The organism is Nocardia sp. NPDC051756, from assembly GCF_040681495.1.
GTDB lineage: Bacteria > Actinomycetota > Actinomycetes > Mycobacteriales > Mycobacteriaceae > Nocardia.
The window spans coordinates 850,684-906,732 of sequence record NZ_JBFAYV010000001.1; the positions used below are offsets into that span (position 1 = coordinate 850,684).

Annotated in this window: 54 protein-coding genes and 1 tRNA gene (1 of these 55 only partly in view); 35 read left to right on the top strand and 20 right to left on the bottom strand. The window is 68.1% G+C overall.

All coding sequences use genetic code 11. The features are described 5' to 3' along the window. Window positions 1–358: the start of a cytosine permease gene (locus AB0M22_RS04160; protein WP_364720807.1), read on the bottom strand. 1,028 nt of this gene lie to the left of the window's left edge; 358 of the gene's 1,386 nt are visible here — the first part of the coding sequence; it begins with the start codon at window positions 356–358; its stop codon lies beyond the left edge, outside the window. A gap of 91 nt (window positions 359–449) precedes the next feature. Then, window positions 450–1,424, bottom strand: a complete 975-nt coding sequence (locus AB0M22_RS04165) for a hypothetical protein (protein ID WP_364720809.1) — start codon at window positions 1,422–1,424, stop codon at window positions 450–452. A 234-nt stretch (window positions 1,425–1,658) separates the two neighbouring features. Between AB0M22_RS04165 and cobA the strand changes: the two genes are divergently transcribed. Both cobA and AB0M22_RS04175 read left to right on the top strand, forming a co-directional pair. Beyond that, a complete protein-coding gene (gene cobA / locus AB0M22_RS04170) occupies window positions 1,659–2,849 on the top strand; it encodes a uroporphyrinogen-III C-methyltransferase (protein WP_364721658.1) in 1,191 nt (396 codons plus the stop codon). A gap of 198 nt (window positions 2,850–3,047) precedes the next feature. Further along, complete coding sequence (locus AB0M22_RS04175) at window positions 3,048–4,508, top strand: MFS transporter (RefSeq protein ID WP_364721660.1); 1,461 nt, start codon at window positions 3,048–3,050, stop codon at window positions 4,506–4,508. 21 nt (window positions 4,509–4,529) lie between these two features. On the opposite strand, the gene AB0M22_RS04180 is transcribed toward AB0M22_RS04175, so the two are convergent. The 3 genes from AB0M22_RS04180 to AB0M22_RS04190 are packed head-to-tail and all read right to left on the bottom strand — an operon-like array spanning window position 4,530 to window position 7,913. After that, window positions 4,530–4,943 carry a PPOX class F420-dependent oxidoreductase gene (locus AB0M22_RS04180; RefSeq protein ID WP_364720811.1) on the bottom strand — a complete coding sequence of 138 codons (414 nt, stop codon included), beginning with the start codon at window positions 4,941–4,943 and terminating at the stop codon, window positions 4,530–4,532. Between the two features lie 56 nt (window positions 4,944–4,999). Then, the gene (locus tag AB0M22_RS04185) at window positions 5,000–6,367 is read right to left on the bottom strand and encodes an aspartate aminotransferase family protein (protein WP_364720814.1); all 1,368 of its coding nucleotides are present in this window, start codon (window positions 6,365–6,367) and stop codon (window positions 5,000–5,002) included. A gap of 55 nt (window positions 6,368–6,422) precedes the next feature. After that, window positions 6,423–7,913, bottom strand: a complete 1,491-nt coding sequence (locus AB0M22_RS04190; RefSeq protein WP_364720816.1) for a CoA-acylating methylmalonate-semialdehyde dehydrogenase — start codon at window positions 7,911–7,913, stop codon at window positions 6,423–6,425. Between the two features lie 136 nt (window positions 7,914–8,049). Here AB0M22_RS04190 and AB0M22_RS04195 point away from each other — a divergent pair, with 136 nt between their 5' ends. Beyond that, window positions 8,050–9,648: a PucR family transcriptional regulator ligand-binding domain-containing protein gene (locus AB0M22_RS04195; protein ID WP_364720819.1), complete on the top strand. Its 1,599-nt coding sequence runs from the start codon at window positions 8,050–8,052 to the stop codon at window positions 9,646–9,648. Window positions 9,649–9,734: 86 nt separating this feature from the next. After that, on the top strand, window positions 9,735–10,412 hold the full coding sequence (locus AB0M22_RS04200; protein WP_364720821.1) for an NAD(P)-binding domain-containing protein: 678 nt from the start codon (window positions 9,735–9,737) through the stop codon (window positions 10,410–10,412). A gap of 422 nt (window positions 10,413–10,834) precedes the next feature. On the opposite strand, the gene AB0M22_RS04205 is transcribed toward AB0M22_RS04200, so the two are convergent. Beyond that, window positions 10,835–11,566 carry a hypothetical protein gene (locus AB0M22_RS04205; RefSeq protein WP_150405709.1) on the bottom strand — a complete coding sequence of 244 codons (732 nt, stop codon included), beginning with the start codon at window positions 11,564–11,566 and terminating at the stop codon, window positions 10,835–10,837. 216 nt (window positions 11,567–11,782) lie between these two features. Here AB0M22_RS04205 and AB0M22_RS04210 point away from each other — a divergent pair, with 216 nt between their 5' ends. Further along, window positions 11,783–12,418, top strand: a complete 636-nt coding sequence (locus AB0M22_RS04210; protein WP_364720824.1) for a metal-dependent phosphohydrolase — start codon at window positions 11,783–11,785, stop codon at window positions 12,416–12,418. Window positions 12,419–12,427: 9 nt separating this feature from the next. On the opposite strand, the gene yaaA is transcribed toward AB0M22_RS04210, so the two are convergent. Beyond that, the gene (gene yaaA / locus AB0M22_RS04215) at window positions 12,428–13,171 is read right to left on the bottom strand and encodes a peroxide stress protein YaaA (protein WP_364720826.1); all 744 of its coding nucleotides are present in this window, start codon (window positions 13,169–13,171) and stop codon (window positions 12,428–12,430) included. A gap of 58 nt (window positions 13,172–13,229) precedes the next feature. Between yaaA and AB0M22_RS04220 the strand changes: the two genes are divergently transcribed. Continuing rightward, complete coding sequence (locus AB0M22_RS04220; RefSeq protein WP_364720828.1) at window positions 13,230–14,987, top strand: proline--tRNA ligase; 1,758 nt, start codon at window positions 13,230–13,232, stop codon at window positions 14,985–14,987. A gap of 161 nt (window positions 14,988–15,148) precedes the next feature. Then, complete coding sequence (locus tag AB0M22_RS04225; RefSeq protein ID WP_364720830.1) at window positions 15,149–16,900, top strand: acyl-CoA dehydrogenase family protein; 1,752 nt, start codon at window positions 15,149–15,151, stop codon at window positions 16,898–16,900. A gap of 67 nt (window positions 16,901–16,967) precedes the next feature. On the opposite strand, the gene AB0M22_RS04230 is transcribed toward AB0M22_RS04225, so the two are convergent. Continuing rightward, the gene (locus tag AB0M22_RS04230) at window positions 16,968–17,402 is read right to left on the bottom strand and encodes a ferritin-like domain-containing protein (RefSeq protein WP_364720832.1); all 435 of its coding nucleotides are present in this window, start codon (window positions 17,400–17,402) and stop codon (window positions 16,968–16,970) included. Next, the gene (locus AB0M22_RS04235) at window positions 17,399–18,004 is read right to left on the bottom strand and encodes a hypothetical protein (RefSeq protein ID WP_364720835.1); all 606 of its coding nucleotides are present in this window, start codon (window positions 18,002–18,004) and stop codon (window positions 17,399–17,401) included. Before AB0M22_RS04235 ends, AB0M22_RS04230 begins: the two co-directional genes overlap by 4 nt. 161 nt (window positions 18,005–18,165) lie before the next feature. Between AB0M22_RS04235 and rimP the strand changes: the two genes are divergently transcribed. From rimP to AB0M22_RS04275, 8 genes are all read left to right on the top strand, one after another. Then, on the top strand, window positions 18,166–18,840 hold the full coding sequence (rimP, locus tag AB0M22_RS04240) for a ribosome maturation factor RimP (RefSeq protein WP_364720837.1): 675 nt from the start codon (window positions 18,166–18,168) through the stop codon (window positions 18,838–18,840). Beyond that, entirely contained in the window at window positions 18,837–19,868 is a 1,032-nt protein-coding gene (nusA, locus tag AB0M22_RS04245) for a transcription termination factor NusA (RefSeq protein WP_364720839.1), read from the top strand. The genes rimP and nusA overlap by 4 nt, the downstream gene beginning before the upstream one ends. 68 nt (window positions 19,869–19,936) lie before the next feature. Beyond that, a complete protein-coding gene (locus AB0M22_RS04250; protein ID WP_364721662.1) occupies window positions 19,937–20,296 on the top strand; it encodes a YlxR family protein in 360 nt (119 codons plus the stop codon). 110 nt (window positions 20,297–20,406) lie between these two features. Further along, window positions 20,407–23,448: a translation initiation factor IF-2 gene (gene infB / locus AB0M22_RS04255; RefSeq protein WP_364720842.1), complete on the top strand. Its 3,042-nt coding sequence runs from the start codon at window positions 20,407–20,409 to the stop codon at window positions 23,446–23,448. 101 nt (window positions 23,449–23,549) lie between these two features. After that, entirely contained in the window at window positions 23,550–23,840 is a 291-nt protein-coding gene (locus tag AB0M22_RS04260; protein WP_150405719.1) for a DUF503 domain-containing protein, read from the top strand. A gap of 24 nt (window positions 23,841–23,864) precedes the next feature. Next, window positions 23,865–24,308 carry a 30S ribosome-binding factor RbfA gene (gene rbfA / locus AB0M22_RS04265; protein ID WP_364720845.1) on the top strand — a complete coding sequence of 148 codons (444 nt, stop codon included), beginning with the start codon at window positions 23,865–23,867 and terminating at the stop codon, window positions 24,306–24,308. A gap of 13 nt (window positions 24,309–24,321) precedes the next feature. Next, entirely contained in the window at window positions 24,322–25,323 is a 1,002-nt protein-coding gene (locus AB0M22_RS04270; protein ID WP_364720847.1) for a bifunctional oligoribonuclease/PAP phosphatase NrnA, read from the top strand. A gap of 216 nt (window positions 25,324–25,539) precedes the next feature. Beyond that, complete coding sequence (locus AB0M22_RS04275; protein ID WP_364720849.1) at window positions 25,540–26,958, top strand: MATE family efflux transporter; 1,419 nt, start codon at window positions 25,540–25,542, stop codon at window positions 26,956–26,958. Between the two features lie 5 nt (window positions 26,959–26,963). On the opposite strand, the gene AB0M22_RS04280 is transcribed toward AB0M22_RS04275, so the two are convergent. Further along, the gene (locus tag AB0M22_RS04280) at window positions 26,964–27,368 is read right to left on the bottom strand and encodes a hypothetical protein (protein ID WP_364720852.1); all 405 of its coding nucleotides are present in this window, start codon (window positions 27,366–27,368) and stop codon (window positions 26,964–26,966) included. A 228-nt stretch (window positions 27,369–27,596) separates the two neighbouring features. Between AB0M22_RS04280 and AB0M22_RS04285 the strand changes: the two genes are divergently transcribed. From AB0M22_RS04285 to truB, 3 genes are all read left to right on the top strand, one after another. Beyond that, entirely contained in the window at window positions 27,597–28,553 is a 957-nt protein-coding gene (locus AB0M22_RS04285; protein WP_364720854.1) for a metallophosphoesterase, read from the top strand. 123 nt (window positions 28,554–28,676) lie between these two features. Then, the gene (gene npt, locus AB0M22_RS04290) at window positions 28,677–29,345 is read left to right on the top strand and encodes a 4'-phosphopantetheinyl transferase Npt (protein WP_364720856.1); all 669 of its coding nucleotides are present in this window, start codon (window positions 28,677–28,679) and stop codon (window positions 29,343–29,345) included. After that, a complete protein-coding gene (gene truB, locus AB0M22_RS04295) occupies window positions 29,345–30,250 on the top strand; it encodes a tRNA pseudouridine(55) synthase TruB (RefSeq protein WP_364720859.1) in 906 nt (301 codons plus the stop codon). The genes npt and truB overlap by 1 nt, the downstream gene beginning before the upstream one ends. Before the next feature lie 53 nt (window positions 30,251–30,303). On the opposite strand, the gene AB0M22_RS04300 is transcribed toward truB, so the two are convergent. Beyond that, entirely contained in the window at window positions 30,304–30,900 is a 597-nt protein-coding gene (locus AB0M22_RS04300) for a helix-turn-helix domain-containing protein (protein WP_364720862.1), read from the bottom strand. Between the two features lie 139 nt (window positions 30,901–31,039). Here AB0M22_RS04300 and AB0M22_RS04305 point away from each other — a divergent pair, with 139 nt between their 5' ends. The 4 genes from AB0M22_RS04305 (at window position 31,040) to AB0M22_RS04320 (ending at window position 35,143) form a co-directional block, all read left to right on the top strand. After that, window positions 31,040–31,459 carry a DUF4345 domain-containing protein gene (locus tag AB0M22_RS04305; protein WP_364720865.1) on the top strand — a complete coding sequence of 140 codons (420 nt, stop codon included), beginning with the start codon at window positions 31,040–31,042 and terminating at the stop codon, window positions 31,457–31,459. A gap of 234 nt (window positions 31,460–31,693) precedes the next feature. Next, complete coding sequence (locus tag AB0M22_RS04310) at window positions 31,694–32,983, top strand: IS256 family transposase (protein WP_364720867.1); 1,290 nt, start codon at window positions 31,694–31,696, stop codon at window positions 32,981–32,983. 323 nt (window positions 32,984–33,306) lie between these two features. Continuing rightward, window positions 33,307–33,729, top strand: a complete 423-nt coding sequence (locus AB0M22_RS04315; protein WP_364720870.1) for an EF-hand domain-containing protein — start codon at window positions 33,307–33,309, stop codon at window positions 33,727–33,729. Window positions 33,730–34,492: 763 nt separating this feature from the next. Next, entirely contained in the window at window positions 34,493–35,143 is a 651-nt protein-coding gene (locus AB0M22_RS04320) for a hypothetical protein (RefSeq protein ID WP_364720873.1), read from the top strand. Window positions 35,144–35,152: 9 nt separating this feature from the next. Here AB0M22_RS04320 and AB0M22_RS04325 read toward each other — a convergent pair whose 3' ends face one another. The 3 genes from AB0M22_RS04325 to AB0M22_RS04335 are packed head-to-tail and all read right to left on the bottom strand — an operon-like array spanning window position 35,153 to window position 37,313. Beyond that, entirely contained in the window at window positions 35,153–35,839 is a 687-nt protein-coding gene (locus AB0M22_RS04325; RefSeq protein WP_364720876.1) for a GntR family transcriptional regulator, read from the bottom strand. Then, window positions 35,826–36,557 (bottom strand): maleate cis-trans isomerase, encoded by a 732-nt coding sequence (locus tag AB0M22_RS04330; protein ID WP_364720878.1) that lies wholly within the window; start codon window positions 36,555–36,557, stop codon window positions 35,826–35,828. The genes AB0M22_RS04325 and AB0M22_RS04330 overlap by 14 nt, the downstream gene beginning before the upstream one ends. A 15-nt stretch (window positions 36,558–36,572) precedes the next feature. After that, entirely contained in the window at window positions 36,573–37,313 is a 741-nt protein-coding gene (locus tag AB0M22_RS04335) for an Asp/Glu/hydantoin racemase (protein ID WP_364720881.1), read from the bottom strand. Between the two features lie 86 nt (window positions 37,314–37,399). Here AB0M22_RS04335 and AB0M22_RS04340 point away from each other — a divergent pair, with 86 nt between their 5' ends. Together AB0M22_RS04340 and AB0M22_RS04345 are read left to right on the top strand one after the other, a co-directional pair. Beyond that, window positions 37,400–38,365, top strand: coding sequence for a D-2-hydroxyacid dehydrogenase (locus tag AB0M22_RS04340; RefSeq protein ID WP_364721664.1), 966 nt, complete (start codon window positions 37,400–37,402; stop codon window positions 38,363–38,365). Between the two features lie 106 nt (window positions 38,366–38,471). Then, complete coding sequence (locus tag AB0M22_RS04345) at window positions 38,472–39,857, top strand: amidase (protein WP_364721666.1); 1,386 nt, start codon at window positions 38,472–38,474, stop codon at window positions 39,855–39,857. Window positions 39,858–39,912: 55 nt separating this feature from the next. On the opposite strand, the gene AB0M22_RS04350 is transcribed toward AB0M22_RS04345, so the two are convergent. Beyond that, window positions 39,913–40,407, bottom strand: a complete 495-nt coding sequence (locus AB0M22_RS04350; RefSeq protein ID WP_364720884.1) for a DUF3830 family protein — start codon at window positions 40,405–40,407, stop codon at window positions 39,913–39,915. Between the two features lie 38 nt (window positions 40,408–40,445). Then, complete coding sequence (locus AB0M22_RS04355) at window positions 40,446–41,687, bottom strand: aminotransferase class III-fold pyridoxal phosphate-dependent enzyme (protein WP_364720887.1); 1,242 nt, start codon at window positions 41,685–41,687, stop codon at window positions 40,446–40,448. 145 nt (window positions 41,688–41,832) lie between these two features. Here AB0M22_RS04355 and AB0M22_RS04360 point away from each other — a divergent pair, with 145 nt between their 5' ends. Together AB0M22_RS04360 and AB0M22_RS04365 are read left to right on the top strand one after the other, a co-directional pair. Further along, entirely contained in the window at window positions 41,833–43,302 is a 1,470-nt protein-coding gene (locus AB0M22_RS04360) for an NAD-dependent succinate-semialdehyde dehydrogenase (protein WP_364720890.1), read from the top strand. Then, the gene (locus tag AB0M22_RS04365; RefSeq protein ID WP_364720892.1) at window positions 43,299–44,384 is read left to right on the top strand and encodes a tartrate dehydrogenase; all 1,086 of its coding nucleotides are present in this window, start codon (window positions 43,299–43,301) and stop codon (window positions 44,382–44,384) included. The genes AB0M22_RS04360 and AB0M22_RS04365 overlap by 4 nt, the downstream gene beginning before the upstream one ends. Before the next feature lie 60 nt (window positions 44,385–44,444). Here AB0M22_RS04365 and AB0M22_RS04370 read toward each other — a convergent pair whose 3' ends face one another. Beyond that, window positions 44,445–45,113 (bottom strand): metal-dependent transcriptional regulator, encoded by a 669-nt coding sequence (locus AB0M22_RS04370; protein ID WP_364721668.1) that lies wholly within the window; start codon window positions 45,111–45,113, stop codon window positions 44,445–44,447. 236 nt (window positions 45,114–45,349) lie between these two features. Here AB0M22_RS04370 and AB0M22_RS04375 point away from each other — a divergent pair, with 236 nt between their 5' ends. The 4 genes from AB0M22_RS04375 (at window position 45,350) to AB0M22_RS04390 (ending at window position 50,750) form a co-directional block, all read left to right on the top strand. Next, window positions 45,350–46,321, top strand: a complete 972-nt coding sequence (locus tag AB0M22_RS04375; protein WP_364720895.1) for a bifunctional riboflavin kinase/FAD synthetase — start codon at window positions 45,350–45,352, stop codon at window positions 46,319–46,321. A 125-nt stretch (window positions 46,322–46,446) separates the two neighbouring features. Continuing rightward, a complete protein-coding gene (gene rpsO / locus AB0M22_RS04380) occupies window positions 46,447–46,716 on the top strand; it encodes a 30S ribosomal protein S15 (protein ID WP_194834828.1) in 270 nt (89 codons plus the stop codon). 372 nt (window positions 46,717–47,088) lie between these two features. Further along, a complete protein-coding gene (locus AB0M22_RS04385; protein ID WP_364720899.1) occupies window positions 47,089–49,368 on the top strand; it encodes a polyribonucleotide nucleotidyltransferase in 2,280 nt (759 codons plus the stop codon). Between the two features lie 86 nt (window positions 49,369–49,454). Next, complete coding sequence (locus AB0M22_RS04390) at window positions 49,455–50,750, top strand: pitrilysin family protein (RefSeq protein ID WP_364720902.1); 1,296 nt, start codon at window positions 49,455–49,457, stop codon at window positions 50,748–50,750. 1 nt (window position 50,751) lies between these two features. Here AB0M22_RS04390 and AB0M22_RS04395 read toward each other — a convergent pair whose 3' ends face one another. After that, the gene (locus AB0M22_RS04395; RefSeq protein ID WP_364720904.1) at window positions 50,752–51,081 is read right to left on the bottom strand and encodes a helix-turn-helix domain-containing protein; all 330 of its coding nucleotides are present in this window, start codon (window positions 51,079–51,081) and stop codon (window positions 50,752–50,754) included. A gap of 93 nt (window positions 51,082–51,174) precedes the next feature. On the opposite strand from AB0M22_RS04395, the gene AB0M22_RS04400 reads away from it, so the two are divergent. The 4 genes from AB0M22_RS04400 to AB0M22_RS04415 all read left to right on the top strand — a co-directional run bounded on the left by AB0M22_RS04400 (window position 51,175) and on the right by AB0M22_RS04415 (window position 53,573). Next, the gene (locus AB0M22_RS04400; RefSeq protein WP_364720907.1) at window positions 51,175–52,395 is read left to right on the top strand and encodes an MFS transporter; all 1,221 of its coding nucleotides are present in this window, start codon (window positions 51,175–51,177) and stop codon (window positions 52,393–52,395) included. Window positions 52,396–52,469: 74 nt separating this feature from the next. Continuing rightward, window positions 52,470–52,541, top strand: a tRNA-Gly gene (locus AB0M22_RS04405). A gap of 75 nt (window positions 52,542–52,616) precedes the next feature. Beyond that, a complete protein-coding gene (locus AB0M22_RS04410) occupies window positions 52,617–53,090 on the top strand; it encodes a hypothetical protein (protein WP_364720910.1) in 474 nt (157 codons plus the stop codon). Window positions 53,091–53,099: 9 nt separating this feature from the next. Beyond that, the gene (locus tag AB0M22_RS04415; RefSeq protein WP_364720912.1) at window positions 53,100–53,573 is read left to right on the top strand and encodes a hypothetical protein; all 474 of its coding nucleotides are present in this window, start codon (window positions 53,100–53,102) and stop codon (window positions 53,571–53,573) included. Window positions 53,574–53,603: 30 nt separating this feature from the next. On the opposite strand, the gene AB0M22_RS04420 is transcribed toward AB0M22_RS04415, so the two are convergent. After that, complete coding sequence (locus AB0M22_RS04420; protein WP_364720915.1) at window positions 53,604–54,086, bottom strand: MarR family transcriptional regulator; 483 nt, start codon at window positions 54,084–54,086, stop codon at window positions 53,604–53,606. A gap of 86 nt (window positions 54,087–54,172) precedes the next feature. Between AB0M22_RS04420 and AB0M22_RS04425 the strand changes: the two genes are divergently transcribed. Beyond that, window positions 54,173–55,060 carry a VC0807 family protein gene (locus tag AB0M22_RS04425; protein ID WP_364720918.1) on the top strand — a complete coding sequence of 296 codons (888 nt, stop codon included), beginning with the start codon at window positions 54,173–54,175 and terminating at the stop codon, window positions 55,058–55,060. On the opposite strand, the gene AB0M22_RS04430 is transcribed toward AB0M22_RS04425, so the two are convergent. After that, complete coding sequence (locus AB0M22_RS04430; RefSeq protein ID WP_364720920.1) at window positions 55,061–55,996, bottom strand: FAD-dependent oxidoreductase; 936 nt, start codon at window positions 55,994–55,996, stop codon at window positions 55,061–55,063. Between the last annotated feature and the right edge of the window lie 53 nt (window positions 55,997–56,049).

The window sequence follows — 56,049 nt, forward strand, 5'->3', positions numbered from 1 at the left end:
TGAACGCCGCGGGCAGCGCGTTGCCCCGATACCCGAAGGCCAAGCGCCCCAACACCATCTGCGGCACGCCGTGCGCGGGTCCACGGGCCGAGAGCACGTAATGCGCTGCGGCGCCGAGCCCGACGCCCACCGCGAGACCGAGCGTCGCCTGCCAGAAGTTCATCCCGAACGCGGTGACCGACAGCACGCCGATGAAGATGGTGGCGAATTCCAGGTTCGGCGACATCCAGGTCCAGAACAGCTGGCGTGGTTTGCCGTGCCGGGCGTCGTCGGGAATGTGCTCGTTGCCGCCCGGTTCCACCGCGATGACGCGGTCGGCGTATTCGGACGCCAGCGGCGTGTCATCGGTCAAAGCCATGTATGAACACTCGTCCGTGCCGGGCCGTCGGGCAACGGACGAACCGTACGTCAGTAGTTACCGCACGGCGGACAATTCGCCCACCCCCTGCTTATCCGGCGACGGCGCTGACCTGGTTGCTCCAATTCGGCGACGCCGTGCCGAACTCACCGCCCGGCCGGAAGGCGTCCAGGGCGGCGGCATCGCCGCGCAACTGCGCCATCAGCCACGCCGTCGGATACCCGAGATAGCCGTACACCCCGGTCGTGCACGGAACCGACGCGCCCGCGCAGTCCGGTTGCCCCTGCACGTCGTTGTGATTCGGGCCGTTGAGCGTGCCCCACGCCTTCGCCAGATTCGCCGGAGTTGCCTCGTAGTAAGCCTGATTCGACTGCAACCCCTCCGCCTGCCACGGCAGCAACTGCTGCGAGGGGGAGATGAGTCCGTCCGCCGTCCCGTTCACCAAGAACACCGAACCCGTTGTCAGCGAACGGGTATCGGCACAGGAGGTCGAATTCGAGCAGAAGTGCTGGGCCGGAAGCTCCAGCGGCACCGCGGTTTTGATCGCCCCGCCCGCATCGCGCAGCGCGTTCAGCACCCCCGACGCACCTTGCGAATGCCCCATCGCGCCGACCGCCGCCTTGTCCAGCTTCCCGTAGAACACGCTCGTCGGATCGCCGTCCTGCGCCAGCAGGTAATCCAGCGACTTCCGGATATCGACCCCGGACCCGGTGCTCTGGTTCTCGGTGCCGATCACCACGAACCCCCACGACGCCAAATGCCGCAGCAGGTAGGCATATTGGCTCGGCACCGCATTGGTCCCGTCACCCCACACCACGATCGGATGCCGAGTGGCACCGAGATCGGCCGGATACCAGACATCGAACTTCGCCCCGGTGGAGTCGCAACACCCGAACCCCAACTTCTCGGTCACCGCCGCCGGACCCGGCTGGAAGTACTTCGATTCGACACCCTGCGTCGGGACATACGGTGCCGGATCAGCCTGCGCCACACCGGCCGTGGCCGGCACGCACGCCAGAGCTATCGAAGCGACCACGAATTGCACTGTCCGACTCCAGCGGTTCATGCGCCCGAGTATAGGAACGATCATGGTCACCTAACCTGGGGCCTCGGCCGTTTCCCGCTGGTCGAGCCCTGCTTTTGCCGCCGTCGCGAGCCTCCGACCAGCGGTGACCCGACTCGATTGCCGTGGCGTCGGAGCCAGGCCGTAGGCTCGAAAACTGTGCCGAACACGTCAGACCACACCGCCGACCAGGCGGTATCCGATACCGCCGCGTCCAACGAGGGCGACCCGAACTATCTGGTCGGGCTCGATCTCGACGGGCGCCGCGTCGTCGTGGTCGGCGGCGGGACGGTGGCGCAGCGCAGGCTCGGGCTGCTGATCGCCTCCGGCGCGGACGTACATGTGGTCAGTCGCGAGGTCACCCCGGCGGTCGAGGGGATGGCGACCTCCGGGCAGATCACCGTCACGCTGCGGGCCTACGCCGAGGGCGACCTGGACGGCGCGTGGTACGCGATCGCCTGCACCGACGAGCCGGAGACCAACGCGGCCGTGGTCGAGGAGGCCACGCGCCGCCGCATCTTCTGCGTGCGCGCGGACATCGCCCGGCTCGGCACCGCGGTCACGCCGGCCACCGCCCGCTATGACGGCATGACCCTCGGCGTGCTGGCCGGCGGGCAGCATCGCCGCTCGGCCGCGGTGCGCAACGCGCTGCTCGAGGCGCTGCAATCCGGTGTGGTGACCGATGATTCGACGCCGATCACGCCGGGCGTCGCCCTGGTCGGCGGCGGACCCGGCGACCCGGACCTGATCACGGTGCGCGGCCGTCGGCTGCTCGGCCGGGCGAACCTGGTGGTCGCCGACCGCCTGGCCCCGCCGGAACTGCTGGCCGAACTCGGCCCCGACGTCGAGGTGATCGACGCGGCGAAGATCCCGTACGGACGGGCGATGGCCCAGGACGCGATCAATGCCGCGCTCATCGAGGGCGCGAAGGCAGGCAAGTTCGTCGTCCGGCTCAAGGGCGGCGATCCCTATGTCTTCGGCCGCGGCTTCGAAGAACTCGAAGCCTGTGTCGACGCGGGCATCCCGGTCACCGTGGTCCCCGGCATCACCAGCCCGATCTCGGTCCCCGCGGCCGCCGGTATTCCGGTGACCCATCGCGGCGTCACCCACGAATTCGTCGTGGTCAGCGGCCACGTCGCGCCCGATCACCCGGACTCGCTGGTCGACTGGCCCGCCCTCGCCCGCCTCCGCGGCACCATCGTGCTGATGATGGCCGTCGAACGCATCGAGCAGTTCGCCACCGTGCTCATCGAGAACGGCCGCGCCGCGAGCACCCCCGCCACGGTCATCCAGGAGGGCACCATGCGCACCCAGCGCGTGCTGCGCGCCGACCTCGGCACCGTCGCCGCCCGGGTCAAAGACGAGGGCATCCGCCCGCCCGCCATCGTGGTCATCGGCCCCACCGCAGGTTTCTCCGCGGACAACTGACGCCCACAGCCGCACACCTTCTGATTCCCCGCACACCGACTCGCCGCGCAAACACGCGTGCGTATGTCAGAAGGTGTGCGTCTGTCCGGCTCGCCGGGAGCACGCGTGCTGCGGGGTGCGGGCGACAGGCCGCCGATACCGTGCGGAGCGCCAGGGTAAGTACAGTGGCTCACTGTGCTCGAGAATCCCGCTGCGACGATGCAGTATCCGATGAAGCAGCGGGCCTTCGGGCTCGCCATCCTTGTGCTGAGCGGGCTGCAACTCATGGTGGTGCTGGACGGCACCGTGGTGATCTTCGCGCTGCCCCGGTTGCAGGAGGAGATGGGGCTGTCCAGCGCGGGTAGCGCGTGGACGGTGACCTCCTACGGCCTGACCTTCGCCGGGCTCATGCTGCTCGGCGGCCGGCTCGGCGACGCGTTCGGGCGCAAGCGGATGCTGATCATCGGCGTCGCGCTGTTCACCTTCGCCTCGTTGCTGTGCGGGCTGGCCCAGAACGAGGGCATGCTGCTCGCCGCCCGCGCGATTCAGGGCGCGGGCGCGGCGATCGCGGCCCCGACCGCGTTCGCCCTCGTGGCAACGACTTTCGCGCCGGGCAAGGCGCGCAACCAGGCGATCGCGATCGTCGGCTCGATGGTCGGCATCGGCTCGGTCGGCGGCCTGGTGGTCGGCGGCGCGCTGACCCAGGTGTCCTGGCGGTGGATCTTCCTGATCAACGTGCCGATCGGCGTGCTGATCATCGTGGGCGCGATCTACAAGCTGGCCGACACCGCGCATCACCGCTCGCCGCTGGACGTGCGCGGCGCGATCCTCGGCACGCTCGCCTGCGCGGCCATCGTGTTCGGCGCGACCGAGGGACCCGAGATGGGCTGGGACAACCCGTTCATCATCGGCGCGCTGATCGGCGGCGTGGTGCTGCTGGTGGTGTTCGTGATCATGGAGCGGCAGATCGAGGATCCGCTGCTGCCGTGGTCGCTGTTCGACAGCCGCGACCGGGTCGCGACCTTCCTGCTGATCTTCCTGGCCGGCGGCGTGCTCGGCGCGATGACCTTCTTCGTCGCCCAGTTCTTGCAGAACGTCATCGGCTACAGCCCGCTGCAAGCCGGCGTCGCGGCCATCCCGTTCACCATCGGCATCGGCATCGGCGGCGCGCTGGCCTCCAAGCTCGCCATGCTCTTCGCGCCGCGCTGGCTGCTGGCCGGGGCGGCGGTCGTGCTCGGCATCGGCCTGCTGTTCGGTTCGACGCTCGACGGCGACGTGGATTACCCGACCACCCTGCTGCCGCTGCTCGTAGTGATCGGCTTCGGCGTCGGCATGGCGATGGTGCTCGCGCCGCTGTGCGTGCTGGTCGGGGTGTCGGCGGAGAACATCGGGCCGCTGTCCGCGGTCGGGCAGATGTTCATGAACCTGGCGACGCCGGTGGCCATCGGCCTGCTCACGCCGATCGCGGCCTCGCGCACGCTCTCGCTCGGCGGCCGCACCGGCAAGGTGACCGAGATGAACGCGACCGAGGTCGCGGCGCTCGGCAGCGGTTACACGCTGGTGTTGTTCGTCTGCGCGATCGTCGCGTTCGTGGCCGGGCTGATCGCGTTGACCCTGCGGTTCACCCCGGCTCAGCTCGCGCAGGCGCAGCACGCGCAGGAAGAGGCCCAGCAGGCCTGAGCCTGCCGGGCCGCTGGTTGTTCAGAGCCGGCCGGCGACCTTGCTCGGCGTCACCCGCACGATGACGCGCGGGCCGTCGTTGACCGAGGCGGGGTTGAAGTCCAGGTACTTCTGCCCGGTGTACCTCTCCGACAGCTTGTTCGGCAGGGTCTTGTCCGGATCCGGGGTGAGCGTCGCGGTGCCGCGGATCTCGGCGTAGGTGTACGGGTTCTCCGGCGGGTTGATCATGATGGTGATCCGCGGATCGCGGGCCAGGTTCTTGCCCTGCTGGCGATCGGTGGTGGTGGAGAACAGCAGGTCGTCGCCGTCGCGCTCGAGCCAGATGACGGTGAGGTGCGGCTGGCCGTTCGGGTTCGTCGTGGCCACCGTCGCGAACACGTTGGACTCGTCCAGATACTTCTTCAGATCTTCGGAAAGCTCAGTGGTATCGGTCACGCATAAAGGGAACAGCCCGGAAGCCGACGGCATTCCGGGCTGTCGCCAGGGTGTGGTCAGGAAGCGTGCCGGTCGGCGACCGCGAGCGTGTTGTCCAGGATGGCCAGACCTTCCTTCGCCTCGGCCTCGCTGACGATGCACGGCGGCACCACGTGCAGCCGGTTGAAGTTGACGAACATCAGCAGTCCCGCCGCCTTGCACGCGGCCACGACCTCGTTCATCGCCGGACTGGTGCCGCCGTACGGCGCGAGCGGTTCGCGCGTCGCCTGGTCGCGGACCAGTTCCAGCGCCCAGAACACCCCGGTGCCACGCACCTCGCCGATGCTCGGGTGCCGCTCGGCGATCTCCCGCAGGCCGGGACCGAGGACCCGGGCACCGATGTCGGCGGCGTTCTCGACGATGCGTTCATCCGCCATCGCGTTGATCGTCGCGACGGCAGCGGCCGTGGCCAGCGGATGACCCGAGTAGGTGAGCCCGCCGGGGTAGGGCTTGTCGTCGAACGTCGCGGCGATGGCCGGGCTGATCGCCACCCCGCCGAGCGGCACGTACCCGGAGTTCACGCCCTTGGCGAAGGTGATCAGATCGGGGACGACGCCCTCGAAATGCTCTATCGCGAACCACTTTCCGGTCCGGCCGAACCCCGACATCACCTCGTCGGCGATGAAGATGATGCCGTACTTGTCGCACAGCGCGCGCACGCCCGCCATGTACCCCGGCGGCGGAATCATGATTCCCGCTGTGCCCGGGATGGATTCGAGCACGATCGCCGCGATGGTGTTCGGCCCCTCGAACGCGATGGTCTGCTCGAGATGCGCCAAAGCGCGCTCGGTTTCCTGGGTTTCGTCGGTCGAGTGGAATTGCGTGCGGTAGAGGAACGGGCCGAAGAAGTGCACCACGCCGGCGTTGCCGTGATCGTTGGCCCAGCGCCGCGGATCGCCGGTCAGGTTGACCGCGGTCTCGGTGCCGCCGTGATAGGAGCGGTAGCGGGCCAGCACCTTGTAGCGGCCGGTGTGCAGCCGGGCCATCCGCACCGCGTGCTCGACCGCCTCGGCGCCGCCGTTGGTGAAGAAGATCTTGTTCAGCTCGCCCGGAGTCCGCTCGGCGATCAGCCGCGCCGCCTCCGAGCGGGCGTCGTTGACGTGCGGCGGCGCCACGGTGCACAGCTTGGCGGCCTGTTCCTGGATCGCCGCAACGACTTTCGGGTGTTGATGGCCGATATTGGTGTTCACCATCTGGGAGGAGAAGTCGAGCAGCCGGTTGCCCTCCCCGTCCCAGACGTAACAGCCCTGGCTCGCGCTGATCGTCATCGGGTTCAGGTTCGCCTGGGCGGACCAGGAGTGGAAGACGTGGCGGCGGTCGAGCTCGTACGCGCGTTCGGCGGCCGCGCGGGCGGACTCCGGTGTCAATCCGTTCGGGAGGGTCATCGGCGAGTTCTCCTGCGTCGCTGGGATTGTGGGTTACTTGTACTCGGGGCGGTGGCTATTTGTTCTCGGGGAAGCCGAGATTGATCCCGCCATGGCTCGGGTCGAGCCAGCGCGTCGTCACGGCCTTGCCCCGGGTGAAGAAGTGCACGCCGTCGGCGCCGTGCGCGTGCGAGTCGCCGAACAGCGAGTTCTTCCAGCCGCCGAAGCTGTAGTAGGACATGGGCACCGGGATCGGCACGTTGATGCCGACCATGCCGACCTCAACTTCGTTGTGGAAGCGCCGGGCCGCGCCGCCGTCGTTGGTGAAGATGGCGGTGCCGTTGCCGTAGGGGTTGGCGTTGATCAGCGCGAGCGCGTCGTCGTAGCTGTCCACCCGCACCACTGACAGGACGGGGCCGAAGATCTCGTCGGTGTAGACGCTCATCTCGGCGTCGACGTGATCGAGAATCGTCGGTCCGAGCCAGAATCCGTCCGCAGCGCCGTCGGCCTCGATCCCGCGTCCGTCGAGAACCACACTGGCACCGGCGGATTCGCCCGCCGCGATGTACTCGGCGACCTTGTCCCGGTGCGCCAGGGTGACCAGCGGGCCCATGTCGGTGCCGCGGGTGCCGTCGCCGGTCTTGATCGTGGTGGCCCGCTCGGTGATCTTGCCGACCAGTTCGTCGGCTGCGTCGCCGACCGCGACCACCACGCTGATCGCCATGCATCGTTCACCCGCGGAACCGAATCCGGCGTTCACCGCGGCGTCGGCGGCCAGGTCCAGGTCGGCGTCCGGCAGCACCACCATGTGGTTCTTCGCGCCGCCGAGCGCCTGCACTCGCTTGCCCGCGGTGGTGCCGCGCTGATAGACGTACTTCGCGATCGGGGTCGAGCCGACGAACGACACGGCCTTGATCGCCGGGTTGTCCAGCAGCTCGTCGACCGCGACCTTGTCGCCCTGCACCACGTTGAAAACACCGGCGGGCAAACCGGCTTCGGCCCACAGCTCGGCCAGCCACAGCGACGCCGACGGATCCTTCTCGCTCGGCTTGAGCACCACCGTGTTGCCCGCGGCGATGGCCAGCGGGAAGAACCACATCGGCACCATCGCCGGGAAGTTGAACGGCGAGATCACCGCCACCGGGCCAAGGGGCTGGCGGATGGAGAAGATGTCCACCTTCGTCGACGCGTTCTCGGTGTACCCGCCCTTGAGCAGATGCGGTACGCCGCAGGCGAATTCGACCACCTCCAGGCCGCGGCTCACCTCGCCCATGGCGTCGGCCAGCACCTTGCCGTGCTCGGCGGTGATCAGCTTCGCCAGGTCTTCCTTGCGTTCGTTCAGCAGCTCACGGAACCGGAACAGGACCTGCGTGCGCCGCGCCAGCGAGGCGTCCCGCCAGGCGGGAAAGGCATCGGCGGCGGCGTCGATCGCGGCGCGGGTGTCCGCGACATTCGCGAGCGCGACCTGTCCGGTCACCACCCCGGTCGCCGGATTGGTCACCGGCGCGGTCGTCTCGCTGGTGCCTGCGAAAGCCTTGCCGTCGAGCCAGTGCGCGATTGTCTGCATTTCTCCTCGATTCGATCCGTGAGCGTCGCGGTGCGTCGGCGGGTGGACGCCTCCTGGGTACTACTCTGCGCCATCAACCATCCTGGATGGCCCGACGATCTGTACGTGATTTCCGATTTCGTATTACGATTCGTCGGTGCTTCCCTCCGTGGCCGATGTGCTGGCGATGCCGGTCGTGTGCGCCGGCGAGCCGCAGGTCGTGGCGGGCGGATCGCTCGATCGGCCGGTGCGCTGGGTGCACGTCAGCGACGTGGCCGATGTGGCGCAGCTGCTGGTCGGCGGGGAACTGATTCTGACCACCGGCCAGGCCATGAGTCACGGCGACATCGCGACGGTCGGCTATCTGACCGCGCTGGCCGCCGCCGGGGTGGCGGGGCTGGTCATCGAGCTGGGCGGCTACGTGCCTGAACTCGCGCCGGTCGTGGCCGCGACCGCCGACGCGCTGGGGCTGCCGGTGATCGTGCTGCACAAGATCACCCGGTTCGTCGAGATCACCGAGGCGGTGCACCGGGTCATCGTGGCCGAGCAGTACGCCGAACTCGAATTCGCGCGCACCGTGCACGAGACCTTCACCGACCTCAGCGTGCGCCGCGCGTCACTCGCCGAGATCGTGAAAACCGCTGCGGGCATGCTGGATTCGTCGGTGGTGCTGGAGGACCTGGCGCATCGGGTGCTCACGCTCACCGCCCGGCACGCGTCCACCTCGACGCTGCTGGACGACTGGGAGACCACCTCGCGGCTGCTGCCCGACGGCTGGGACGCGGTGGCCGTCGGCCCGCACACGCAGCGGTGGGGGCGGCTGATCCTGCCCGCCAACGACGTGCCGACCGCCCGCGCCCGGATGGTGCTCGAACGCGCCGCGCAAACGTTGACCCTGCACCGGATGATCGAGAAGGACCGCTTCGGCCTGCATCGGCAGGCGCAGACCGGGCTGATCGACGACCTGGTCAACGGTCGGGTGCTGGACGAGCGGGACGCGGTGGCGCGCGCTGCCGCCCTGGGTCTGGCTCGTCGTGCCGCCTACGTTCCGCTGGCTATCGACGTCGCCGCGGTCGCGGAGACCGATCCGGTCGCCAGGCAACGCCGGGCTGCGGGGATCCTGGACGCGGTCACGCACGGCCTCGGTTTGGCGAAATTGACCGCGCTCGCCGCGGCCGATCAAGGCGACCGGGTCGGCATGATTCTGGCGCTGCCCCGATCCGGCGATCTGGACCACAGCCTGACGGCCGCCTGCACGGCGATCACCGGCGAGGTGCGTCGCGTGGACGGTGTCGAGCGCGTGGTGATCGGCGTCGGCGCGGAATCGGATTCGCTGCTCGACACCGCGCACGAGCTGCCGCACGCCGCACACGTCGCGGAAGTCGCACTGTCCCTGAAGACTTCGGCGCCGCGGGCGTTCTACCGCAGCGGCGATGTGCGGCTGCGCGGCCTGCTCTCGTTGATCCGCAACGAACCGGGCGTGCAACGTTTCGCCGAGACCGAGCTGAGTGCGTTGCTGCGCTACGACATTCGGCACACCGCCGACCTGACCCGCACCCTGCGCCAGTTCCTCGACCTGGCCGGGAACAAGACCGAACTCGCGCGCCGGCTCAGCATCAGCAGGCCGACGCTCTACGACCGGCTGGCCCGCATCGAACGCATCCTCGCCGTCGATCTCGAGGACGGCGAGTCGCGCACGTCGCTGCACGCCGCGCTGCTCATCCGCGATCTCACCGCTAACGCCGACGTGCCGTGATCGATCCCGCGTGACGTGTCTCACCTGCCGCTGTGGCCTTTGTCCGGTTTGGGAACATCCGAGGTCACGGGCGCGTTTGACGGCGTATGACAACCCTTGGATTGATCGGTAGCGGGAACATCGGCAGTACCGTGGCGCGGCTCGCCATCGCCGCCGGGCTGGATGTGGTGCTCAGCAACTCGCGCGGGCCGGAGACGCTGGCCGATCTCGTCGCCGAGCTCGGCCCGCGGGCAAGGGCGGCGACCGCCGACGAGGCGGCCGCGGCGGGGGACATCGTGGTGGTCACCGTGCCGCTGCGCAATTACCGGCAGGTGCCGGTGGCGCCGCTGGCCGGCAAGGTCGTGATCGACACGAACAACTACTACCCGGACCGGGACGGCACGTTCGCCGAGGTCGCGGACGGGTCGACGACGAGCAGCGAACTGTTGCAACAGCATCTGCCGACCTCGAAGGTCGTGAAGGCGTTCAACAACATCTACTTCGCCCACCTCGGCCAGCTGGCCCGCCCGATCGGCTCGCCGGATCGCACGGCGCTGCCGATCGCAGGCGACGACGCGGACGCGAAAGCCGCTGCGGCACAACTGCTCGACGTGCTCGGCTATGACGCCGTCGACGTCGGCCCGCTGAGCGAGAGCTGGCGCTTCCAGGTGAACACGCCGGTGTACGCGGACCCGTACGCGTCGGCACTTCCGTTCTGGGAGAACGACGGTGCGCCCGCCGACGCGGCGAAGATCAGCGCGCTGCTGGCCACCGCGCAGCGCTGACGGATATGCGAAACCCGGGAGCGTAGCCTGCTCCCGGGTTTCAGAATGCCGCCCAATTCGCACACCCCGGCGTCGGGATCGGATGAGCTTCAGGTCAGCGACGTGTCATACGGTTAGACCACCTCCGCATGGGCGCGGAAGACCGGAGTTGAACCGGCATCTCGTCGCGGGCATGTCCTTTCCTCGTCCCGCGGTGTTCGGCGGCGAATACTCGTGCTGGAGCGAGAGTCTGAGGTTGACCACGGTTGCCTCTACCAGTTGGGCTACCCGGACCTGGATGCCCGGAGGGGGACTCGAACCCCCACTGTCGCCGTGTGATTCAGCTTCGGCTTCAGATTGAGTTTTGCGCTCCTTGCGCTTCCCCCGCACGTGGCGGGGGAGTCTGTGGGGCGCGGGGCCGATGGCGGTCGGCCTGCGCCGGGTCAGCGGAAGAGGTATCCGAAGATCACGTCACCGGTCTTGCGGTCGGTGACCTCGGTCCCGTTCGCCTCTTCACGCGCGAATTGCACTGCCCGCTGGAGCTTTTCGACTCGCACGGCCAGTTCGTTGATCCGCCGGGCCGGCAGCGCGCCGGAGAACCGCACCAGCGTCCAGTAACCGACGGAGATGTCCTCGTAGTACACCTCGACCTGGGCCGGGTGCTTCTCGGTCGCCTCGGCCTTCACGTGGTTGCGCGGCACCTTCTTCGTGCGCATGGTGCGCACGGCGTCGGTGCGCCAGGTGTCGGACGAGTCGTCGAACGACCACACCTCGGCCGCGTCCAGCACCGGCAGCTTCTTCACGAAGGTGTGCAGCTCGGCCAGCTGCTTCTCCAGGAACAGCAGGTAGGAGACCGGCACGTCGCGCAGCAGCACCTCGCCGTCCACCGTCACATCGGCCTTGGCCGCGGTGTTCGCCCAGTCCTTGGTCGCGGTGACATCGAACAGCCGGGTCAGCGTCGCCGCGGTCTGCCGCAGCACCTCCTCGGACTTCACCTGCACCCGGGTGGACTCCGACGGAAGCTGCTCGCCCTCTTCGTCTTTCGGCTGATAGGTGCGCGCGAGTCCGGCCAGCAGCGGCGCCTTCTGCAACGAGCCGTGCGCCTCGGCCAGCTCGCGCAGGGCACCGCTCTTGATGCCCTTCTCCACCGCAATGATCTGATTCAGCTTCGTCATCTCTACCTCCCCGCCGCGCAATTACCGCGCGGTGCACCAACATTCGGCTCGGGGCCACCGAATCCTCCCGTTCCGGCAACCCCGAGCTCCGATGCCCACGGTACGGACCGGTGCGCGGTCGGCGCATCTTATTTTCCGGTGGCCGGTGCGTGCTGTGCTGTACGGCACAGAGGCCGGGGCATTGTCGGCGGAGGCGCGGATCGGCAGACTGTGGCGATGGGGACAGCGATGGAGACGGGCCTGCGCGAGCGGTGGGCGGTACTGGCGGGGGCGGACGCCGCGGCGGTCGGGGACGACCTGATCCAGCGGTATCAGGAGCCGCATCGGCGGTATCACACGATCGATCACCTGGCGGCGATGCTGCCGGTGATCGACGAGCTGGCCGGCGACGCCGATGATGCCGACGCGGTTCGGTATGCGGCGTTCTTTCACGACGCCGTTTACGCCGTGGATCGTGCGGACAACGAAGAGCAGAGCGCGGTGCTGGCCGAGAAGGTGCTCGAATCCCTCGGTGCCGCACCAGAACTCGTCGGCGAGGTGGCCAGACTGGTGCGGCTCACCGCGACCCACGATCCGGCCGACGACGACCGCAACGGTGGTGTCCTGTGCGATGCCGACCTTGCCGTACTGGCCGCCGACGAATCGGGTTATGCCGCGTACACCGCCGCGGTCAGGGCGGAGTACGGACATGTGCCCGACGCGCTGTTCCGGGCCGGACGCGCGGCGGTACTTCAGGGACTGGCGCAGCAGCCGCGACTGTTCCGAACACCCACGGCCCGAACGCGATACGAGGCCGCGGCACGCGCGAACCTCCAGCGGGAACTGGCGGAACTCACCGAGCCGACGGACTGACCCGAACGCTCAGGTGAGAATCAGCAACTCGGTGGGAGAGGCGATTTCGGTCTTCAGCCCCGACTTGGTCGCCACTCGCGCGAGCCCGCGGACATCGGTCGGCTCGGCGCGGGACAGGACGAGAGCACGCGCCAGCAGCCCCTTGTGGTGCTTGTTGAAGTGACTCACCACGGTCCGCGAGCCGTCGGGATGTTCGGTCAGCACATTGGCCGTGACCGCGCCGGGAACGCGCCCGAGCTGTTGATAGACCCCCGAGCGCAGATCCACCACCAGCTCACCCGCGGCCTCGGCGAGCAGCGCCTCGGGCAGCGACTCCCGCCAAACCGCCGAAAGCGTCGGCAGACCCGGCAGTTTCGATCCGCCGGAAAGCCGGTAGGCCGGAATCGGATCGCTCGCCCGGACCGCGCCGAACAACGCCGACCCGATGCCGAGCCGCGCATACGCCTTCGTCCGCTGCGCCTTGGTGAACGACCGCGCGTCCAGCGCGTCGTAGAGCACCCCGGTATAACGCTCCAGCGCCGGGCGTGTCGGCGAGGTCCGCAGGGCCGCGTTGCGCGCGATTTCCAGGTCAGCCCCCTTGCCGAGATCCAGCACGGCGCGACTGGCGTCCGGGTCGGTGGCCAGCTTGGTCACCTCGTCGATGAGCCGGTCGCGCACCGCTGTGAGCTGCGGCATCGACAGCGCGTCGAGGTCGAGCGGAACGTCCGTACCACCGTCGGACTTGGTTTCGGAGGGAGGCAGCAGCACCAGCACGAGCGATAACGGTAATGCGCTGTGACCCGCGCGGGGCCAGCGACTACCCTGTGCATCCGTGATCACCCGCCTCTCTCGACTTTTCCTGCGTACCCTGCGCGACGATCCCGCCGACGCCGAGGTGCCCAGCCACAAACTGCTCGTCCGCGCCGGATACGTGCGGCGCATCGCGCCGGGCGTCTACTCCTGGCTGCCGCTCGGCCTGCGGGTGCTGCGCCGGGTCGAGGAAGTCGTGCGCGAAGAGATGGACGCGATCGGCGCCCAGGAGATCTCGCTGCCGGCGCTGCTGCCGCGCGAGCCGTACGAGACCACCAATCGCTGGACCGAGTACGGCGACAACCTGTTCCGGCTCCAGGACCGCAAGGGCGCCGACTACCTGCTCGGCCCGACGCACGAGGAACTGTTCGCGCTCACCGTGAAGGGCGAATACAACTCGTACAAGGACCTGCCGGTGATCCTGTACCAGGTCCAGACCAAGTACCGCGATGAGGAACGTCCGCGCGCGGGCATCCTGCGTGGCCGCGAGTTCATCATGAAGGACTCCTACTCGTTCGACCTGGACGAGGACGGCCTCAAGACCAGCTACAACGCCCATCGCGAGGCGTACCAGCGGATCTTCGACCGGTTGCAGGTCAAGTACGTCATCGTGGCGGCCACCTCCGGCGCGATGGGCGGCAGCGCGTCCGAGGAGTTCCTGGCCGACAGCCCGTCCGGCGAGGACACCTACGTGCGCTGCGTCGAGTCCGGCTACGCGGCGAACGTGGAGGCCGTGGTCACGCCCGCCCCCGCGCCGCTGCCGCTGGACGGTCTGGCCGAGGCGGTCGTGCACGACACCCCGGACGCCCCCACCATCGCGACGCTGGTCGACTGGGCCAACGGCGCCGGGATCGCGGAGCAGTTCGGTCGTCCGGTCACCGCCGCCGACACCTTGAAGAACGTCATGGTGAAGCTGCGCCACCCGGACGGCAAGGAAGAGATCGTCGGCATCGGCATCCCCGGCGACCGCGAGGTCGACGACAAGCGCCTCGGCTCCTCGGTCGAGCCGGCCGAGGTCGAGTTGCTCACCGAGGCCGACTTCGCCGCCAATCCGTTCCTGGTGAAGGGCTACATCGGGCCGAAGGCATTGCAGGCCAACGGTGTTCGCTTCCTGGTCGATCCCCGCGTGGTCACCGGCACCGCCTGGATCACCGGCGCCGACGCGCCGGGCAAGCACGTCGTCGGCCTGGTCGCCGGGCGCGACTTCACCCCGGACGGCACCATCGAGGCCGCCGAGGTCCGCGACGGCGATCCCTCGCCGGACGGCCGGGGCGTGCTGGTCGCCTCGCGCGGCATCGAGATCGGCCACATCTTCCAGCTCGGCCAGAAGTACACCAACGCGTTCGACGTGGACGTGCTCGGCGAGAACGGCAAGCCGGTGCGCCTGACCATGGGCTCCTACGGCCTCGGCGTGTCCCGCATGGTCGCCGTGATCGCCGAGCAGCAGCACGACGACAAGGGCCTGCGCTGGCCCGCCGAGGCCGCGCCGTTCGACGTGCACGTCGTCATCGCGAACAAGGACGAGGCCGCCCGCGCGGGGGCCGAGGAAGTCGTCGCCGGCCTCAACGCCCAGGGCCTCGACGTCCTGTTCGACGACCGCACCGCCTCGCCGGGGGTGAAGTTCAAGGACGCCGAATTGCTCGGCATGCCACTGGTTCTCGTGGTCGGCCGCGGCTGGGCCGAGGGCAAGGTCGAACTGCGCGACCGCTTCACCGGCGAAGCCGACGAGATCCCCGCCGACTCGGCCGTCGACGCGGTGGTCGCGAAGGTTCGCGGCTAGCCATCGACCTAGCGGCGCGGCCCCGATGGACATCCCATCGGGGCCGCGCTGTTTCCGCGGCGGAACAGACCGGCGGACCTACGGTCGCGTAGGCGAGATTTGCCGTGTGAGGTACGACAGACCCGCTCCGGCGTGCGATTACCCGCTGGTAAGTTAACGGCATGACGAGCACCGACGCGTTGTTGTTCAACCCGGCCACCTACGACCCGCAGCAGTTCGACGCCGAGACTCGGCGGCTGCTGCGCGCGACCGTCGAGTGGTTCGAGTCGCGGGGTAAGCAGCAGTTGCTGGCCGACGACGCGGACGCGGTGTGGACGGCGGACTTCCTGGACTTCGTCGCGAAGGAGAAGCTGTTCGCGACCTTCCTGACCCCGGCCGCGTACGCCGACGGCGACGAGAACCGGCGCTGGGACGCGGCGCGCAACGCGGCCCTGTCCGAGATCTTCGGCTTCTACGGCCTGGCCTACTGGTACGCCGAGCAGGTGACCATCCTCGGCCTCGGCCCGATCTGGCAGAGCGACAACGAGGAAGCGAAGAAGCGCGCGGCCGCGGACCTGGCCGAGGGCCAGGTAATGGCGTTCGGCCTGTCCGAGCGCGAGCACGGCGCCGACATCTACAACACCGACCTCGTGCTGACCCCGAGCGAGCCGGGCAGCGCCGACGCCGAGGCCGGAATCCTGTTCCGCGCCAACGGCGAGAAGTACTACATCGGCAACGGCAACGTGGCGAGCATGGTGTCGGTGTTCTCCCGGCGCGCCGACATCGACGGCGCGGACGGATACGTGTGGTTCGCCGCGGACAGCAGGCACGAGAACTACCGGCTGCTCGGCAATGTCGTGCACCAGCAGATGTACGTCAGTACCTTCCGGCTGGAGAACTACCCGGTGCGCGCGGCGGACATCCTGCACACCGGACCCGAGGCGTTCTCCGCCGCTTTGAACACGGTCAACGTCGGCAAGTTCAACCTCTGCCACGGCGGCATCGGCATGGTCGAGCACTCGTTCTACGAGGCGATCACGCACGCCAACAACCGCATCCTCTACGGCAACCCGGTCACCGAGTTCCCGCACGTGCGAACGAATTTCGTGGACGCCTACGCGCGCATCGTGGCGATGAAGCTGTTCAGCGACCGGGCCGTGGACTACTTCCGCAGCGCGAGCCTGGAGGACCGGCGCTACCTGCTGTTCAACCCGATGACGAAGTCCAAGGTGACCTCCGAGGGCGAGACCGTGATGACGCTGCTGCTGGATGTGCTGGCGGCCAAGGGCTTCGAGAAGAACACCTACTTCGCCGAGGTGGCCCGGCTGATCAACACGCTGCCCCGGCTCGAGGGCACGGTGCACGTGAACGTCGGGCAGATCCTGAAGTTCATGCCGAACTACCTGTTCAACCCGAAGGACTACCCGGAGATCGGCACCCGGCAGGACGCCGCCGACGACGAGTTCTTCTGGCATCAGGGCCCGGCGCGCGGCGCAGGCAAGGTGCAGTTCGCCGACTGGACCCCGGCGTATGAGAAGCACGCCGACATCCCGAACGTCGGCCGCTTCTTCGAGCAGGCCCAGGCGCTGCGCACGTTGCTGAGCAACGCGGCCCCCAGCGCCGATCAGCAGAAGGACCTGGACTTCATGCTGACCATCGGCCACCTGTTCTCCCTGGTGGTCTACGGCCAGCTGATCCTGGAGCAGGCGGCGCTCACCGGCCTGGACCGCGATCTGCTCGACCAGATCTTCGACTTCCAGATCCGTGACTTCAACACCTACGCCACCACGCTGTACGGCAAGCCGTCCGCCACTCCGGATCAGCAGGGCTGGGCTGCCTCGGCCTTGCGTCCGCCGGTGGCCGACCGGCCGCGCTTCGACCGGATCTGGGCCGAGGTCGCGTCGTACGACGGTGCGTACGAGATGCGCCCGTAAATCTGGGTTCCACCGAAAAGGCCGGTCCCGCAACGACTGCGGGGCCGGCCTCTTTCTCGTGGTCGGGTCAGGCTTTGCCGGGGAAGGCGGTCGTCGGCGGGTTGGTGCCCAGGATCGACTGCCAAGTGGCAAGGCGCACAGCGCTTTCGGTGAGCGCGTCGACGCCCATGCGGCGGATGTTCTCGGTGTCGCCGCGTTCGACCACCGAGCGCCACGCCACCGCGGTGTCGGTCTCGACCGTCGCGGCCAGCCGGGCCGCCGGAATCGGGTCGTTGACCGGGAACGGCATCGTATAGGCGGCGTCCGGCGGCGGCGCGGTGACGCCGGCCGCGGTGAGGGCGTCGATGGTGGCGTCCCGGCGGGCCCGGTGCGCGGCAGTGCTTTCCGCGACCAGACGGCCGCGTTCGGCCGAGGCGTAGGCGGCGATCACGCCGTAGGCGTACACCGCACCGTATTCGGCACGCAGCGCGTCGAGCAGAGCTTGGCGTTCGGTATCGGTCATGCGAGCAACACTCCCGCCTGAACGGCGCAGGCCGCGCTGATCGAGGCGAGCAGCCCCGCCCGGTAACCGGACTGGCCGCGGGCCAGATCGGCGGCCGACCGCCGCGACTCGACGAGCTGTGCGCGTAGCGCGTCGACCGACGGTGGCGGGCTGGGCGGTATCGCCGTGCCGGAAGACACCGCGGACGGGCCCGAAGACTGTCCGGGGCCGTTCTCCCGGGTGCGGTGCACCGGCTTGGTGCCGTCGCCGTAGACACCGATCAATCGATCGATCTCCGCCTTCAAAGCGTCTGCGTGCGCGGTCCTTTCGGCCGCGATCGCGGTCAACGCGCTGTGCCGCTGCGGGGTCAAGGCGATGGCCGCGGTCGCCGCGGCGGCATCGGTGCGGGCCTGAACCTCTTGGGCGGCAAGCGGATCCGGCTCGTACACCTTGTCCTCGGTACCGCAGGCCGTGATCGCGCCGAGCGCCAAGGCGCCGACCGCGCCGCCACCGGCCAGCCGTAACATGCTGCGACGGTCCACGGCGAACCGGGAATCGTGCCGGTCGGACGGGATGCCGGAGGTGCACAGGACGATCGGCTGCGCGGGAAGGCGGATAGGCACGGCACCATCGTGCCAGATTCACCGGACTGCTCCGGACGAGGCATCGTGTGGCGAGCGTAGTGGCTGCCCGTTGGTCCTTTACACTCTCTGGGCGCGTTACGCTAGACCCTCGGTATAAGTAATTCCCACCGCCGTCACAACTGAACCAGGAGCCGCCCCATATGCCGATGCCGACCGAGGAAAGGCTGAGCCAGCTGATCGCCGGCCTCGTCGAACGCCGAGGATTCGACCTCGAGGGCGTCGAGATCTCGACGACCGGCAAGCATGCGGACGCGCAGGCTCGAGTGAAGGTGACCGTCGACAGCGACGGCCCTTCCGATTTGGACACCATCGCCACGCTCAGCACCGAACTGTCGGAGTTGCTGGACGAGGCAGGCGATTTCGGCGAGACGCCGTATCTTTTGGAAGTCACCACACCGGGCGTGGACCGTCCGCTCAGCGCGGACCGGCACTGGCGTCGCGCGCGCGGGCGCAAGGTGCGCGTCCTGCTGCGCGAGGGAGCGCCCGCTCCCGAGCCGGGCGGTGCGGCGAAGTTCGAAGCCAGGGTGGGTGAGCTCAGCGGCGACACAGTGGCGCTGGTGCTCGGTGGCAAACACAAACCACACCTGGTGCACGTCCCGCTCGCCGATATCGCCGAGGCGGTCGTGCAGGTGGAGTTCTCCAAGCCGGGCGCGAAAGAATTGGCACTCGCCGGGGGCATCATCCCCGGTCGCCCGGTACCAGGCCAGCAAGATGACGAGCCGGCGGTCGACGCCGCGGATGTTCGAGGATCAACACCATTACTACCCGAATCAGTAACAGCGTCCGATTCGCCGACCGAAGGGACCGTGGAATGAACATCGAAATCGAAGCCCTGCGCGCGATCGTCGCCGACAAGGGGATCTCGATCGAGACCGTGATCTCCGCGATCGAGTCGGCACTGCTCACCGCTTACCGGCATACCGAGGGGCATCAGCCCAACGCGCGCATCGACATCAACCAGAAGACCGGCACGGTCCGGGTGATGGCGCGCGAGCTGGACGCCGACGGCAACATGATCTCCGAATGGGACGACACCCCAGAGGGTTTCGGCCGGATCGCGGCGACCACCGCGCGCCAGGTGGTGTTGCAGCGGCTGCGTGACGCGGAGAACGAGAAGTCCTTCGGCGAGTTCTCCACGCACGAGGGCGACATCGTCGGCGGCGTGGTGCAGCGCGATGCCAGAGCCAACGCCCGCGGCACCATCGTGGTGCGCATCGGCAGCGAGATCAACGGCGCCGAGGGGCTGATCCCGCCGGCCGAGCAGGTGCCCGGCGAGACCTACGAGCACGGCGACCGGATCAAGTGTTACGTCGTCGGCGTCTCGCGTGGTCCGCGCGGCCCGCAGATCACCCTCTCGCGTACCCACCCCAATCTGGTGCGCCGGCTGTTCGCGCTCGAGGTGCCCGAAATCGCCGACGGCTCGGTGGAGATCGTCGCGGTGGCGCGCGAGGCCGGGCACCGTTCCAAGATCGCGGTGCGCAGCACGGTGTCCGGGGTCAACGCCAAGGGCGCCTGCATCGGCCCGATGGGCCAGCGGGTGCGCAACGTGATGAGCGAGCTGGCCGGCGAGAAGATCGACATCATCGATTACGCCGAGGATCCGGCCACCTTCGTCGGCAACGCGCTCTCGCCGTCGAAAGTGGTGTCGGTCACCATCGTCGATCCCGAGGCGCGCGCCGCGCGGGTCGTGGTGCCGGACTTCCAGCTGTCGCTGGCCATCGGCAAGGAGGGGCAGAACGCCCGCCTGGCCGCCCGGCTGACCGGCTGGCGGATCGATATCCGCAGCGACGCCGCCCCGGACATGGGCGGCGGCTCGGTGCGGACGGAGGCGCACCGGAGTTGACCGGAACCGACGCGGGACACCGTCCGTTGGGCATCACGGGTCGGGAATCGGACCGTCGGGATGACATGTTGGTAACTTCCGCAGGGGAGCGGTTCGTTGATCCGACCGGGTCGGCGGTAGAGTGGACACAGGTTCAGCACGCGCAACCGATTCGGACCTGTATCGGATGCCGGAAGCGCGAGTTGGCCGCCGATCTGTTGCGGATCGTGGCACGGGAAGCGGATACCGGAAACGGCCCGCATTCCGTCACGATCCTTCCCGATCCGCGGCGCAGACTTCCCGGACGGGGTGCCTGGTTGCACCCCGTCTCGGCTTGTCTGACCGCGGCAGAACGGCGCCGAGCATTCGGCAGAGCACTAAGAGTGTCCGGAAATCTGGATATCTCAGCCCTGGAGAAGTACCTCGAGAACAGGCACGAGCACTCATGAGCACACCGTGAAGCACCAACGATGAACGTCCATCGGAGATAACCCGAGGTCGTGCGGGCCCCGTCCCTGAACAACGGGTGCACCTGCTCGACCTCTCAGTGAGGAGAGCAGTGGCAGGCAAGGCCCGCGTGCACGAGTTGGCCAAAGAACTCGGTGTCACCAGCAAGGAACTACTCGCACAGCTCAAGGAGCAGGGCGAGTTCGTGAAGTCGGCGTCCTCGACGGTGGAAGCTCCCGTCGCACGCCGTCTGCGTGAGTCGTTCGCATCCAAATCAGCCCCCGCGAACGGCACCAAGTCGGGATCACGCCCCGGCCCGTCCTCGTCGGCCCGTCCGGCCGCGAAGCCCGCAGGAAACGGTCCCCGTCCGGGACCGCGTCCGCCGGCTCCCGCGCCCGCCCCGGCCGCAGCGGCTCAGCAGGAAACCGTCCGCGAAGCCCCGCGGACCAGTGAGGGACCGGCCGTGAAGCCGGGCCCCGCAGCACGTCCGACCCCGGCTCCGGCGCCCAAGCCGGCCGCCGCCCAGGAAGTCGCACCGGCACCCGCCGCCGCGGCCTCCACCGAAGCGCCCGCGAGCTCCGCGCCCGCGGCACCGGCCGGGCCGCGCCCGACGCCGAACGCCGCGCGTCCGGGTCAGCAGCAGCAGCGTCCCGGTGCCGCACCGGCACAGGGTTCGCCGCGTCCGGGTGGTTCGGGTCCGCGTCCGGGTCCGAAGACCCCGCGGGTCGGCAACAATCCGTACTCCTCGGCGCCCGAGCGTCCCGCGCCGCGTCCGGCCCCCGGCCAGGGTGGCCCGCGTCCGGGTCCGGCCCAGGGCGGTCCCCGTCCGGGTCCGGCTCAGGGTTCGCCGCGTCCGGGTACTCCGGCGCAGGGCGGCTCCCGTCCCGCGCCCGGCCAGGGCGGTCCCCGTCCCGGCGGACCGCGGCCGAGCCCCGGCTCGATGCCGCCGCGGCCTAACCCGGGTGCGATGCCGTCTCGTGCGGCACGTCCGGGCGGTGCCGGTGGACCCGGCGCCGGTCGTCCGGGTGGTCCCGGTGGTCGTCCCGGCGGCGGTGGCGGCGCAGGTCGTCCCGGTGGCGGCGGCGGTGGCGGTGGTTACCGCGGCGGCGGCGCTCCCGGTGGTGGCGCAGGTGCAGGCACGGGTGCTCCCGGTGCCGGTGGCGCTCCCGGTGGTTTCCGCGGTCGTCCCGGTGGCGGTGGCGGCGGTCGTCCGGGTGGTCCCGGTGGTCGTGGCGGAGCGGCCGGCGCGTTCGGTCGTCCCGGTGGCGCACCGCGTCGTGGCCGTAAGTCGAAGCGGGCGAAGCGCGCCGAGTACGAGAGCATGCAAGCTCCCGCCATCGGTGGCGTGCGGCTGCCCCGCGGCAACGGCGAGGTCATCCGCCTCGCTCGCGGCGCCTCGCTCTCGGACTTCGCGGAGAAGATCGACGCGAACCCGGCTGCCTTGGTACAAGCCCTGTTCAACCTCGGCGAAATGGTCACCGCTACCCAGTCGGTGAACGACGAGACGCTCGAGCTGCTCGGCAGCGAGATGAACTACGTCGTGCACGTGGTCAGCCCGGAGGACGAGGACCGCGAGCTGCTGGAATCGTTCGACCTGACCTACGGCGAAGACGCGGGTGGCGAAGACGATCTCGAGCAGCGTCCGCCGGTGGTGACCGTCATGGGTCACGTCGACCACGGTAAGACCCGACTGCTGGACACGATCCGTAAGGCCAACGTCCGTGAGGGCGAGGCAGGCGGCATCACCCAGCACATCGGCGCCTACCAGGTGATGACCCACCTCGGCGAGACCGACCGGCTCATCACCTTCATCGACACCCCGGGTCACGAGGCGTTCACCGCCATGCGTGCCCGTGGTGCGAAGGCCACCGACATCGCGATCCTGGTGGTCGCCGCCGACGACGGCGTCATGCCGCAGACGGTGGAGGCGATCAACCACGCGCAGGCGGCCGACGTGCCGATCGTGGTGGCGGTCAACAAGATCGACAAGGAAGGCGCGAACCCGGACAAGATCCGGCAGCAGCTGACCGAGTACAACCTGGTGGCCGAGGAATACGGTGGCGACACCATGTTCGTCGACATCTCCGCGCGGGAGAACATCAACATCGAGGCTCTGCTCGAGGCTGTTCTGCTCACCGCGGACGCGGCACTGGACCTGCGGGCGAACCCGGACATGGACGCGCAGGGTGTGGCCATCGAGGCCCACCTCGACCGCGGCCGTGGCCCGGTGGCGACCGTGCTCATCCAGCGCGGCACGCTGCGCGTCGGCGACTCGATCGTGGCGGGCGACGCCTACGGTCGCGTCCGGCGCATGGTCGACGAGCACGGCGAGGATGTCATCGCGGCACTCCCGTCGCGGCCGGTCCAGGTCATCGGCTTCACGTCGGTGCCGGGCGCCGGTGACAACCTCCTGGTTGTCGACGAAGACCGGATCGCTCGCCAGATCGCCGACCGCCGCAACGCACGCAAGCGCAACGCGCTGGCCGCACGCAGCCGCAAGCGGATCAGCCTGGAAGATCTCGATGCCGCACTGAAGGAGACTTCGGAGCTCAACCTGATCCTCAAGGGCGACAACTCCGGTACCGTCGAGGCCCTCGAAGAGGCGCTGCTCGGTATCCAGATCGACGACGAGGTTCGGCTGCGGGTCATCGACCGCGGTGTCGGTGGCGTCACCGAGACCAACGTCAACCTGGCGTCGGCGTCGAACGCGATCATCATCGGGTTCAACGTCCGGGCGGAGGGCAAGGCCACCGAGCTGGCCAACCGCGAAGGCGTGGACATCCGGTACTACTCGGTGATCTACCAGGCCATCGACGAGATCGAGAAGGCCCTCAAGGGCATGCTCAAGCCGATTTACGAAGAGGTCGACCTGGGCCGGGCGGAGATCCGCGCGATCTTCCGTTCGTCGAAGGTCGGCAACATCGCCGGCTGCATGGTCCTCGAGGGCTCGGTCAAGCGCAACGCCAAGGCGCGCTTGCTCCGCGACAATGTGGTGATCGCGGAGACGGTCACCATCTCCTCCTTGAAGCGGGAAAAGGACGACGTCACCGAGGTCCGTGAGGGCTTCGAATGCGGTTTGACGTTGACCTACAACGACATCAAGGAAGGCGACATCATCCAGGCCTACGAGCTGCGCGAGAAGCCGCGCGACTGAGTTCTCCGACCGCACGTCACGCCGGGCCGTCCGCCCGGCGTGACGTGCGGGATGAGCTCTCGAAAGCTCGGGCCGCAGGCTCGACACAAAGAGGTGCGTAGTTGTTCCTGGGGGCACTCGAGTTCGACCTCCTGCTCGGAGACGTGCACTCACTGAAAGAGAAGCGTTCGGTGATCCGGCCGATCCTGGCCGAATTGCAGCGCTTCGGTGTGAGTGCCGCCGAGGGCGGCGAACAAGACCGCCATCGTCGTTCATTGCTGGGGGTTGCCCTGGTCAGTTCCGGTATGGAACACCTGACCGAGGTACTCGACCGCTGTGAGCGGCACGTCGCGGCACGTCCGGAGTTACAGTTGCTGGCAGTGCGCCGCAGGATCTTCGGACCCGAAGACTAACTATCTAGTGAGGAAGGTTCAGCCATGGTGGATCAAGCCAGGGCACGCCGACTCGCCAAGCGGATCTCCTCGATCGTGGCCACCGCGATCGAATACGAGATCAAGGATCCGCGGCTGGGTTTCGTGACCATCACCGACGCCAAGGTCACCGGCGATCTGCGTGAGGCGACGGTGTACTACACGGTGCTGGGCGAAACCTTGGACACCGAACCGGACTATCAGGGCGCCGCCGCGGGCCTGGAGAAGGCCAAGGGGGTGCTGCGCTCGAAGGTGGGCGCGGGCACCGGCGTGAAGTTCACGCCGACCCTGGCGTTCGTGCTCGACAAGGTGCCCGAGGTCGCCAAGGACATGGAGGAGCTGCTGGCTCGGGCCAAGGCCGCGGACGAAGAGGTGGCCAAGGTCGCCGCCAACGCCAGGCACGCCGGCGACGCCGACCCGTACAAGGTCGAACGCGACGACACCGAGTGACATGCGGTAGACGATGACGACAATGCGGGACGCGGTCGACCTCGAATCTGCGGTCGAGGCGTTGAACGCCGCCCGCTCGGTCACCATCGTTTGCCATGTACAACCGGACGCCGACACCGTCGGTAGCGGTCTCGCGCTGGCGCTGGTCTTGCACCGGCGCGGGATTCCGGTCTGGGTGTCGTTCGCCGAACCGGCGGAGTTGCCCGAATCGATGCGGTCGTTGCCGGGCGTGCACCATCTGGTGCCGCCCGCCGAGGTGCCCGCGTCGGTCGATCTGCTGATCGCGGTCGATTGCGGCAGCGTCGGGCGGCTCGGCGCGTTGGCCGATCGAATCGCCGGGGCCGCAAAGACTTTGGTGATCGATCATCATCGGTCCAATGACCGGTTCGGGACGATCAATCTGGTCGATGCCGGGGCGGAATCGACGACCAGCCTGATCGTGCGGTTGCTCGACGCGTGGGGTGTGCCGATCGATCTCGAAGTGGCGCATTGCCTTTACGCGGGACTGGTGACCGATACCGGGTCGTTCCGGTGGGTTCGGCCCGGCACGCACGAGCTGGCCGAGCGGTTGTTGGCCACCGGGATCGACGGCGGCGAGATCGCCAGGACCTTGCTGGACACGCATCCGTTCGGGTGGTTGACCATGCTGTCCAGGGTGCTCGCGACCGCGCAGTTGGTGCCGGGCGTGCGGGGCGGTATCGGGCTGGTCTACGCGTTCGTACGGCTCGATGACATCGCCGAGGTGAGTTCCGAAGAGGCGGAGAGTGTCATCGACATCGTCCGTACGACGTCCGAGGCGGGGATTGCCGCGGTGTTCAAGGAATCCGGGGCCGGGGGCGATCGGTGGACGGTGTCGTTGCGTGCGCGCGACAGTCGGCCGGGGGCGGACGACGGGGTGGACGTTGCCGAGGTGGCGAGCGCGCTCGGGGGTGGCGGGCATCGTTTTGCCGCTGGTTATACGGCATACGGAGCCGCGGACGAACTCGTTGCCACGCTGCTGGCTGCGTTGGGCTGAGCCGCTGTCGGTTGGCGACGCGAGCAGCTTGCCGGGTTACACCCGGTGTGCGTAGCGACAGGGTGTGTGAAGCCGCTGGTCTGTCGGTGCCTCGTGGCAGGGTAACAGGAGTAATCGCTGCCCCGCCGGAACATGTTGCCGAGTCAGGGTGATCGCGATTCGACCGTGGTGCCGGGCTGCCTGGCGCGCTGGATGTGTTGTGGTGAGGGAGGTTTCATGAGCGGGGAGTTGTCCACCGAGGGCGACCCGGCGGAGGGTGCGGCGCCGTCGACGGTTGCCACCGGCGCGCTGGTCGAGCCCGCGGCCGAGATCGGGCCCGGGCGGATACTGCGGATCGCGGTGCCCACGCTCGGCGTGCTGGTCGCGGAGCCGATCTATCTGCTGTTCGATCTCGCCGTGGTCGGGCGGCTCGGGGCGCTCGCATTGGCCGGGCTCGCCGTGGGTGGATTGATTCTGGCGCAGACCAGTTCGCAGCTGACCTTCCTGTCCTACGGCACCACCGCGCGGGCCGCGCGCAAGCATGGCGCGGGTGATGAGCGCGGCGCGGTGGCCGAGGGTGTGCAGGCGACCTGGCTGGCGATCTCGGTCGGTGTGTTGATCCTGGTGCTGGTTCAGGTCTTCGCGGTGCCGCTGACCGGTGCGATCGCCGGCGGTGGGGAGATCGCCGACGAGGCGCTGGAGTGGGTGCGGATCGCGCTGTTCGGGGTGCCGTTGATCCTGATCTCGATGGCGGGCAACGGGTGGTTGCGCGGGGTGCAGGAGACTCGTCGTCCGCTGATCTATGTCGTTGCCGGACTGATTGTTTCGGGTGTGCTGTGTCCGGTGCTGGTGCACGGGTTACTGGGTGCGCCGCGCATGGAGCTACCTGGTTCTGCCGTCGCGAACGTGGCGGGGCAGCTGGTGATGGCCGGTTTGTTTCTGAATGCGCTTGTTCGCGAACGGGTTTCGCTCGCACCGCAGTGGCCGGTCATGCGCGCTCAGCTGGTCCTCGGGCGGGATCTGATCGTGCGCAGCCTCGCCTTCCAGGCGTGCTTCGTCTCGGCCGCGGCCGTTGCCGCCCGGTTCGGCGCGGCCTCGGTCGCCGCGCATCAGCTGGTGCTGCAATTGTGGAATTTCCTTGCGCTGACCCTGGATTCGCTGGCCATCGCCGCGCAGACCCTGGTCGGCGCGGCCCTCGGTGCGGGCGACGCACCCGGTGCCCGCGCGCTGGCCAAGCGCGTCACCGGCTGGTCGGAGATCTTCGCGCTCGGCCTCGCCGCGTGCTTCGCCGCCGGGGCCGCGCTGATCCCGAGGCTGTTCACCGACGACCCCGACGTGCTGGACCGTACGCACGTCACCTGGTGGTTCTTCGTCTGCATCATCCCGGTGGCCGGCGTCGTCTTCGCCCTCGACGGGGTCCTGCTCGGCGCGGGTGACGCCGCCTACCTGCGCACCACCACGCTCGGCTCGGCCCTGCTCGGGTTCCTCCCGGCGATCTGGCTGTCGCTGGCGTTCGACTGGGGGATCGCCGGAATCTGGTCGGGCCTGGTCGCTTTCATGGTCTTGCGCTTGGCCGCCGTGTCCTGGCGGGCCTGGTCCGGGCGCTGGGCGCAGATCGGCGCCGAAGTTCCCGGGCAGGTCCGGGCCGCCGGGTAAGCAGGTCAGCTGTTGGTCAGGAAGCAGGCGTCGTTCGGCAACTGCTCCACCGTGCCGACGGGCACCGTCACCTTGGCGCAGGCCAGCGTCGGATACGAGCTCGGCGTATCGGAATCGGCGGGGAAGTCGGCGCAGTAGGTCAGCGCGAGGTGCTCGCCCTCGGCCAGCTGGCGGGTCAGCGTGAAATCGGCCGGCGCGGGCTGCCTGGGGGACAGCAGGTTCTGCCGCGGGTCGCCGTCGACCAGCAGCGTGCACTGCACGGTGCCGCCGACGAGGTCGGTGCTGATCCGGCTCGGCGTCGCGGTCAGGGTCTCCCCGGCGACCTGAAACGACGCGCTGCTCGGCGGACTGATGGTGGCCCCGGCGAGAGCAGGAATGGCGAAGCCGGCTGCCGCGGCCGATGATGCCACGACAATCCCTCGGAATGTGTTGCGTGCGATCATGTTCGGACAACCTACCGGGTCGTGCGCGCGGATCCAGCGGGTTGGGTGTTCCGAGATAATTGCCTCATTTCGGTTTGACCGAGGGCTCGAAGGGTTCCCCGTGCGTAACGCGCAACTGCGGCGAACCCACCCCGGCGTTCCGATCCCGGCGGGGTGACGGGCGCGAACCGGGTCGGGTGTGCCAAGGTAGGTGTGGTGATACCCAAGTTGATGGCGGTGAGCGACATTCACGTCGGGCACCAGGGGAATCGGCCGGTGGTCGAGCAGATTCATGCCGACTCACCGGAGGACTGGCTGATCGTGGCCGGGGACGTGGGGGAGAAGACCGACGACATCCGGTGGGCGCTGGAGCTGCTGCGCGGCCGGTTCGCCAAGGTGATCTGGGTGCCCGGCAATCACGAGCTGTGGACGACGGCGAAGGACCCGGTGCAGATGACCGGCGTCGCTCGCTACGACTACCTCGTGTCGATCTGCCGCGACCTGGACGTGCTGACCCCCGAGGACCCGTTCCCGGTCTGGGAAGGCGCGGGCGCCGAACAGTACGGCGGCCCGGTGACGCTGGCGCCGCTGTTCCTGCTCTACGACTATTCGTTCCTGCCGAAGGGCGCCACCACCAAGGCGGAGGGGCTCGCCATCGCGCGGGACCGCAATGTGGTGGCCACCGACGAGTACCTGCTCTCCCCGGACCCGTACCTGACCAGGGACGCCTGGTGCCACGCCCGCGTGCAGGTCACCCAGCGCAAGCTGGACGCGCTGCCCGAGGGTGCGCCGATCGTGATGATCAACCACTTCCCGATGGTCCGGCAGCCGACCGACGTGCTGTTCTACCCGGAGTTCGCGCTCTGGTGCGGCACCGAGCTGACCGCCGACTGGCACACCCGCTACAACGTGGTCTGCTCGGTTTACGGCCACCTGCACATTCCGCGCACCTCCACCTACGACGGCGTCCGCTTCGAGGAGGTGTCCCTCGGCTACCCCCGCGAATGGCAGCGCCGCGGCCTCCCCGAACGCCTGCTCCGCCAGATCCTCCCCGCCCCGGTATACCCGCCCGGCTCGCTGAACGAGTGGGGCGGCCACTTCCAGGTCACGCCGGAAATGAAGGCCGCCGCCGAGGAGATGCGCGCCAAAGCCGAGCGTCGCCGAGGCGTCTGACCGAACCCCCCGCCGCACACCCTTTGATTTCCCGCACACCGAATCGCATGCGATTGCCTGTGCGGGAAATCAGGAGATGTGCGGCTGCGATCTTTGTCCGCGCCTCGTCTAGGCTCGATGGCGATGATCGAGACAATTTTGCCGTCGGGAGTCGCGTCGGCTGAGCTGCTGGAGTATCCGGAGGACCTGAAGGCGCATCCGGCGGAGGAGCATCTCATCGCGAAGGCGGTGGAGAAGCGTCGCCGGGACTTCATCGGGGCCAGGCATTGCGCGCGGTTGGCGCTGGCCGAGCTCGGTGAGCCGCCGGTCGCGATCGGCAAGGGCGAGCGGGGCGCGCCGATCTGGCCGCGCGGCATCGTCGGCAGCATGACGCACTGCGACGGCTATCGGGGCGCGGCGCTGGCGCACAAGCTGCGCTTCCGCTCGGTGGGCATCGACGCCGAGCCGCACGCGACGCTGCCCGAGGGCATCCTCGATTCGGTGAGCCTGCCGCCGGAGCGGGAGTGGTTGCAGGCCACCGGTTCCGCTCTGCACCTGGACCGGCTGCTGTTCTGCGCCAAGGAGGCGACCTACAAGGCGTGGTTCCCGCTGACCGCGCGCTGGCTCGGCTTCGAAGACGCGCACATCACCTTCGACATCCAGGACAGCACCGACGATTCCGGGCACGGCACGTTCCACAGCGAGCTGCTGGTGCCCGGGCAGACCAATGACGGTGGGGTGCCGTTGATCTCGTTCGACGGCCGGTGGCTGATCGCCGACGGGTTCATTCTCACCGCGATCGTGCACGGCTGATGGACGGTCTCGGCGGGCTGCTGATCGTCGACAAGGACAGCGGCCTCACCAGTCACGACGTCGTCGCACGCTGCCGGAAGCTGTTGCGCACCAAGAAGGTCGGGCACGCCGGCACTCTCGACCCGATGGCCACCGGCGTGCTCGTGCTCGGCGTCGAACGGGCCACCAAGCTGCTCGGCCTGCTCACCCTGACCACCAAGGCATACACCGCGACCATCCGCCTCGGCCAGGCCACCAGCACCGACGACGCCGAGGGTGAGGTGCTCTCGACCACCCCCGCCCTGCACCTCGCCGACGACGAGATCGCCGCGCAGACAACGAAACTCACCGGCGACATCGAACAGGTCCCCGCCACCGTCAGCGCGATCAAGGTGAACGGCGAACGCGCCTACGCCCGGCATCGCGCCGGCGAAGAGGTCCAGCTGGCCGCGCGCCCGGTCACGGTGTCCCGCTTCGACATCCTCGCCCGCCGCGACGTGCCGGACGGCGAATTCGTCGACCTCGACGTAGTCGTCGAATGCACTTCCGGCACCTACGTCCGCGCCCTGGCCCGCGACCTCGGCGCCGCCCTCGAGGTCGGCGGCCACCTGACCGCGTTGCGCCGCACCAGAGTCGGCCCCTTCACCCTCGAACACGCCCGCACCCTGGGCGAATTGGCCGAAGCCGCAGAATCCGACGCCGCCCTGCTCAGCCTCGACATGGACGAGGCCGTGCGAACCGCCTTCCCCCACCGCGAAATAGACGAATCCCAAGTCGACGACCTGCGCAACGGCCGCTGGCTGGACCCCATCGGCCTCCCCGGCGTCTACGCCGCCCTCGCCCCCGACGGCCGAGCCATCGCCCTGCTCCAGGAAAGTGGTAAACGTGCCGCGTCGGTGATGGTCGTCCGCCCGTCGAACTTGTAAGACATAGGGTCCGGCGGCGCGGAAGTTGCTGCGGCACAGCGATTATGCGTGCGTCACTTGATGGGGAATTCCGGCCCGAGGATCGGATGCAGCGCGCCGAGTAGTGAACCGATGCTGATGTCGAGCAGTTCGGCGCGCGAATAGTGATGGTTCTCCAGCCATTCGACGGTCAGTACGCGGACGAAGGTGAGCCAGCTCATCAGGATCGAGGAGACCTGAGTTCGTAGGGTTCCTTCGACGCCTAGGGCATCGAGGAGTCGGCGGCGCAGTTCGCCTAGTTCGCCCGCGATGATGGCCTGGATGGTCGGGTCGCCGGCGAGCACCCGATTCGCCGCGAGCACGCTGTTGGCGTTCGCCTCGAAGTAGTCGAAGTGGGTGTTCAGCCCGGCGGTCAGCTGCTCGGCGAGTGGCTGTCCGTTGTCGAGCGGCGTGGCGACCAGGAGTTGTTCCGCTGCCTGCTCGTAGACTCCGGCGAATAGGTCGCGCTTGCTCGGGAAATGGCGATAGAGCAGGGCCCGCGAGACGCCTGCGGCCGTGGCGACGTCCTCCATCAGCACGGCGTCGTACGCGCGCTCGGCGAACAGCTGCGCGCCCGCCTCCAACAGCACCTGACGGCGCTCTTCGGGGGGCAGGCGACGGCGAGCGCTCATCCCGAAACTCTAGTTGACGTCTGTCTACTAAGCGTCGTAGGGTCATTTAGTAGACAAACGTCAACTAGCCTGCGGTCGGTGGCTGGAGTGGGAACCCGCTGTCCGCCAGCATGATTCGTCGTACCCGCGGAGGAACAATATGGCAACCGCACTCAAATGGCTCTCCATGGCGATGGGCGTCGCCTGCGTGGCAATCGGCATCTTCCACCTCGCGGCCGGCATCGACGGCATCCCCGACATGGGCTCCTCCGGCGTCACCGCCGACAGCCAGACCCGCTTCTTCGGCGCGATCTTCCTCGGTTACGGCGTCGTCTGGATCTGGGCCGCCCGCCAAACCCCGATTCCCGCCACCGTCATCCGCTGGCTCGCCGCCATCTTCCTGTTAGGCGCCGTCGGCCGCTTCATCTCCGTCGCCGTCTACGGCTGGCCCCACTGGTTCCAAATCGTCCTCACCGCCATCGAAGTCATCCTCCCCCCGATCTACCTCTACCTAGCCACCGCCGACGAAAAGCACACCCCCACCACCCCGACACCAACCGCCGCCCACACCTCCAGCTGACCCAGGCACGACTCGAGCGAATCCCACCGCGCACAGCAGATAGGCCACCCGCCCTGACCGAGCCTTCACCGCAGCGAAGCACGAGTGGCGACTCCCAGATGTCCCGTCCGCACCACCAGCGGTTGCCGAGCGGACTTCACGGCGGCGGAGTGCGAGTAGCCGCTCGGCCGGGACTGTGGATTCAACGGTGTTTCTGGCCTGATTCGCTGAACGAAGTTCAGCGGGGAAGGTGCCGTGATGGCGACACTGGATGGCGTGGCATCGAAGAAGAAGGTTCGTGAGACCTCGGCGGAGGCCGCGGCAGCGGCGGAGTTGGTCCGGATGGCCAAGGAGCAAGGTCTGTCGTTGACCGGGCCGGATGGGCTGCTCAAGCAGTTCACCAAGGCGGTCCTGGAGACGGCGTTGAACGAGGAGATGACCGAGCACCTCGGCTATGGCAAGAACGAAGCGCCTGTCGATCGGGAATCAGCCAACGTCCGCAACGGGACCCGTTCGAAGACGGTGCTGACCGAAGCGAGTGGTCATGTGCCGATCGAGGTGCCCCGAGATCGCGATGGCAGTTTCGAGCCGCAGATCGTGAAGAAACGTCAGCGTCGGTTGAGCGGGGTCGATGAGATCGTGTTGTCGTTGTATGCCAAAGGCCTGACGACAGGGGAGATTTCGGCGCATTTCGCTGAAATCTATGGGGCGTCGGTGTCGAAGGAAACCGTCTCGAGGATCACTGACAAGGTGATCGAGGAAATGCAGGATTGGGTCAACCGGCCCCTCGATGGCGTGTATGCCGCGGTCTTCATCGATGCGATCGTGGTGAAGGTCCGGGATGGTCAGGTCGCCAACCGGCCGATCTATGCCGCGATCGGGGTCACGGTCGAGGGCGGCAAAGACGTGCTCGGGTTGTGGGCCGGCACCGGTGGTGAGGGCGCGAAGTTCTGGATGAGCGTGCTCACCGACCTGCGCAACCGCGGTGTCAAAGACACCTTCTTCGTGGTCTGTGACGGATTGAAAGGCCTGCCCGAAGTCGTCGCGAATGTCTGGCCGTTAGCGATCGTGCAGACCTGCATCATTCACCTGATCCGCAACACTTTCCGTCTTGCCTCGCGCAAGGACTGGGACGGGTTGCGCCACGACGTGAAACCGATCTACACCGCGGTCAACGCTACCGCTGCCCGTGCTGCGCTCGACGAGCTCACCGGGAAGTGGGGCACGAAATATGCTGCGATAGTTCGTCTTTGGGAGACTGCGTGGGAGGAGTTCATTCCGTTTCTCGACTACGACGTCGAGATCCGGCAGGTGATCTGCTCCACCAACGCGATCGAGAGCCTCAACGCTCGCTACCGGCGCGCGATCAAAGCCCGAGGTCACTTTCCCACCGAGCAAGCCGCCCTGAAATGCCTCTACCTCGTCACCCGATCCCTGGACCCGACCGGGCGTGGTCAGGCACGATGGACCCAACGCTGGAAACCCGCGGTCAACGCCTTCGCGATCACCTTCGCCGACCGCTGGCCCAACGCACAAACCTACTGAGAGAAACCGCCGGAAACACCTTTAGCGAGACAGTCCCGCTCGGCCATGTCCCGTTCGTGGTGCGGCTCAATGGCCCCCGCTTGTCGGCAATGTGTTCCTGCCGAACGGGATTGGATGCGGCGGAGTACGAGTGGTACCCCGTTGATGTCCCGTTCGCACCACCGGTCGCTGACGTACGGGACTTCGCTCTGGCGGAGTTTCGCTCTGGCGGAGTGTGGGTGGCTGCTCGGCCATGGCCCGTTCGTGAGGGTGGGCTGCTGGGCTGCTTGGGGGCGAGGGAATCCGTACAGTGTGGATGGGGCGGCAGCGGGAGGATTCGGGTAATGGGTGAGCGGCCGGTTGATACGTTCGAGGTGTGGGATCGGGATGGGGACGGGCTTGTTTCGGTTGCCGACATCACGGCTGGGATCAGGGCACTCGGGCTCGAGGTCGATGACGATGCGGTGGAGCGGATGGTCGCCGCTGCGGATACCAATGGCGACTTCCTGATCTCCCGGGCGGAATTCGATGCCGCGCTGGTGGGTGGACGGATCGAGGTGACCGACGCCGATGCCGCGTTCCAGGTTTTCGATATCAACCAGGACGGTCGGATCTCGGTCGAGGAACTCGAGTCCCTCATTCGCCACGTAGGGGAGGGCCGCATCGAGGAGTCCGCCGAAACCCTGCTGGCCGCCGCCGACCAGGACAACGACGGCTACCTCTCGCTCGCCGAATTCCGTTCCCTGCTGGACTTTCTCGCCCGCTGATCACCAACGAACGGGCCACCTTCCGGCGGGACCACCTTGATTCGCCCGCTTTCATGTTCGTTGGGTGCGTGTCACCGCGAGAATCGCGGCCAGGAAGGTTCGGTTCGGTGAGCGGACGTGGTGGTGACGCGCCGATTCGCCGGCATTTGTCGGTCGGACACGCGTCATCGTGAGAATCGCGTGGCCGGGAGCGCTTCGGTTCGGTGAGCGGGACGTGGTTGTGGCGTGCCGATTGGCAGGCCTTTGTCCGTTGGACGCGCGCCGCCATGAGAGTCGCGGCCTGGAGCATTCGTTTTGGTGGGCGGGACGTGGTGGTGGCGAGATGTCGATTCGCTTGCGTTCATGGAGGGTTCGGTGAGCGGGAGGTGGTGGTGACGTGCCGATTCGCTGGCCTTTATCCGTTGGGTGCGCGTCATCGTAAGAATGGCGTGGCCAGGAGCGCTTCGATTCGGCGAGCGGGGCGTGGTGGTGGCGGCATGCCGATTGGCTGCGTTCATGTCCCGTTCGGTGTGGCTATGGGTTGGCGGTGTTAACCGGGCGGGGCTGGTTGGCGATAGGTAGGTATCTGGTCGCTCGATTGGGAGGTGGGGCGATGGTTGTTCGTCGGTTGGGGCGAGTGGTGGGGTTGCTGGCTGTGGTGCTGGTGGCTGGTTCGGCGTGCGGTGGGGATGATGGAGTGGGGTCGCGGGAGACGCCGACGATCAGTGCCACACTGACGATCAGTTCCGCACCGGGGTCGAAGCCGCAGCAGCCTACAACGTATGTGTCACCAGGGAATCCGCCGTCGGCGAACCCGTCGCCTGGCAAGCCGTCGCCCGGCAACCTGCCGCTGACATTCGGCACGGCGGTCATCCGCACCCAAACACTCTCCGGCAGCCCGGTACCGAACGTGCCGGTTCATCTTTCCTTGGTGCAACCGTGTGACCCAGCGTCCCAAGACATTCCGCTCGGCGAGACCGTAGAGGTGCTGCGCCGCGACGCGGTCACCGACGGTGCCGGAATCGCGACGTTCTCGGTGCCGACCGGCTGTTACTTCTTCGGGATGGGAACTCCGCCGCCCGGCACCGCACCGGTCCCGGAGGGCATGCACAGCCTCTTCCTGGTACGCGAAGGCCAACTCGTCTCCGGCCAGCTGCGCTTCGAGGAACCGGGACTTGCCCCGTCGTGCGCCGCCGCGACGATCGTCCACGACCTCGACGACATCGGCGAACTGACCAGCGCGAACGCCACGGTCAGCCAGTGCGACGGCGCGTGGGCGGTCATCGTGTGGGATTCCCCGGGCGACAGTCAGCGCATCGTCCGCCACGCGGTCGACGGCTGGATCACCTACGTCTACTTCCCGCACGACGTCTGCTGGACCAAGGCCGCCGCCGACGGCGTCCCTGCCCGCCTCCGGCCGTACTTCAGCTGCTGACCGAGAACCTCACACCGCGTTCGGCTCGACCGCCTGACTGCGCTGGGCGGCGATAGCTCGGACCGCATCCTGCATATGGTCGATCAGCAGCTTGCGCGCGCGGGCGGCCGGCCCGGTGCCGATGGCGGTGCGCAGCTCGACGTGCTCGCGGGCCTGTTCGGTGAGGTCCGGATTCGTGGTCTGCAAGGCGCCCAGGCACATTCGGGTCTCGATCAGCAGCGTGCGGGCGGCGCGGGCCAGGCGCGGGCTGCCCGCGCTGTCGACCAGCGCGACGTGAAAAGCTTGGTCGGCGTCGGAAAGTGCTGCGGCATCGCCGATTTCGGCGGCCGCGCACATCTGGGCGACGCTGTCGCCGAGCGCCGCGTAGGCGATCTCGCGGCGGCCGTCCAGGATCAGCTCCAGCGCACCGCCTTCGATGGCGGTCCTGGCCTGGTAGATGTCGACGACGTCGTCGAGGGTGAGATCGATGACGAAGATGCCGCGATGGCGGATGCTGTGCAGCAGACCCTCGGAGACGAGACGCTGCATCGCCTCGCGCACCGGCCCGCGGGACACGTCGAAGCGGGCCGCGAGGTCGGCCTCGCCGAGCTGATCGCCGGGCGCGAAGCTGCCGCGCATGATCGCCTCGCGCAGCCGGTCGGCGATGACCTCGGCGGTGGATTGTCTGCTGACCGGCTCGATCTCAACGAGCGGCATGCGCGTGCCTTTCTGTGAACAGGGTGCCGAGGGCCGGGCAGGTCACGGCGGCGCCGGCCAGTCGCAGCCCCGCCCAGATGGTGACCTGGTTGGCGGTGAGTACCGGCTTGCCGAGGGCGGCCTCGAGTTCCGGCAGCACGGCAAGCGTATGCATCGCCGTGTCGGGGATGAGCAGCGCCTCGGCGTCGGGATGATCGTTGGCCACGGCGAGCTGCCGGACCTGCTCGGCGTTCAGGGTGCCGACCTCGGCGGCGGTGTCGATGCCCGCACTGCGCATCGAGACCACCTCGATCCCCGCGTCGGCCAGGAATTCGACGAACACCTCCGCGACGTCATCCGGATAGCTGGCCGCGATCGCGACGGTCCGCACGCCGAGCGCGCGCACCGCGTCGACGAAGGCGAGGCTGGTGCTGGTCGCGGGCACTCCCGCGGCGGCGGCCAACGCGTCGACCTGATCGCGCGCCCCCCGCGGCCCGTAGACGAAACTGCCTGAGGTGCAAGCCCATACGATCGCCTCGGGCCGATGCGGCGCGAGCAGCTCGGCTCCATGCCGCAGCTTGTCCGGGCTACCCAGATCCAGCAGCTCGGGGATGGCGTGCAGATCGGTGCCGTAGATGTGCGCCACCGGCAGACCGGCGCCGAGCGCGGCGGCGGCCAGCGGGTAGTCGTCCTCGGCCGCGTGATCCGGGTAGATGAAACCGATGGTGGGTATCTGCATGTGTGGTTCTCCCGATCAGAAGACGTTCAGTAGCCACTTGCCCGGACCCATCATCGGTAGCTTCATCCGGCCGAGACAGGCCCACATGGTGAGCTGGTTCGCGGTGAGCACGGGTTTGCCGAGGGCCTGTTCCAGCGGCTCGATGACGTCGTAGGTGGGCAGGTTGGTACAGCTGACGAAGATGGCCTGCGCGGCCGGATCGTCCGCGCCGACAATGCGTTCGGCGATGGTGCGGTAGTTGACCTTCCAGATGCCGCCGCCGAGCCCGAGATGATCCGACCGGATGACGGAACACCCTGCCTCGCCGAGGAAGTCGTGCAACTTGTTGGTCAGGATCTCGTCGTACGGGGTGAGCACCGAGAGCCGGCTGATGTCCAGATGCCGGATCGCCTCGATCAGCGCCCCCGAGGTGGTGACCGCATCCAATGCCCCTGCCGCGCAGATCGTTTCGCGCAACGACCGCTCGTACTCCAGGCCCTTGATGAAGCTGCCCGAAGTGCACAGGTACGCAACCACTTCCGGTTCGACGTGCAGCACGTCGCGGGTAGCGGTGGTCAAATGCGCTGGATTGGACACCAGTTCGGCCATCGCCAACGAGACCGGTACGGGTTCGTAGGGCGTTCGGGCGAGATGGAGGCTGACCTCCATCGGCGCCCAACGCCAGAGCTCACGTTCGAGCGCGAGGTCGAACGGAGCGATGATGCCGATGCCCCGTTGTGCGACGGGGCCCTCGATATCCGGGAAGCTGAGTTCCACTACGGCCCCTCTCGCACTCAGCTGGCTGGACCTCCGAACAGAGTCGGATTGTTGACAATCATACGATGCGATCTTACTGTGTCAATGTGGAAACGGGCCCCATTGTCACCGTCCTGCACAGTGACCGCGTGCCCGAGGCGGATCTGATGGCCGCCGTGGCAACTCGGGCAACTGTGCGCTACACCGAGGCAACCGGTCTGGCGACCGCGCTGCGCGGTGCCGACGTGCTGTTCGTCTACGACTTCCTGACCCGCGCGATCCCCGGCGCGTGGCCATCGGCCGACCGGCTGCAATGGTTGCACATGGGATCGACCGGGGTGGACCCGGCGATGTTCCCCGAACTGCGGTCCAGCGACGTCGTCGTGACCAACACGCGCGGTCTATTCGACACGGCTATCGCGGAATACGTGCTCGGGCAGATCCTCGGTTTCGCCAAGGACCTGCCCGGATCGATGCGCAGGCAGCTGCGTCACGAGTGGGAGCATCGGGAGAACGAACGGGTCGCGGGCAGCACCGTGCTGATCGTCGGCACCGGCTCGATCGGGCGCGCCATCGCGCGACTGCTGCGCGCGGCCGGGATGAACATTCGCGCGGTCGGCCGCCGAATGCGCTCGGCGGACCCGGATTTCGGCTCGGTCGGCACCGATCTCTACGCCGAGTTACCGTCGGCCGACTATGTGGTGGCGATCGCCCCGCTGACACCGCAGACCCGGAACATGTTCGGCGCCAGAGAATTCGCCGCGATGAAGCCACACGCGAGGTTTGTCAACGTAGGCCGCGGGGAACTCGTAGTTACCGATGATCTGGTGGCCGCACTCGCCGCCGGATCGATCGCCGGGGCCGCACTCGATGTGGTCGACCCCGAGCCGCTGCCGCCCGACCATCCGCTGTGGGATCTGCCGAACGTGTCGATCACACCGCACAATTCGGGCGATTTCGTCGGCTGGCGGACCGAGATCGTCAGCGCGTTCGCCGAGAACTTCGACAACTGGATCGCCGGCCGGCCATTGCAGAACGTGGTCGACAAGGAGCTGGGGTACGTGCCCGGCTGAAGGAGTCTCATCCCATGAGCGAACGTAGTGAGCGAATCATGTGCCAGCGTGCCGTAGGCATGGCGGAGCCGAGCGCCAGCGAGGCGCAGCCATGAGCTACCCCGATATCAACATTCCTACCGAACCGGCGGCGATGACCGCCGTCCAGCTGGTCACGGCTTACGCCGCGGGCGCGCTCTCACCCGTCGAGGCGACCGAGGCCGTTCTGGACGCCATCGCGACCCGCGATCCAGACGTGAACGCGTACTGCCTGGTCGATCCCGATCGAGCGCTGGTGCAGGCCAAGGACTCCGAGGCGCGCTGGCACTCCGGGCACGCCCGCGGGCTGCTCGACGGCGTGCCGATCTCGATCAAGGACATCTTCCTCACCGAGGGCTGGCCGACCAGGCGCGGCTCCACGTCGGTGGATCCGGCCGGACCGTGGACGGTGGACAGTCCCGTCGCCGCGCGGCTGCGCGAGGACGGCATGGTGTTCCTCGGCAAGACGACGACGCCGGAGATCGCTTGGAAGGCGGTCACGGATAGCCCGCTGACCGGCATCACCCGCAACCCCGTCGACCCGACGACCACCGCGGGCGGCTCGTCCGGCGGCAGCGCGGCGGCGGTCGCGGGCGGCATGGGACCGGTCTCGGTCGGCACCGATGGCGGTGGCAGCATTCGCATTCCGGCGGCGTTCTGCGGCATCGTCGGGTTCAAGCCGACGCACGGCCGGATTCCGCTGTACCCGGCGAGCCCGTTCGGCCCGCTCGCCCACGCGGGGCCGATGACCAGGACCGTCGAGGACGCCGCGCTGCTGATGGACATCCTGTCGCTGCCCGACCCGCGCGACCCGACCAGCCTCGCGCCGACCCTGACGACGTTCCGCGGGCAGGTGGTGCGCGAGGTCCGCGGACTGACCGTCGCCTACTCGCCGACCCTCGGTTACGCGACGGTCGACCCCGAGGTCGCCGCGCTGATCGACGCGGCGATGCGGAAGCTCGCCGACGCCGAATTACGCGTCGTCGCAGCGGATCCCGGCTTCGCCGATCCACGCGAGGCGTTCGAGCTGCTGTGGGCGGCGGGCGCGGCCACCATGCTGTCGAAGTTCCCCGAGGGATCGCGGGAGCGGGTGGATCCGGCCCTGCGCGAGGTCTGGGAACAGGGCGACGCCGTCCGCGCCGTCGACTATCTCGACGCCCGCAACGTGGCCGCCGAGATCGGTATCACCATGGGCGCCTTCCACACCGCCTACGACGTGCTGATCACGCCGACGATGCCGATCACGGCCTTCGAGGCGGGCCACAATGTGCCGCCGGGCAGCGGCCTGACCAGCTGGCCGCAGTGGACGCCGTTCACCTACCCGTTCAACATGACTCAGCAGCCGGCCATCAGCATCCCGGTCGGCACGACCGAGGACGGGCTCCCGGTCGGCATGCAGATCATCGGCCCGCGGCACTCCGACGACCTGGTGCTCGCGGTCGCCCGCTACGCCGAATACGTTCTGACACCCTGAAATACGACATCGTCGCCGGCCCGGAAACGATCCGGACCGGCGACGACGCGTCGGATCAAGCGCGGGCGAAGGACAGCGTCTCGCCCGAAACCCCGTGCAGCCACAGCTCATTGCAGGCCGCGGCGATGTCGGCCAACCCCTCTTCGATGGTCGCGAACACATTGCCGGGCACCCAGCCCATGTCGCCGTTGATCAGCAAGTTGTTGCGGCCGTAGAAGATCGCGAGATCGGTCGCGCCCTGATCGTGGTGCGCGGTCGAGCCGGGCTCGTAACCGTAAGCGGGATTGCCGATCTCCCAGGCTTCGAAGTCGAACAGGCAGACGTCGCCGGGGATCGGCGTGACGGTCGGGTTCTCCCGGTGCGGGGCCGCGCCGATGCGGGGGACCAGCGTGTACACCTCGTTGCGGGCGTACTTGGCGTGGAACGCGTCCCCTTCCTGTGGCAGCGCGTCCCACACGGCCGCGCAGGTGTGCGGCGCCTCCGCGTCGAGCAGCCGGGCGCGGCAGGTGACGGCGGCCTTGGTCAGGGTGATGGTGATGTAGCGGGCCATCGGTTTCTGCTTTCTGGTCGTCGGTCAGGGGGAGCGGCTCAGAGTTCGGCGAGCACCTCGGTCCAGATCGCGAGCGCGTCATCGATCTGAGTATCGGTCACGATCAGCGGCGGGATCATCCGCACCACATTCATGTGCGCGCCGCAGGTGAGCAGCAGCAATCCCTTCTCGACCGCGAGCCGTTGCGCGGCACTGGCCGTCTCGGTATCGGGTTCGCCGGTCGCGGTGGTGAATTCGGCGCCGGCCAGCAGCCCGAGACCGCGCACATCGCCGATCGCCTTGGTGGCGCTCGCACGCAGCCCGGTGAGCAGTTGCTCGCCGCGTGCGGCGGCGTTGTCCACCAGGTGCTCGGATTCGATGACTTCGAGCGTTGCCACGGCGGCCGCGCAGGCCACGGCATTGCCGCCGTAGGTGCCGCCCTGCGAGCCCGGCCACGCCTTGGCCATCAGCTCGCGCGAGGCCGCGATGCCGGACAGCGGGAAGCCGCTGGCGAGCCCCTTCGCGATGGTGATGATGTCCGGCCGCACCCCGAAGTGCTGATGCCCGAAGAACTTTCCGGTGCGCCCGAAGCCGGTCTGGATCTCATCGATGACCAGCAGGATGCCGTGCCGGTCGGCCCGTTCGCGCAGGCCGTGGAAGAACGCGGTGTTGCCCGGGATGTAGCCGCCCTCGCCGAGCATCGGCTCGACCACGAACGCGGCGGTTTCCGCGGGCGAGGTGATCGTCGCGAACAGATAGTCCAGCTCGCGCAGGGCGAACGCGGTGGCCTCCGCCTCGGTCCAGCCGTAGCGGTACGCGGTCGGGAACGGCGCCACGTGCACCCCCGACATCAGCGGGCTGAACCCGGCGGAGAAGCGGGTGCCGGAGGTCGTCATGGTCGCCGCCGCGACCGTGCGGCCATGGAAACCACCATGGAAGACAACGACATTCGGCCGCCCGGTGGCCTGCCGCGCGAGCCGCAGCGCCGCCTCGATCGCCTCGCTGCCGGAGTTGGCGAAGAACAGCGTGTCCAAGCCGTCGGGCAGCACGGTGCCGAGGCGTTCGATGAGCTGGAGCATCGGCCGGTGCATGACGGTCGTGTACTGCCCGTGGATCAGGCTGGCCACCTGCGCCTGCGCGGCCGCGACCACGTGGGGATGGCAGTGGCCGGTGCTGGTGACGCCGATGCCCGCGGTGAAGTCGAGATAGCGGCGCCCGTCGGTGCCGTAGAGGTAGCAGCCGGTTCCGTGGTCGACGGTCACCGGGGTGGCCTGTCGCAGAACGGGCGAAAGTTCGGTCATGGTGATCGCCTCCCGGGAAAGTGGTGCGCGCGCAACATCCGCAGATTGTCTATTGTCGGATTGTTGACAATATGCATAACATGGCGACAGTGGCCGCAGCAATAGCCCGCGGTCGCGTCCGGCCAGTGAAAGGAGTCCGGCGCCGATGCTCACCGAGACCTTGTCCGCCGCGGAACGAGCCGTAATCGACACTGTGCCAACGGGTCTGTATATCGACGGCCGGTGGTGCGAGACGAATGCCGAACTACCCGTGCTGGATCCGGCCACCGGCCGGCCGCTGTGCGCGGTCGCCGACGCACGCCCGCAGGACGGACTCGACGCGCTCACCGCCGCGCACGCCGCCCAATCCGCCTGGGCCGCGACCCCGCCCAGGGAACGCGCCGATCTGCTCATGCGCGCGCACCACGCGCTGCTCGACGACACCGACCGGCTCGCGCTCGTCATGACCCTGGAAATGGGCAAGCCGATCGCCGAGGCGCGCGGCGAAATCGCCTATGCCGCTGAGTTTTTCCGCTGGTTCGCCGAGGAGGCTGTGCGCCTCGACGGCGGCTACATGCCCGCACCGGCCGGTGGCGCGCGATTCCTGGTGACCAAACAGCCGGTCGGACCGAGCCTGCTGATCACGCCGTGGAACTTCCCGATGGCCATGGGCGCGCGCAAGATCGCGCCCGCGCTCGCGGCCGGCTGCACCTGCGTGGTGAAACCCGCTGAGCAGACACCTTTGTCGATGCTCGCGCTCGCGGACATCCTCGACCGCGCGGGCGCGCCGCGCGGGGTGGTCAACGTGCTCACCACCGCCGACCCCGGCGCGCTGATGACGCCGCTCATCCTGGACACCCGCTCGCGCAAGCTGTCCTTCACCGGCTCGACCGCGGTCGGCAAGCGACTGCTCGAACAGTGCGCGCAGACGGTGATGCGCACCTCGATGGAGCTGGGCGGCAACGCGGCCTTCATCGTGTTCGACGACGCGGACCTGGACGAGGCCGTCGAGGGCGCTATGGCCGCGAAGATGCGCAACATCGGCCAAGCCTGCACCGCGGCCAACCGAATCTTCGTGCAGCGCAACGTCGTCGACGAGTTCGCGAACAAGCTCGCCACCCGGATGGCGGCGCTGCCGATGGGCCGGGGCACCGAGCCCGGCGTGGTCGTCGGCCCGCTGATCGACGCCGACGCGGTGACCAAGGTCAGTGAACTGGTCGCCGACGCGTGCCGCCGCGGCGCGCGGGTCTTGACCGGCGGCGCCGCGATCGAGGGGCCGGGCAACTTCTATCCCGCGACCGTGCTGACCGGCGTGCCCGACGACGCCCAGATGTGCCACACCGAGATCTTCGGTCCGGTCGCGTCGATCGCCGCCTTCGACACCGAGGCCGAGGTGATCGCCCGCGCCAACAACACCCCGTACGGCCTGGTCGGCTATGTTTTCACCGAGCACCTGCGGCGCGGGCTGCGGGTCTGCGAGGCCCTGGAGACCGGCATGGTCGGGCTCAACCAGGGCGTCGTGTCCAACCCCGCCGCCCCCTTCGGCGGCGTCAAGGAATCCGGCCTAGGCCGCGAAGGCGGGACGACCGGCATCGACGAGTTCCTCGAGACCAAATACATCGGAGTGCGCCTGTGAGTGACCGCAAGTACCGCATCGCGACCATCCCCGGCGACGGCATCGGCGTCGACGTCACCGCGGCGGCGGTCACGGTGCTCGACACCGTTCTGCCCGGCCTCGAGTGGACCGAATTCGATTGGTCCTGCGCGAATTACCTGCGCACCGGCCAGATGATGCCCGCGGACGGCCCCGAACTGCTGGCCGGCTTCGACGCGATCCTGCTCGGCGCCGTCGGCTTTCCCGGTGTGCCCGACCATGTTTCGCTGTGGGGCCTGCTGATTCCGTTGCGGCGCGCGTTCAGTCAGTACGTCAACCTCCGCCCGGTGCGGTTGCTGCCGGGCACCGAGTCGGCGCTGCGCGACCGGACCGCCGAAGACCTCGACATCCTGATCGTGCGGGAGAATTCCGAAGGCGAGTACTCCGAGATCGGCGGCAAGCACAACCCCGGCCGGGACGACGAATTCGTGCTCCAGGAGTCGGTATTCACCCGGGTCGGCTGCGAACGGATCATCCGCTACGCGTTCGACCGTGCCCGCGAACGTGGCGGCAAGCTGTGCTCGGCCACCAAGTCCAACGGCCTGATCCACTCGATGCCGTACTGGGACAGCGTGTTTGACCGCATCGCCGGCGAATACCCCGACGTGCAGACCCGGCAGATGCACGTCGACGCGCTGGCCGCGGAGATCGTGCTGCACCCGGACCGGCTCGACGTGATCGTCGGCTCGAACCTGTTCGGCGACATCCTGTCCGACCTGGCCGCCGCGGTGACCGGCGGGCTCGGACTGGCCCCGTCCGGCAATATCAACCCCGCGGGCACCGCACCGTCGATGTTCGAGGCCGTGCACGGCAGCGCACCCGACATCGCCGGTCAGGGCATCGCGAACCCGGTCGCGCAGATCCTCGCCGGCGCGATGCTGCTCGACCATCTCGGCGAACACACCGCGGCCGCCGCGGTGGACCGCGCCGTCTGCGACGTGCTCGGCGCGGGCGAGGTCTTGACTCCAGACCTGGGCGGTACCGCGACGACCACGGATCTCGCCGCGGCCATCGCGAGCCGCGCAGCCGAATTGGTGGATCCGGTCGGCGCGGAATCGCACTGACGACCGAGCCTGACGCGCGGCGCGTCGGTGAGCCGCGTGCTCAGGCGGTGGGCCACACCCTCAGGCGGTGAGCCAGATCGCTTCGGCGGCGGGACTGCCGAGATCGGTAGGGGTCTCGGTGGTCCCGATGCGAATCGCGATGGTGCCGGCGAAATCTCGCCGTTCCACGACCGTGATCGCGGTGTCCAGCGCGATGCCGACGGAGTCGAAGTAGCGCAGCATCTCCGGATCGGAGTCGGAGATGCGCGCGACCCGGCCGGACTCGCCCGCGCCGAAGTCGCTGAGCTGCCGGGCCGGCGGCGTCGGCACCGCGCCGTCGACCGACGGGATCGGGTCGCCGTGCGGATCCCGGTCGGGGTAGCCGAGTTTGGCGTCGATGCGCGCCATCAGCAGTTCGGAGACCGCGTGCTCGAGCACCTCGGCCTCGTCGTGCACCTCGTCCCAGCCGTAGCCGAGCTCGTTCACCAGGAACGTCTCGATCAGCCGATGCCTGCGCACCATCGCGATCGCGGCCCGGCGTCCGCCGTCGGTCAGCGTGATCGATCCGTAGCGGGCGTGCTCGACCAGGCCCTGATCGGCGAGCTTGCGCACGGCCTCGGAGACGGTGGACGCGGAGACCCCGATGCGTTCGGCGAGCAGCTTGGTCGATACCTTCTCCTGCGACCACTCCTGCGCGGTCCAGATCACCTTCAGATAGTCCTGGGCAACCGAGGAGAGCACAGGCGCGATCGTCGCGGTGCCGCCGGTGGCTTGTCTCGGCGCGGCAGCGTCGGCTAGCTCACGGCGGGTGGCGATGTCTCGTTTACCGGGCACATACTCGAGCTTAAGCACAGCAATGCCGAAAGACACAGCTCGCCGCACAGTGGAACCAGGGATTCACCACTCGTACACACCGCTGGAAGCGTTGTGTGACATCACGGACTTCGGTCGAACTCCGTTCAGGTGCGCGATATAAGCTGCCGATTGTGCAGAGATGGCGAGGGCTGGACGACGTTCCCGCGGACTGGGGCCGATGTGTACTCACGATCGGCGTGTTCGACGGCGTGCACCGCGGACACGCGCAGCTGATCAGCCGGGCGGTGAAATCGGCGGCGGCGCGCGGCGTTCCCGCGGTGCTGATGACCTTCGATCCGCACCCGATGGAGGTGGTCCGGCCCGGCTCGCATCCGGCGCAGCTGACCACGCTCACCCGGCGTGCGGAACTGGCCGAGGAACTGGGCATCGACGTGTTCTGCGTGATGCCGTTCACCCAGGCCTTCATGAAGCTGACCCCCGCGCGCTACGTGCACGACCTGCTGGTCGAGCGGTTGCACGTGGCCGAGGTCGTGGTCGGCGACAACTTCACCTTCGGCAAGAAGGCCGCGGGCACCATCGACACCATGCGTGAGCTCGGCACCCGCTGGGGCTTCGAGGTCGACGGCGCGAAGCTGCTCGGCGAACACGCGGTCACCTTCTCCTCCACCTACATCCGCGCCTGCGTGGACGCGGGCGACATGGCCGCCGCCGCCGAGGCGCTCGGCCGCCCGCACCGGGTCGAGGGCGTGGTGGTGCACGGCGACGGCCGCGGCAGGCAGCTCGGCTTCCCGACCGCGAACGTCGCGCCGCCGATGCACGCCGCGATCCCGGCCGACGGCGTGTACGCGGGCTGGTTCACTGTGCTCGGCCCCGGACCGACCATCGGCACCGTCACCCCGGGTGAGCGTGCGATGGCGGCCATCTCGGTCGGCACCAATCCCACCTTCTCCGGTCGCGCGCGCACGGTCGAGGCGTACGTGCTCGACGGCGAGGCCGACCTCTACGGCCAGCACGTCGCGGTCGATTTCGTCGATCACGTCCGCGGCCAGCGCAAATTCGACTCGGTCGACGAACTCATCGAGCACATGGGCCGCGACGTGGAGAACGCGCGCAAGATCCTCATCGCCGTGGACGACCGCTAGCCCGATTCGGTCCGCCGAATCCGATCCGGTAAGGTAGATCCTCGGGTTTGCTGCGGTCCGCGGTGGCACCCGGCCCGGGTAACCGGAAATTCGAGCGCGGTACTGAAATAGAGAGTGGATGCCTCATGGCCCTGACCACCGAACAGAAGTCGGCGATTCTCAAGGAATACGGCCTGCACGAGAAGGACACCGGCTCGCCGGAAGCCCAGATCGCGATGCTGTCGAAGCGGATCTCCGACCTCACCGAGCACCTGAAGGTGCACAAGCACGATCACCACACCCGGCACGGCCTGCTCGCGCTGATCGGCCGTCGTCGTCGGCTGTCGAAGTACCTGGCCGCCAACGACATCCAGCGCTACCGTTCGCTGATCGAGCGTCTCGGCCTGCGCCGCTGATCGCTCCACACGCCGGTTACCCGAGGTAGCCGCAGACCCGGCCAACGGGGAGACGTACAATCTCCCCGTTGGCTATTCGTGTATGCGGGCCGCAGTCTTTTGCGTGGGCCCGATCACGACGACATTGCACAGCCGTAAGCACCCGCCTGCGTGGCGTCGGTCTTCGGTAGTGGCCTCCCGGCAGGGCAAACACCGCCGGCGGGCTTCGATCGATGACCGCCTCCGCGTCGCCGTGATCCAAGGGGATTCGGCCGGGTGCTCGGGCCGCAGCCAGGATGGTTGCCGCGCGTCCGTACCAGGTACGGCTGACGAAGAGCTGGATCGCGCCAGATGGCGCTTGATCCGGCGAAGACGAGAGGTTGAGAGAAGAGAATGACCGAAACAACTGAACGCAAGTCCTCGGCGGTAGAGGTCGAGCCCGGTGTGTTCGAATCCGTCGCGCTGATCGACAACGGCAGCTACGGCACCCGCACCGTCCGCTTCGAGACCGGCCGCCTGGCCCGTCAGGCCGCCGGCGCGGTCGTGGCCTACCTGGACGACGAGACGATGCTGCTGTCCGCCACCTCCGCGGGCAAGCACCCGAAAGAGCAGTTCGACTTCTTCCCGCTGACGGTCGACGTCGAAGAGCGCATGTACGCCGCGGGCCGCATCCCCGGCTCGTTCTTCCGTCGCGAGGGCCGTCCGTCCACCGACGCGATCCTGACCTGCCGCCTGATCGACCGCCCGCTGCGCCCGTCCTTCGTCGACGGCCTGCGCAACGAGATCCAGGTCGTCGTCACGATCATGAGTCTGGACCCGAACGACCTGTACGACGTGGTCGCGATCAACGCCGCGTCCGCGTCCACCCAGATCGCCGGCCTGCCGTTCTCCGGCCCGGTCGGCGGCGTGCGCGTCGCGCTGATCGAGGGCCAGTGGGTCGCGTTCCCGACCGTCGAGCAGCTCGAGGGCGCCGTGTTCGACATGGTCGTCGCGGGCCGCGTGGTCGAGTCCGGTGACGTCGCGATCATGATGGTCGAGGCCGAGGCCACCGACAAGGTCATCGCGCTGATCGACGGTGGCGCGCAGGCGCCGACCGAGGCCGTCGTGGCCGAGGGCCTCGAGGCCGCCAAGCCGTTCATCGCCCGTCTGTGCAAGGCGCAGGCCGACCTCGCCGAGCTGGCCGCCAAGCCGACCGGTGAGTTCGCGCTGTTCCCGCCGTACGAGGCCGATGTGTTCGAGGCCGTCGAGGGCACGTCCAAGCGTGAGCTGGGCGAGGCGCTGTCGATCGCGGACAAGCAGGAGCGCGAAGCCAAGATCGACGAGATCAAGCTCGACGTGCTCTCCCGGCTCGGCGACGACTTCGTCGGCCGCGAGAAGGAGCTGGGCGCCGCGTTCCGCTCGGTCACCAAGAAGCTGGTCCGCCAGCGCATCCTGACCGACGGCTTCCGCATCGACGGCCGCGGTCTCGCGGACATCCGCGCGCTGTCCGCCGAGGTCGCCGTGGTGCCGCGGGCGCACGGTTCGGCGCTGTTCGAGCGGGGCGAGACGCAGATCCTCGGCGTCACCACCCTCGACATGGTGAAGATGGCCCAGCAGGTCGACTCGCTCGGCCCGGAGACCAGCAAGCGCTACATGCACCACTACAACTTCCCGCCGTACTCCACCGGTGAGACCGGCCGCGTCGGCTCGCCGAAGCGCCGCGAGATCGGCCACGGCGCGCTCGCCGAGCGGGCCCTGATGCCGGTGCTGCCGAGCCAGGAAGAGTTCCCGTACGCCATCCGTCAGGTGTCGGAGGCGTTGTCCTCCAACGGTTCCACCTCGATGGGCTCGGTCTGCGCCTCGACCCTGTCGCTGCTCAACGCCGGCGTGCCGCTGAAGGCGCCGGTCGCGGGCATCGCCATGGGCCTGGTGTCCGACACGATCAAGAACGACAAGGGTGAGGACGAGGTGCGCTACGTCGCCCTCACCGACATCCTGGGCGCCGAGGATGCCTTCGGCGACATGGACTTCAAGGTCGCGGGCACCCGGGACTTCGTCACCGCGCTGCAGCTCGACACCAAGCTCGACGGCATCCCCTCGCAGGTGCTGGCCGGCGCGCTGAGCCAGGCGCACGACGCCCGCACCGCCATCCTGGAGGTCATGGCCGAGGCCATCGACACCCCGGACGAGATGAGCCAGTACGCGCCGCGGGTCACCGCGATCAAGATCCCGGTCGACAAGATCGGCGAGGTGATCGGGCCCAAGGGCAAGGTGATCAACCAGATCACCGAGGAGACCGGCGCCAACATCTCGATCGAGGATGACGGCACGGTCTACGTCGGTGCGACCAGCGGCCCGGCGGCGCAGGCGGCGATCGACCAGATCAACGCCATCGCGAACCCGCAGCTGCCGAAGGTCGGCGAGCGCTTCCTGGGCACGGTCGTCAAGACCACCGCCTTCGGCGCGTTCGTCTCGCTGCTGCCCGGCCGCGACGGCCTGGTGCACATCTCCAAGCTCGGCAACGGCAAGCGCGTGGCCAAGGTCGAAGATGTGGTGAACGTCGGCGACAAGCTGCGCGTCGAGATCGCCGATATCGACAACCGCGGCAAGATCTCGCTGGTCCCGGTCGAGGAGAACGCCGAAGAGCCGGCCGAAGCCGAGACCGTTGATGCGGGCGCGGCAGCGACCGAGTAGTACTTGTCTTTGTGACGACGAAGAAGACGACAGCCCCTCTGCTCCGACGCGAGCAGGGGGGTTCGTCACTGGAGCTGCGAGCCAACATGACCGATCCCGGCGTTCAACGCACCGTGCTACCCGGCGGACTGCGCGTGGTGACCGAACATGTCCCCGGCGTGCGCTCGGCCTCGATCGGCGTCTGGGTGGGCGTCGGCTCGCGCGATGAAGGGCCCACCGTCGCCGGTGCGGCGCACTTCCTCGAGCACCTGCTGTTCAAGGCCACCCCCACGCGCACCGCGCTGGACATCGCGCAGGCGATGGACGCCGTCGGTGGCGAGCTCAATGCGTTCACCGCGAAGGAGCAGACCTGCTATTACGCGCACGTGCTCGACGAGGACCTGCCGCTGGCCGTGGACCTGGTCTCCGACGTGGTGCTCAACGGGCTGTGCCGGGCCGAGGACGTCGACCTGGAACGCCAGGTGGTGCTCGAAGAGATCGCCATGCGCGACGACGACCCGGAAGACCTGGTCGGCGACGCGTTCCTGTCCGCCCTGTTCGGCGATCACCCGATCGGGCGGCCGGTGATCGGCTCCATCGAATCCATCGAGTCGATGCACGCGGCCCAGCTGCGCGGCTTCCACCTGCGTCGCTACCGGCCGGACCGGATGGTCGTCGCGGTCGCGGGCAATGTCGAACACGAGCACACGGTGGAGCTGGTGCACCGCGCGTTCGAGAACCGGCTCGATCCGGCCGCCACCCCGGCCAAGCGCCGGGAGGGCAAGTTCCGCCCGGCCAGCGATCCGGAACTGCACTGGAGCCACCGCGACAGCGAGCAGGCGCACCTGGCGTTCGGCGTGCGCGCGTTCGGCCGGCACGAGGGGGAGCGGCGCTGGCCGCTCTCGGTGCTCAACACGGTGGTCGGTGGCGGGCTGAGTTCGCGTCTGTTCCAACGGATTCGGGAAGAACGCGGCCTGGCCTACTCGGTGTACTCCAGCGTGGACACCTTCGCCGACACCGGCGCGTTCTCGGTGTACATCGGCTGCCAGCCGGAAAACCTCGGCAAGGTGGCCACTTTGGCTCGTGGGGTGCTGGAAGAGGTTGCGGCCAACGGCATCACGGACGCCGAATGCGCGCGGGCCAAGGGCTCGCTGCGCGGTGGGCTGGTGCTCGGCCTGGAGGATTCCGCGTCCCGGATGAATCGCATCGGCCGCAGCGAACTCAGCTACGGCAACCATCGCAGCGTGTCGGAAACGCTGGCGCGGATCGACGCGGTCACCACCGACGAGGTCTCCGCCATCGCGAACACGCTGCTGTCGCGGCCCTTCGCGGCCTCGATTGCCGGGCCGTACAAGCGAACTCGCGAACTGCCCGCCGCGGTGCGCCGGTTGGTCGAGGGCTGAGCTACTTCGCGTTCGCGCGGTTGGCGGCCTCGACGACCGCGGAAACCACGCCGGGCAGCGCGGTTTCGAGATCTCGCGCGCGCAGGCGCTGCCAGATCTGGCCGTCCACGATCACCCGTTCGATCACGCCTGCCTCGCGCAGGATCTTGAAGTGGTGCGTCGCGGTCGACTTGTTGATCACCTCGTAGAGCTCGTTGCAGCGGACGGCGACGCCCGCGTTGCTCAGGCGGCGCACCATCTCCAGGCGGATGGGGTCCTGGATCGCGCCGAGCACGGTGGACAACGCGGCCACCGGCGGGGCGTCGGCCGCCGCCTCCTTAGCTTCGGTCATGATCTACCTCACTCCGGGGTTTGATGATCGTCATACTGTCTGTACTGTCGAATGCGGTTCGATCATTATCAAACTTACCTGATCGGAGTTTCGATGGCAGCGACGATAGCGGTGCCCGCCGCTGACGAGCAGACATCACAGCGTTGGGCCTACGGGCTCGTTCTGGCCGCGGGCGGGGTCGCGCTCGGCGTCTCCGGGGTGCCCGCCCCGCTGTACGGGATGTACCAGAAGGAGTGGCATTTCTCGCCGCTCACCACGACTTTCGTGTTCGCCGTCTACGCGTTCGCGGCCTTGGGCGCGGTGCTGGTGTCCGGCAAGATCTCCGATGTGGTCGGCCGTAAGCCGGTGCTGCTCGGCGCCTTTGTGACGATGATCGCAGGGCTGGCGGTGTTCCTGCTGGCCGACAACGTGGTGATGCTGTTGGTGGCGCGCGCGTTGCACGGGTTCGCGGTCGGCGCGACGGTAGTCGCCGGTGCGGCCGCGCTGCTGGATCTGCGGCCCAAGCATGGCGCGCGATCCGGTCAGCTCACCGGCGTCGCGTTCAATGTCGGTATGGCCGTGGCGATTCTGGGCTCGGCGCTGCTCGCGCAGTACGCGCCGCATCCGTTGCGCACGCCGTACGTGGTCATCACCGTGGTCTGCCTGGTCATCGGCATCGGCGTGATCGCGCTGGAGGAACCGCACACCGGTCGGATCGCCGGACGCATCCGGATCGCGAAACCCGCTGTGCCGCCGGAGATTCGCGGCGACTTCTGGTTCTCCGCGCTCGGCGTGATGGCGGCCTGGTCGGTGCTCGGCGTGCTGCTGTCGCTGTACCCGTCGCTGGCCTCGGCCGAAACCGGTATCCACAACCTGGTTTTCGGCGGCGCGGTGGTCGCGTCGACCGCGCTGGCCGGCGCCACCTCGCAGCTGTTCGCCACCAAGATCCCGGCCCGGCGCGCGGCCATCGGCGGCGACACCGGCATGGCGATCGCGCTGCTGCTCACCGTGCCCGCGCTGCACACCGGCAACTGGGTCGTGGTGTTGCTGGCCGGCGTATTGCTCGGCGCCACTTTCGGACTCGGCTTCGGCGGCTCGCTACGCCACCTGTCCGAGGTCGTGCCGCACCACAAGCGGGGCGAGACCATGTCGGCGTACTACCTGCTCGCCTACACGGCCATGGCGCTGCCGACCATCCTGGCCGGCTGGGCCGCCACCACCTGGGGTCTGAGCACGGTGTTCCCGTGGTTCGTCGTGGTCGTCTCGCTGGCCTGCCTGACCGCCGCCGGGCTCGGTCTGCGGCGCACCCGCACGGCCGTCGAATCGGCGGCCTGAGCACGGATTGGCATTTTCCGCCGTCGATCGGCTAAAGTTCTATCTCGCATCACGGAGTCACCCGGGGTGCGAATGCGGATGTAGCGCAGTGGTAGCGCATCACCTTGCCAAGGTGAGGGTCGCGGGTTCAAATCCCGTCATCCGCTCTTCGGAAAGCCCGGCCGGTTACGTGAGACGGGTTTGAAACTGGTTTGAGACGGGCCGTTCTTACCGTCTTCCACATGCAATCAACGATTATCGGCCGCCTCGCCGTGGCCTGTGCGGCGGTCGCCGCGACCATCACCGCAGCGGCGGGCGTCGCCCATGCGGACACGTTCTGGTTCTACGCCGGAGACTACGACGGTGCCCCGGGTACACCGCATGATGTCTTGTGCCAGATGACAATTCAGAAAGCGGAATGCTATCCGAACTGGCCGACCTATCCGATACCGGGAGACCGTCCGCAAGGTTGCCTGTCCGGCGGTGCGGCATCGGTCTACTCGTCAGGTCCGGCCATCCTGCACTACACCTGCCGCGACTATCCCGGCACGACGAACGTGCCGAAATGGCAGCCCGGCGACCATCAGCGGGTCGGCCGGTTCGTCTGCGCGGCCTCGGACGAGAACGGCAGCTCCATCTATTGCTCGCGCGACGACGGCGGCGGTAATTCGTTCGACGTAGCGCGCACCTGGTACCGCCTGTCGGACAACGCCTGAGGAGCGATCATGAAGCGAACAATTATCGGCCGCCTCGCGGTGGCCTGTGCGGCGGTCGCCGCGACCATCACCGGTGCGGCGGGCGTTGCCCACGCCGACGACTTCTGGTTCTTCATCGGAGACCATGCCGGCCAGCCGGGATCGCGGCATGACCTCCTGTGCCAGATGACGGTTACCAAAGCGGAGTGCTTTCCCAACGAGCCGACCTATCCGATACCGGGTGAGCGGCCGAAGGACTGCCCGTCCTACGGCGCGGCTTCCGTCTACCTGTCCGGACCGGCAACCGTGCACTATGCGTGCCGAACCTATCGGGGCGGCACGAATGTGCCGAAGTGGCAGCCCGGTGACCACCAGCGCGTCGGGCGGTTCGTCTGCGCGGCGTCCGGCGAGAACGGCATCTCCATCTATTGCTCTCGCGACGACGGCAGCGGTAGTTCGTTCGACGTAGCGCGCACCTGGTATCGCCTGTCGGACAACACCTGAGGGGCGAGTTCTGTTCTGCCGCAGGGTTACTCAGTGTGCCGACGCGGGCTTGAAATCCGGGTCGGAGATTCGCTGGGTGTTTCTCACCAGGATGTCGGTGGTGCGGTCGATCCAGTCGCGGATCGCCTGCAACTCCGCGGGGGAGTATCTGGTCATCAGTTCGGCCATCTCTGTGCCGAACGGGACGAAGACCTCGGCCAGTAGTTCGTCGACCCGCTCGTTGGGCACGAGTTCCACGCGGACTTTGCGCCGGTCGAGCGGGTCTCGGGTGCGTTTCGCGTAGCCGGCTTTCTCGAGGCGGTCCACCAGGCCGGTGACCGCGCCGGTGGTCAGGCCGGTGTGCTCGGCGATGGTGCCGGCCGGTACCGGGCCGAGGATGCGCAGTGTGTCCATGCATTTGCGTTCGACCGCGCTGAGGCCGAGCAGTTTTCCGGTTGCGGCGTGGAAGTTCACCATCGCCGACGCGAACTCGCGGCCGAGGAGGGTTGGGTCCGCTGGCACCTCTTGCGTCATGTGCTCATAATAACTTAGTCTCTCGGTATCTTAGCAACTAAGAGGATTATCTCCTGAGATATTTCGAGGGAACGGGGTGAGTGTTCATGCACGGCACGATCGACAAGCGGAAGCAGGCCGGGTGGCTGGTCCTGATGGTCGCCAACACGGCCATCGATCTGTTGCTGCCTACTGTGGTGTTCGCGCTGCTCGCGCCCACGGGATTGCCCGCGACGATCCGGTTGTCGCTCGGCGGGACGTTGCTGGCCGCCAAGGCCATCGGCGGTGGACTCCACGCCGGGGAATTCCGTTGGCGGTTTGCCCTCGCCCTGGCTTCGGCGTCTACCGCGGTGCTCCTCGGGTGCTACTTCAGCGAGTTCGGTGACACCATGAGCATGGTGGCGAGCACGGTCGTCGCCGGACTGATCGTCATCGGCGACCTCGTCCGAACCCGGTTGCGGGGCAACCGAACACACCCGATCGACCGATTCGCCGTCCTGGTGCTCGCCGAAGTCGTGGCCGGCATCGTGCTGACCTCGATCAGCGGCGACGCCCGTTTTGTCCTTGCCCGCAGCTCTTTGTACATCGCCGTCGCCGGCATAGTCATCCTCGCCAGCATCTGTACGGAGCATCCGTTCATGCGCGACGCCCTCAAACCCGTTGCCGCGAAGGGAGACCCGCTCCGCGCCGAAGGCTTCGACCGAACCTGGCTGAAATCCCCACGCTTCCGCGCGATCTATCGCTTCGTCACCGCGACACTAGGTGTGGTGCTACTGATCGATGCGATCTTGCGGGTAATAGTGGTCTACAGCTACTCAGCCGACCAGGCGGGAGAATCCTCACTCCTGTCCGGCCTACCCCTGATAGTGCTGGTGGGCCTGTGGCTGTTCATCAACCGCACCTTCGTGGTACCGCGAGCCGAGCGTCTCCTGGACCTGGAAATGGCTCGGACACAGCCGCTTCCAGAGGCGGACCGCCAACTCGGTGCGGGGTGATCAGTCGGCGAGCATCCCCGCGACCTCGCGGGCGCTGCCCCAGGAGAGGCTGACGCCTTGGCCGTCGTGGCCGTAGTTGTGCACTACCCGGGCTCGGCCGATGCGTTCTTCGTCGAGGCGGACCTCGGTGCGTCCGGGACGTAGGCCGACTTCGTGGCCGACGATTTCGGCGGTGGCGAGTTTGGGTTCGACGGCGATGCAGCGGCGGAGGATTTGATCGGCGATTTCGGGGTCCGGGTCGAGGCTCCATTGTCCGTGTTGGCGGACGCCGCCGAGGATGAGGCGGTCGCCGTGCGGGAAGAAGCCGGCCCATTCGGTTTCGCCGCCGAGCTCGACGTAGAAGTCGGCGATGCCGGGGTTGCGGACGATCACGTGCTGTCCGCGTACCGGTTGTACGGCGTCGTCGTCGGCGAGTTTGCCCGCCGCGACGCCGGTGCAGTTCACCACAACGGGGGCGGCGGCCGCGGGCTCGGCGAGGTCGTGCACGGTTCGCTGCTCGATCGTGATGTCTTGTGCGGTAAGGCGATCGGTCAGGTAACGGAGATAGCGGGGCAGATCGATGAGCGGGGCCGTGCACCAGAAGCCGAACCGCATGCCCTCGGGCAGTTCGTCGGGGGTACACATCTGGACATCGACCAAATCCTCGACCCAGGAGGGCGGTTCGGACCAGGCACGCGAAACCTGCAGTCCGCGTTCGAAATGCAGGCCGGACGCGGGATTCTCGGCCAGCTTCCTGAATTCGGCGAAGGTCACTCGGCTCCACGCCAAATCCCTTGGCGTGCTGCCGGGTCCCCACAACCCGCTCGCCACGGCCGACGTCGTCCGCTCCGGCGGCCGCTCCGCCCACACCCGGACCCGATGACCCTCCTCTGCCAGGCAGACCGCGGTGGTCAGTCCGATCACACCCGCCCCCAGCACCAACACATCATTAGCCATATTCGGACGGTACCCACGAATCCCGTTCTCCGGCTTGGAAAGAACGAATGCGC

What these genes read in the sequence shown, in the direction of transcription:
- AB0M22_RS04210 (WP_364720824.1), top strand. Translation starts at nt 11,783, where the DNA reads ATGGGGACAGCGATGGAGACGGGCCTGCGCGAGCGGTGGGCGGTACTG.
- AB0M22_RS04390 (WP_364720902.1), top strand. Translation starts at nt 49,455, where the DNA reads ATGACCGATCCCGGCGTTCAACGCACCGTGCTACCCGGCGGACTGCGC.
- truB (WP_364720859.1), top strand. Translation starts at nt 29,345, where the DNA reads ATGGACGGTCTCGGCGGGCTGCTGATCGTCGACAAGGACAGCGGCCTC.
- AB0M22_RS04385 (WP_364720899.1), top strand. Translation starts at nt 47,089, where the DNA reads ATGACCGAAACAACTGAACGCAAGTCCTCGGCGGTAGAGGTCGAGCCC.
- AB0M22_RS04315 (WP_364720870.1), top strand. Translation starts at nt 33,307, where the DNA reads ATGGGTGAGCGGCCGGTTGATACGTTCGAGGTGTGGGATCGGGATGGG.
- AB0M22_RS04230 (WP_364720832.1), bottom strand. Translation starts at nt 17,402, where the DNA reads ATGACCGATACCGAACGCCAAGCTCTGCTCGACGCGCTGCGTGCCGAA.
- AB0M22_RS04305 (WP_364720865.1), top strand. Translation starts at nt 31,040, where the DNA reads ATGGCAACCGCACTCAAATGGCTCTCCATGGCGATGGGCGTCGCCTGC.
- AB0M22_RS04330 (WP_364720878.1), bottom strand. Translation starts at nt 36,557, where the DNA reads ATGCAGATACCCACCATCGGTTTCATCTACCCGGATCACGCGGCCGAG.
- AB0M22_RS04395 (WP_364720904.1), bottom strand. Translation starts at nt 51,081, where the DNA reads ATGACCGAAGCTAAGGAGGCGGCGGCCGACGCCCCGCCGGTGGCCGCG.
- AB0M22_RS04225 (WP_364720830.1), top strand. Translation starts at nt 15,149, where the DNA reads ATGACGAGCACCGACGCGTTGTTGTTCAACCCGGCCACCTACGACCCG.
- AB0M22_RS04300 (WP_364720862.1), bottom strand. Translation starts at nt 30,900, where the DNA reads ATGAGCGCTCGCCGTCGCCTGCCCCCCGAAGAGCGCCGTCAGGTGCTG.
- AB0M22_RS04420 (WP_364720915.1), bottom strand. Translation starts at nt 54,086, where the DNA reads ATGACGCAAGAGGTGCCAGCGGACCCAACCCTCCTCGGCCGCGAGTTC.
- AB0M22_RS04165 (WP_364720809.1), bottom strand. Translation starts at nt 1,424, where the DNA reads ATGAACCGCTGGAGTCGGACAGTGCAATTCGTGGTCGCTTCGATAGCT.
- AB0M22_RS04425 (WP_364720918.1), top strand. Translation starts at nt 54,173, where the DNA reads ATGCACGGCACGATCGACAAGCGGAAGCAGGCCGGGTGGCTGGTCCTG.
- AB0M22_RS04430 (WP_364720920.1), bottom strand. Translation starts at nt 55,996, where the DNA reads ATGGCTAATGATGTGTTGGTGCTGGGGGCGGGTGTGATCGGACTGACC.
- nusA (WP_364720839.1), top strand. Translation starts at nt 18,837, where the DNA reads ATGAACATCGAAATCGAAGCCCTGCGCGCGATCGTCGCCGACAAGGGG.
- AB0M22_RS04190 (WP_364720816.1), bottom strand. Translation starts at nt 7,913, where the DNA reads ATGCAGACAATCGCGCACTGGCTCGACGGCAAGGCTTTCGCAGGCACC.
- AB0M22_RS04270 (WP_364720847.1), top strand. Translation starts at nt 24,322, where the DNA reads ATGACGACAATGCGGGACGCGGTCGACCTCGAATCTGCGGTCGAGGCG.
- AB0M22_RS04355 (WP_364720887.1), bottom strand. Translation starts at nt 41,687, where the DNA reads ATGACCGAACTTTCGCCCGTTCTGCGACAGGCCACCCCGGTGACCGTC.
- rimP (WP_364720837.1), top strand. Translation starts at nt 18,166, where the DNA reads ATGCCGATGCCGACCGAGGAAAGGCTGAGCCAGCTGATCGCCGGCCTC.
- rbfA (WP_364720845.1), top strand. Translation starts at nt 23,865, where the DNA reads ATGGTGGATCAAGCCAGGGCACGCCGACTCGCCAAGCGGATCTCCTCG.
- AB0M22_RS04350 (WP_364720884.1), bottom strand. Translation starts at nt 40,407, where the DNA reads ATGGCCCGCTACATCACCATCACCCTGACCAAGGCCGCCGTCACCTGC.
- AB0M22_RS04275 (WP_364720849.1), top strand. Translation starts at nt 25,540, where the DNA reads ATGAGCGGGGAGTTGTCCACCGAGGGCGACCCGGCGGAGGGTGCGGCG.
- AB0M22_RS04400 (WP_364720907.1), top strand. Translation starts at nt 51,175, where the DNA reads ATGGCAGCGACGATAGCGGTGCCCGCCGCTGACGAGCAGACATCACAG.
- AB0M22_RS04415 (WP_364720912.1), top strand. Translation starts at nt 53,100, where the DNA reads ATGAAGCGAACAATTATCGGCCGCCTCGCGGTGGCCTGTGCGGCGGTC.
- AB0M22_RS04200 (WP_364720821.1), top strand. Translation starts at nt 9,735, where the DNA reads ATGACAACCCTTGGATTGATCGGTAGCGGGAACATCGGCAGTACCGTG.
- AB0M22_RS04205 (WP_150405709.1), bottom strand. Translation starts at nt 11,566, where the DNA reads ATGACGAAGCTGAATCAGATCATTGCGGTGGAGAAGGGCATCAAGAGC.
- rpsO (WP_194834828.1), top strand. Translation starts at nt 46,447, where the DNA reads ATGGCCCTGACCACCGAACAGAAGTCGGCGATTCTCAAGGAATACGGC.
- AB0M22_RS04325 (WP_364720876.1), bottom strand. Translation starts at nt 35,839, where the DNA reads ATGCCGCTCGTTGAGATCGAGCCGGTCAGCAGACAATCCACCGCCGAG.
- AB0M22_RS04175 (WP_364721660.1), top strand. Translation starts at nt 3,048, where the DNA reads ATGCAGTATCCGATGAAGCAGCGGGCCTTCGGGCTCGCCATCCTTGTG.
- AB0M22_RS04360 (WP_364720890.1), top strand. Translation starts at nt 41,833, where the DNA reads ATGCTCACCGAGACCTTGTCCGCCGCGGAACGAGCCGTAATCGACACT.
- AB0M22_RS04185 (WP_364720814.1), bottom strand. Translation starts at nt 6,367, where the DNA reads ATGACCCTCCCGAACGGATTGACACCGGAGTCCGCCCGCGCGGCCGCC.
- AB0M22_RS04410 (WP_364720910.1), top strand. Translation starts at nt 52,617, where the DNA reads ATGCAATCAACGATTATCGGCCGCCTCGCCGTGGCCTGTGCGGCGGTC.
- npt (WP_364720856.1), top strand. Translation starts at nt 28,677, where the DNA reads ATGATCGAGACAATTTTGCCGTCGGGAGTCGCGTCGGCTGAGCTGCTG.